Here is a 55,695-nt window from a genome sequence, read left to right on the forward strand (position 1 = left end):
CGAGCGCCGGCTCGCGGTCGCGCAGACCGCTTGGCAGCAGCGGGGTCACCGGCAGACCAAGGCCCTGCTGGTACGCCCAGAGTCGCCGTGCCTCGGCCAGGTCGTCACCGGTCAGGCCGACCAGCAGGGTGCCCTCGGTCCGGTAACCGAACTCGACGCCTGTCGCCTCGGTCAGCTCGGCGGCGAACGCCGGCCAACGCGCGGCGGACGCCAGCAGCAGCCCGGTCAGCTGCCGCTCACCGAAGTACGCCTCGGCGACCGGGGAGAGCATGCCGGCGGCCACCGCCGAGGCCCCCGACCCGGAGGCCGGATCGTGCACCACCACCCGCAGCCCTCGGGCGGCCAACCGCCAGGCGACGGACAGCCCGATCGGCCCGGCCCCCACCACCGCCACGTCGACGGCGGTGCCGTCGCCTGTCACGCCAGTGCCCGCAGCAGCTCGGCGGTGGCGCGGGCCGGATCGGCGGCGGTGGAGATCGCACCGACCACCGCCACCCCGTACGCCCCGGCGGCGAGCAGCGCCGGCACCCGGGCGGCGGTCACCCCGCCGATCGCGATGACCGGGACGTCGACCGCGTCGGCGACCGCGCGTACCCCGTCTGGGCCGATGGGGTCGGGCAGTCCCGTTTTGGTGCTTGTGGTGTGGCACGGCCCGACGCCCAGGTAGTTGGCCCCGGCGACGACAGCGTCGACCGCGCTCCTCGGCTCGCGGGCGGTGGCGCCCAGCACGCCGGTGGGGCCGAGCACGTGTCGGGCGGCGATGACCGGCAGGTCGTCGGCTCCGACGTGGCCACCGGCGGCACCGGCCGCGAGCGCCACGTGCAGGCGGTCGTTGACCAGGCAGGTCGCCCCGTACGGCGTGCACAGCGCCAGGACCGCACGGGTCAGCTCGTACGCCTCGCGGTCGGTGACGTAGTCCTCGACGCGGACCTGCACCACCAGGTCGGCGCGGGCCTCCGTGAGGGCGGCGCGGACCACGCCGAGGGGGTCGCACCCGGGCCGGGTGTCGGTGATCAGATGCAGTCGTCCAAGGGACGGCACGGCAACGCTCCTCCCTGCGCCGGCATTACCCGGATCAGGTTCGACGGTCGGGGGCTGTCAGCCCCCCTCTCAGCCCGGTACACCGGGCTCCCGTGGGTTACTTGCGTGTCACCGTACGACAGATCCGCCGGCCTGCCAAGGGAGGGGCCGACGGCCGGCTACGGCCAAATCGACAGGGTGCTTTCTCCCGGTCCTGTTCGGAATGTCGCCCCCTGTTGCAGAACCGTTACCCGCCGGCATCTTGCCGGACATTGATCCCCGCGAACTAATTTGTTCAGCGATTCGACAAAATGCCGGCGTGGACGCCCTGGCACGGTGTCCCCGACCGGCTCCACCTGGGACGGTCTTCGGCGAGCCGGCCCCCGCGTATTCCTGTCCACTGCGACATTGGAGGCGGCGTGTCCCGTTCTCGTCGTGCCCGAAAACCCATCACCGCGACCCTCATCTCCCTGGCCCTCGCGTCGACGACCCTGCTCGGGTCCCCGGCGCAGGCGGCCCCCGCCGCCGCCCAGATCCCCCCGCGCGACGCGCAAGCCGCGACCCCGGTGACCCAGGTGGCGCCGAAGGTGCCGAAGGCCGCCGCCGCCGATCCCTACTCGGTGCTGGTCTTCTCCAAGACCGCAGGCTTCCGGCACGACTCCATCCCGACAGGCGTCGCCGCCATCCAACAACTGGGCGCCGCCAACGGATTCACAGTGGACAACTCCGAGGACGGCGCGGTATTCACCGACGCCAACCTGGCGAAGTACAAGGCGGTGATCTGGCTCTCCACCACGGGCGACGTGCTCAACGCCGACCAGCAGGCCGCCTTCGAGCGGTACGTGAAGGCCGGCGGCGGTTACGTGGGCATCCACGCCGCCTCGGACACCGAGTACAGCTGGGCCTGGTACGGCGACCTGGTCGGCGCGTACTTCGCCAACCACCCCCAGAACCAGCAGGCCACGGTCAAGGTGGAGGACCACGCCCACCCGTCGACGGCCGAGCTTCCGGACCGCTGGTCCCGGTTCGACGAGTGGTACAACTTCCAGACCAACCCCCGGCCGGACGTGCACGTGCTGGCCAGCCTGGACGAGAAGAGCTACACCCCGGGCGCGGGCGCGATGGGCGCCGACCACCCGACCGCCTGGTGCCAGGACTTCGACGGCGGTCGCTCCTGGTACACGGGCGGTGGGCACACCCGCGAGTCGTACGCCGAGCCCGAGTTCCTCAAGCACCTGCTCGGTGGCATCCAGACGGCGGCCGGCGTGGTCGACGCCGACTGCGGCGCCTCGAAGACCTCGAACTTCGAGAAGGTCGCCCTGGACAGCAACACCAGCAACCCGATGGAACTGGACATCGCCCCCGACGGGCGGGTCTTCTACATCGAGCGCGACGGTCGGGTGCAGATCGTCAAGCCGGACACCGGCAACACCGTCACGGCCGTCGACCTGGACGTCTTCACCGGCAACGAGGACGGCCTGATCGGCATCCGGCTCGACCCGGACTTCGCCACGAACAAGTGGGTGTACCTGTACTACGCGCCGAACGACGGCGTCACCCGGAACCTGCTGTCCCGGTTCACCGTTACCGGCGACACCATCGACCTGGCCAGCGAGAAGCAGGTGCTGCGGGTGGACACCCAGCGCAACACCTGCTGCCACGCCGGCGGCAGCATGGCGTTCGACAGCGCCGGCAACCTGTACCTGGCCACCGGTGACAACACCAACCCGTTCGAGTCGAACGCGTACGCGCCGCTCGACGAGCGGCCGGGCCGCCAGGACTACGACTCGCAGCGCACCTCCGCGAACACCAACGACCTGCGCGGCAAGGTGATCCGGATCCACCCGGAGGACGACGGGACGTACACCGTTCCGGCGGGCAACCTCTTCGCGCCGGGCACCGAGAAGACCCGTCCCGAGATCTACGCGATGGGCTTCCGCAACCCGTTCCGGATCGGCACCGACCCGAAGACAGACACGCTGTACGTGGCGGACTACGGACCGGACGCCAACGCCGACAACCCGAACCGGGGCCCCCGGGGTCTGGTCGAGTGGAACGTCGTGACTCCCGGCAACTACGGCTGGCCGTACTGCACGGGCACGAACGAGGCGTACAACGACTACACGTTCCCGTCGGGCCCGAGCGGTCCGAAGTTCGACTGCGCCGCCCCGGTGAACAACTCGCCCAACAACACCGGCCTGACCAACCTCCCGCCTGTCGTCCCGGCCACCGTCGACTACGGGTACGCCGGTGACGCGCGTTACCCGGAGATCGGCGGCGGTGGCGCGCCGATGGGCGGCCCGGTCTACCGCTACGACGCGGACCTCAACTCGACACGCAAGTGGCCGGCGTACTACGACGGCAAGGCGCTGCTCGGCGAGTGGAACCAGAACAAGATGTACACGATGCAGATGACAGCCGACGGCAAGTCGTTGGTGGACATCAACCAGTTGCTGGCCGGCATGACGATGGTCCGGCCGATGGACTTCGAGTTCGGCCCGGACGGCGCGCTGTACCTGATCGAGTGGGGCAGCGGCTTCGGCGGCAACAACGACAACTCGGGCGTCTACCGGATCGACTACACCGCCGGTGACCGCGCGCCGATCGCGGCGGCGTCCGCCAACCCGACCTCGGGTCCGGCACCCTTGACCGTGGCCTTCTCCAGCGCCGGATCCCGGGACCCGGACGGTGGCACGCTCACCTACGCCTGGGCCTTCGGCGACGGGCAGACCTCCACCGAGGCGAACCCGACGCACACGTACGCCACGGCGGGCAACTACACCGCCCAGCTCACCGTCACCAACCCCAAGGGCCGTACGGCGGTGGCGAACGTACCGGTCACCGTCGGCAACACGGCCCCGACTGTGACGATCGAGTTCCCGCCGGACGGCGGGTTCTTCAACTGGGGTGACCAGGTCCGCTACACGGTCAAGGTGACCGACCCGGAGGACGGGCAGATCGACTGTGCCCGGGTGAACCTCCAGGTGCTGCTCGGTCACGACGAGCACGCCCACCCGCTGGAGCAGCACACGGGCTGCACCGGCACCGTCCAGACGTCGCTCGCCTCCGGGCACGGCGCCGAGGCGAACGTGTTCGCGGTCTTCGAGGCCACCTACACCGACGAGGGTGGTGCCGGCGGGTCCGGCGCGCTGACCGGCCGACAGATCGAGATCCTCCAGCCGAAGCAGAAGCAGGCCGAGTACTTCACCGCCACCGGTCGTGCGCCGGTGAGCACCGGCGGTGGCGACCCCGGCGTGCAGCGCGAGACCGGTGCCGACAGCGCGGGCGGCGGTCAGAACATCGGGTTCATCGAGGACGGCGACTGGTGGTCGGTAGCCCCGGCGGACCTGCTCAACATCACCGAGATCCGGTTCCGGGCCGCCTCGGCCGCCGCCGGTGGTCGGATCGAGGTCCGCGCGGGCGCGGTCGACGGACCGGTGGTCGCCACGGCGACAGTGCCGGCGACCGGGGCGTGGCAGACGTACACGGACGTGAGCGCACCTGTCACCGGCGCCGCGAGCGGTTCGCTGTACTTCGTGGCCCGCGATCCGAACGGCGGAGCGGGTTCGCTGTTCAACGTCAACTGGATGGACTTCGTCGGTCGGGGCGTCACCGAGAACGCGCCGCCTGTGGTCACCGCCACCGCAACCCCGGCGACCGGCACCGCGCCGGTCACCGTGGCGTTCGACGGCACGGCCACCGACGCCGAGGGCGACACCCCGCTGACGTACGCCTGGGACTTCGGCGACGGCGGCAAGGCGTCCACCCTGGACGCCAGCCACACCTACACCAGCCCGGGCACGTTCACGGCCACCCTCACGGTGACCGACAGCAAGGGCGCCAGGTCGTACGCCACGGTGCCGGTGCGGGTCGACGCTCCGGACACGTCCTGCTTCGGGGCGCGTTCGGACGACTTCAACGGCAACACCCTCGACAAGGCCCGCTGGACCAGCGTGATCCGGGAGAACCAGCTCTACTCGCTCAGTGGCGGCGCGCTGCGGCTGCCCACCGGCGTGGGTGACCTCTACGGCGCTCGCAACGACGCCACCAACCTGGTGCTCCAGCCGGCGCCCACCGGCGCGTGGCAGATGACCACAAAGGTCACCCTCCCCGTCACGGCCAACTACCAGCAGGCCGGTCTGCTGGTGTACGGCGACGACGACAACTACGCCAAGCTGGACCTGCTGTACAACGGCAGCCGGCGGGTGGAGTTCATCTCCGAGACCGCCGCGACGCCGCGCAACGACGCTGCCGACAGCGCCGCCGCACCGGCGGGTGACACCGTGTACCTGCGGATCACCAGCGACGGGACGAACCTGACCGCCGCCGCCTCGGCCGACGGGCAGACGTTCACCCCGGTCGGCCGGTCGGCCGCGCTCGCCGGCATCACTAACCCGCGGATCGGGGTGTTCGCGCTCAACGGCGGCACCGAGGCTCCGGTGGTCGACGCGGCGTTCGACTCGTTCCAGGTCACGCCGGACGCCCCGGCTGGCCCGGTCGACCCGTCGGACGAGTTCACCGGCGACACGCTGGACAAGTGCCGGTGGGACGCCATCGTGCGGGAGGATCCCGCCGGTTACCGGGTCACCGCTGGCGCGTTGCGGATCGACGTGCCCAACGGTGACATCTACGGCACCGACAACACCGGGCCGAAGAACTTCATCCTCCAGACCGCGCCGTCCGGCGACTGGACCCTGGAGACGACTGTCGACGGCAGCCTGCTGAACGAGCAGTACCAGCAGGCCGGTCTGCTCGTGCAGGCGGACGACGACAACTACCTGAAGTTCGACTTCATCGCGGACAACCAGGCCGGCCAGGCGGTGACGCGGCGGATCGAGTTCCGCAGCGAGATCGCCGGGACGGTGCAGAACCCGCAGCCGGAGGCGACAAGCCTCACCTCGGCGGTGTGGCACCTGCGGCTGGCCCGCACCGGTGACACGTTCACCGCGTCGTACTCTGCCGACGGCACGACCTGGACCGCGTTGGAGGCGCTCACCAACAGCGCGGTGGGTGCCACCCCGAAGGTCGGGCTGTTCACCCTCGGCGCCAACCAGACCGCCTCGAAGACCGTCGCGTTCGACTACTTCCGGTTGAGCACGACTGTCGCCGACGAGACAGCGCCGGTCACCACGGCGACGGTGTCCGGCACTCCGACCGAGGGGTGGTACACCGGGCCGGTGACGGTGACCCTCACCGCCGCCGACGAGGCCGGCGGCAGCGGTCTGGCAGGTACGCAGTACCAGCTGGACGGGGCGACCGCGTGGACTGACTACACAGCCCCGGTGGCGGTCAGCGGGGACGGCGAGCACGAGCTGCGGTTCCGCTCGACCGACAAGGCGGGCAACGTGGAGCCGACGAAGACCGTCACGGTCAAGATCGACGCCACCGCGCCTGTCACCACTGCGACGTTCGCTCCGGCGAACGACGCGGGCTGGCACAACGGGACGATCCCGGTCGTGCTGACGTCGACCGACGCCGGTTCCGGGGTCAAGTCGGTGGAGTGGTCGCTGGACGGTGGCACGTGGACGCCGTACACGACGCCCGTCGAGGTGACCGGTGACGGGCAGCACGAGCTGCTGTACCGCTCCACCGACAAGGCGGGCAACGCCGAGACGCTCAAGTCGGCGGTGCTGCGCATCGACGGCACGAAGCCGACGCTGCTGGTGTCCGGGATCGCCGACGGCCAGCTCTACGGTGACAGCCAGGACGTCCGGGTGTCCTGGCAGGCCGTCGACCCCACCTCGGGCATCGCGTCCGTGGTCGGCCAGCTCGACGGCAGGGCGTACGCCAGCGGCACCCTGCAGGCCATGTACGAGCTGCCGCTCGGCCTGCACGAGTTGACAGTCACCGCGACCGACAAGGCCGGCAACACGACGACCTCGAACGTCAGGTTCTTCGTCACCACCTCGTTCCGGGACATGCAGTTCCTGCTGGACCGGTTCAAGGCGACGGGGCGGTTGTCGGCAAAGGCGCACAAGCAGTTGACGGCCAAGCTCGACGCGGCCCGCCAGGCCGAGGCGGCCGGCAACGACGCCAAGGCGATCAAGCAGCTGACCCAGTTCCGGGACCTCGCCACCGACGCCACGCTTGTGGCCGAGGCCGAGATCCGGGACGTCCTGGTCCGGGACGCGGACGCCATGATCGTCCGGCTTGGCGGCACGGCCAGTAAGGCCGGGGTCAAGGCGAACGACGGCGAACCGGTCAAGGGCGCCGGGCGGCTCGGTGGCGACGCCACCCGGCTGGCACCCGGTCGCCAGCTCTGATCCGACGAGGCCCCTCCCCGGCGCCGCGGCGTCGGGGAGGGGCCTCCCTCATCGGTAGTGGGGAGATGTCCGTGACGGGTATCCGCAAGCTGGTCGCCGCAGTGTTCGTGGGGCTGACCCTGACCCTGGTCGCCGCGACCCCGGCGGCCGCTCGGGCCGACAAACTCAAACTGACAGTGGCCGGCGACGGGGCCGAGGGGGTCACCATCCAGGCCACCTACGCCGACGGCCGTCGACTCGACAGGCTGGTGCGGCTGGTCCTCACCGCCACCGGCCCGGACGGGCAGAAGGTCGGCCCTCTGCAACTGGAACCGCAGCCCGAGGGGCAGGGCTTCTACAGCAGCGGCCCGGTGCTGTCCGCCGGCGCCTGGAAGGTGACGGTGAAGGCTCCGGAGCCGTACCGGAACGAGGCCACGGCGACGGTGCGGGCCCGGGCCGCGCAGTCCCCGCCCGCGCCCGCCCCGGTCGCGGTGACCGCGCCCGCCGACGGGACGTCCGAACGCGGGGTGGCTGCCGGTTGGTGGCCGTTCGCGGCGGCCGGCCTGGTGCTCGTCGCCGCGGCCATGGGGGTGGCCATGCTGTTCGGCCGCCGCCGCGGGACGTCGGACGACTGATCGACCCGGTGTCAGAGAACAGGCGAAAACGCCGTACCCGACGTGCCTGATGTTTCTTCAGATCACGATCGGACGGGAGTGGAAGCGGCGGTGGGGGTGCTGGTGGCTGTGGCGGCGTCGGAGCGTCTGTGACGCAACTCGGTCGGTAGCACCGCCAGCGCGATGAGCGCGCCGAGGAGGCCCGTCGCGGCGAAGCCCCAGGCCGGCGCGGAGGCGTCGATCACCGCGCCGGCCAGCGGGGCGCCGAGCGCCACCCCCACCGTCATCGCCGAGCCGTGCAGGCCCATCGCCTCACCTCGTGCGCTGGCCGGCACCAGGCGGCTCACCGCGTCGGCGGTGGCGGCCACGGTGGGCGCGGTGAGCGCCCCGGACGGCAGCAGCGCCAGCGCCAGCAGCCACCACTCGCCGCTGCCCAGACCGGCCGGGATGGTGACCAGGCCAAGCACCACAGCAAGGCCCACCGACGACACCGGGCGGGACAGCGCGCCGTAGGTGAAGCCGCCGACCAACGAGTACGAGGCCCAGAGCGCCAGCACCACGCCGCTCCAGTCGACCTGACCGGCGTCACGCAGCACCGCTACCACAGTCACATCGGTGCCGGCGATCACCAGTGTGCCGGCCGCCCCACCGGCGAGCAGCCCGATCAGCCGTGGGGTCAGCCACCGCCGACGGGGCGGCGGCTGCTCAGTCGTCGTCTCCTCGTCCTGCGCCCGGGTCGGCGGGTTGAGCACCAGCAGAGCGAGTCCGGTCAACACGATGCCGCCGCCGACCGCGTACATGGCCAGGGTGGGCGAGACCGTGGTGGCCAGAGCCACCGCCGCCGCCGGCCCGATCATGAAGCTGAGTTCCACCGACATCGAGTCCAGCGCGTACGCCTGACGGCGTCGGGCCGGCGGCACCAGCGCGGCGATGGACTGCCGGACCACGGAGAAGACCGGGAGGGTGAGCAGTCCGCCGACGAAGGCTGCGCCGAGCAGGGCCGGGTACGGCAGGACCGGCGCCGTACCCCAGAACAACGCCTCGGCCACCGTGGTCAGCAGCAGCATCCGCCGCAGGCCACGCCGGTCGACCAGCCGGCCGAGCAGCGGGGCGCCGAGCGCCGAACCGACGGTCAGCGCGGCCCCGACGAGCCCGGCGGCGAGGTAGCCGTGGCCAAGATCGAGTACGTGCAACGTGATCGCCACGGCAGTGGCCGCCACCGGCACCCGGGCCAGGATCGCGACCAGCAGCAGTGGTCGCAATCCTGGCATCGCGAGCGCGTCCCGGTAAGGCTTCAGATCCACCATGCGGCCGACCGTATTACCGGCCCCGGCGGTCAGCGAGCGGTCCAATCGCACCGTCAACAGTGCTCAGACGCCGGCTCCGCGAAGAGATTCACCGCCCCTGGGTCACGTAGAGGGCGATGCCTACCGCCCCTTCAGAGCCGCGTCAGGATCCTCCCGGGACGACTTTCGACGAAGGAGCGACGATCAGGCAGGCTCGACGCCAGGTCGATTGTAGTGATGTGCGCCACAATCGTCCGCTGAACTCCGCCTCGACCGTCAAGAGCTCAGAGAACGGCGCGCAGCGCGGCCAGGTCCTCGTCGCTGGGCTCCCACGTCCCGGCTGCGGCGTTGCCCCGCACCTGCTCGGGAGTGGTGGCACCGGCGATCACCGAGGTCACCGCCGGCTGGGCGGCCAGCCCGCCGATCGCCACCTGGAGCATCGTCAGACCCCGCTCGTTCGCGTACGCCTCGATCGCCTCGATGGTGTCCCAGTCGGCGGCGGCGAGTCGCTCGGCGTACCGGCCACCGCCGGAGAGCCGGCTGCCGGCCGGCGGCTGCTCGCTGCGCTTGTACTTGCCGGTGAGCAGGCCGTTGGCGAGGGGGAAGAACGGCAGCATGCCGAGGCCGAACCGCTCGCAGGCGGGGATGACCTCGGTCTCCACCGAGCGTTCCAGCAGACTGTAGTGGTTCTGCGCGCTGATGAAGCGGGAGCGGCCGTTGGACGAGGCGACCCAGTCGGCGTCGGCGATCTGCCAGCCGGCGAAGTTGGAGTTGCCCAGGTAGCGCACCTTGCCGTCGCGGACGAGGTCGTCCAGGGCGGCGAGGGTCTCGTCGATCGGGGTGCCCGGGTCGGGCTCGTGCATCTGGTAGAGGTCGATGTGGTCCGTGCCGAGCCGGCGCAGCGACGCCTCGACCGCGCGGGCGATGTAGCGGCGGGCGCCACGCGCGCCGAAGTCCGGCCCGTTGAGGCCGTTCATGTCCATGCCGAACTTGGTGGCCACCACCACGTCGTCGCGGCGACCCTTGAGGACCTGCCCGAGCAGTTCCTCGGAGCCACCCTGCGGTTCGCCGTAGATGTCGGCGGTGTCGAACAGGTTGATTCCGGCGTCCAGGGCGGCGTCGACCACCGCGCGGGTGCCGTCGAGGTCGAGCTTGCGGCCGAAGTTGTTGCAGCCGATGCCGACCACGGACACCACGAGCCCGGAGTCGCCCAGCCGGCGATAGGTCATGTCAGTCACGAGATCCACCCTATGCCCGCCGGGTGCGGCCCACCTGGGCGGCGGCTCAGCCGACCACCTCGGCGACAAGCGCACGGGCTGCGCCGACTGTCTCCGCCAGCTCGGCGGGGCGACGACCGACGGCGCCCAGGAGTGCCTGCGCCCGCCGCTCGAAGTCAGGTGGCGCGCCGGGCAGTCGTCCCGTGGCGGCGATCATTCCCTTCTCGTTGACCAGCCAGCGGCCCGCTCGGGCGTGCAGCACCTGGGCCAGCACCCCGACCACCCGGAACAGGCATCCGGCCACGTAGCCGCTGTCCCCGCCGGCGCTGGCCTTGGCCGCGCCGGCCAGCAGGAACCCGGCCTCCCAGCCGCCCGCCACCAGCGCGTCGGCGAGCGCGGGCGGGTACTCCCGGGTCTGCTCCTTCAGTCGGGTCAGCTGGCCGGTCGGGTCCGCGAGCACCTGACACAGCGCCACCTCCCCGACATAGGCCGACGAGTAGAACCCGAGCGGGTGCCCGGCCTGCGCCCCGATTTCGTACCGGCCGGCCCGGCAGTCCGTCCAGACCCGGTCCACCCGGTCGAGGTCCCGGTAGATCCAGTCCACCGCGGCCCCGCCGATCCGCAGCCATCCACCGCCGTCGACCCAGGGCCCCCAGCCACCCGGGGCGGTGAGCGCCACGTCGGTGTCGTCGACGACCGTCGCGGCGACCGCACGCAGCGCCGGCACGTCCAGCTCGCCCCGGTAGTACAGGCCCAGGTCCCAGTCGGAGTCCGGGCGGTGCTCGCCACGTGCCCGGCTGCCACCGAGCGTCACGGCGACCACCCCCCGGACGGCGCAGAGCCGGTCGGGCAGGTCGTCGGGGATCACCCGACGTCCCAGACCGGTTCCGGGGTCTCCACCACCTCGTTGTCGCCCCGGAACAGCACGAACCTGTCGAAGGACCGGGTGAACCAGCGGTCGTGGGTGACCGCGATCACCGTCCCCTCGAACGCGTTCAGGCCCGCTTCGAGTGCCTCGGCGCTGGCCAGGTCGAGGTTGTCGGTCGGTTCGTCGAGCAGCAGCAGCGTCGCGCCGGACAGCTCCAGCAGCAGCACCAGGAACCGGGCCTGCTGGCCGCCGGAGAGGGTGCCGAAGCGCTGGTCGCCCTGCCCGGCCAGCTCGTAGCGGCTGAGCACCCCCATGGCGGCGTGCCGGTCCATCCCGGTGCGGTGGTCGTCACCCCGCCACAGGATCTCCACGAGGGTCTTGGACATCAGCTCCGGCCGGTCGTGGGTCTGCGAGAAGTGCCCGGGGCGGACCCGCGCGCCGAGCCGGGCCGTGCCGTCGTGCGCCACCGGGGCGAGCGCGCCCGCCCCGTCGACAGGCCCGTTAGCCGGGTCCGGATCGGTGCCGCCCCGGGCCAGCAGCCGCAGGAAGTGCGACTTGCCGGTGCCGTTGGCGCCGAGCACCGCGACCCGGTCGCCGTACCAGATCTCCAGGTCGAAGGGGAATGTCAGGCCGTCCAGCTCCAGCTGATCGCAGACGACCGCGCGCTTGCCGGTCCGCCCGCCGCTCAGCCGCATCCGGATGTCCTGGTCCTTCGGGGGTACGGGCGGCGGCCCGGCCTCCTCGAACTTGCGCAGCCGGGTCTGCGCGGCCTGGTACCGCGAGGCCAACCCGTCGTTGTACGCCGCCTTCTGCTTGTACATCAGCATCAGCTCGCGCAGCTTCTGGTGTTCCTCGTCCCAGCGTCGGCGCAGCTCGTCGAGGCGGGCGTGCCGGGCGACCCGCGCCTCGTGCCAGCTGGCGAAGCCACCCGGGTGCACCCAGGCGCTGCCGCCCTCCACGGCGACGACCCGGTCGGCGGTCTGGGCCAGCAGCTCGCGGTCGTGCGAGACGTAGAGCACCGACTTGGTCGACTCGCGCAGCCGCGCCTCCAGCCACCGCTTGCCGGGCACGTCGAGGAAGTTGTCCGGCTCGTCGAGCAGCAGCACCTCGTCCGGGCCGCGCAGCAGCAGCTCCAGGGCGAAGCGCTTCTGCTGGCCGCCGGAGAGCGTCCGCACCGGACGGTCCCGGGCGCCGTCCCAGGGCAGGCCGAGCACGATTGTCGAGACGGTGTCGAAGAGCACCTCGGCGTCGTACCCGCCGACCTCGCCCCAGGCGCCGAGCGCGTCGGCGTACGCCAGCTGAGCCTTGCCGGCGGCGGTGCTGTACTTGCCGCGGACCTCGGCGGCCCGCATGACCGCCTCGGTTTCGGCGAGTCGGAGGCCGGCGTCGCGCAGCGCCGGCGGGGCCAGCGACAGCGCCAGGTCGGCGAGCGTCGACTCGTCGCCGATCATGCCGATGAACTGGCGCATCACGCCCAGTCCGCCCGCCCGCGCGACGACTCCGGTGCGCACCGGCAGGTCCCCGGCGACCATCCGCAGCAGCGTCGTCTTACCCGCACCGTTCGGCCCGACCAGGGCGACCTTCGCGCCCTCGCCGACCCGGAACGACACGTCGGCGAAGAGTTCCCGACCGTCGGGCAGGATGTGCCCGACCCCTGCCACGTCCACGTATCCCACGCCGGGATCCTGCCGCAGACGGCGGCGGGGGCATATCCATTTACCGGGTGACCCGCAGCACCCGGAAGCCCTTCTGGCTGGCGTGCCGCTCGACCTGCCAGCCCTGGTCGGTGAGCCAGCGCTGGAGCGAGTCACCGCCGAGGTGCCGGGCGACGACCAGCCAGCCCACGCCGTCCGGGGCTAGCCGGGGCAGCCAGCGCAGCAGCAGTTCGTGCAGCTCTTCCTTGCCGATCCGGATCGGCGGGTTGGACCACAGCTCGGTGAACGTCAGGTCCGCGGGTACGTCGTCAGGCGCGCTGACCCGGACCCGGTCACCGGCGCCGATCCGGGCGGCGTTGGCGGCGGTGAGGTCGCGGGCCCGGGCGTTGACGTCGACGGCCCAGACGGTGCTCGCCGGCGCCACGTCGGCCAGGACGCACGCGATGGGGCCGAACCCGCAGCCGAGGTCGAGCAGGTTGCCTGTGGTGTCGGCGTCGGGCAGCTCCGCCTTGCGCAGCAGCACGGCGGTGCCCGGGTCGAGTCGACTGGCGGAGAAGACCCCGCCGGCCGAGGCGAGCCGGTAGTCGCGGTCGGCGACGGAGAACTCGACCTCGCGCGGCGGAGCGTCGCTTGCGGGTTGAGCGGTGAAGTAGTGGTCGCCGGTCACGCCGGCAATTCTCGCACCGGCCGGGACACGCGCCGACACGGCCCACGCATACATTTCCCGTTATTACCCCCTAAAGGGACAATGCCTCTTACTCTGGGCGACATGGTGTATCGGTACGAGTCCGATCAGGACGCTTTCGAGGAGTACCCGGAGCCCGGGTCCGACGTGGCCGAGTTCGACGGCCCGCCCCCGCCGGCCGGGCCCTCGCCGTCGCGCTTCCCCGCGCCGTCGCTGCCCAGGCCGAACCAGCTCGTCCTGCCGTCGACACAGCCGCCGACACAGCCGCCGCCGGCCCGTGCCGAGATTCCGCTGGCCGCACCGCGCGAGCAGGTCTACACCTCGGCGAAGCCGATCGAACAGACCACCAGGCGCGGCGGCGGCCGGCTCTGGCAGGTCGTGATCGGCGGCGCGGCCGTCCTGGTCCTGCTCGCGCTCTGCGGCCTGGGCGCCGCCGCACTCCTGTCCGAGCGCGACAAGCAGCAGCCGGAGACCAACCCGACGTACCAACCGAACGCGGCCGCGTCCGCGCCCGCCGAACGGCAGGACCTCGACTCGCGGGACACCGACCAGGCCCCGCTCACCGCCCGGGAGGTATTCCCCGGCAAGGAACTCAAGCTCGCCGACGGCCAGCCGCCCTACCAGGTGCTCAAGACACACTCCAGCGGCAGTTGCGCCGTCGCCGCCACCGGCGAGGTGGCAGACATGCTGGTCCGGCTCGGCTGCAACCAGGTCGTACGCGCCACCCTGCGGACCCCCGACGGCGACCACCTGGTCACCACAGGCCTGTTCAACCTCACCGACAAGGCGAGCGCCGAGCGGACCCGGGAACGGGTCCGGCAGCTCCTCGACGAACGGCAGGGCCGCTTCCGGGGCCTCACCGCAGGCGACGACACGAACGTGCTGGGCACCGCCCCCGCGCGGGTCGGCTGGCAGGTACGCGGCCACTACCTGGCGTACGCGCTGGTGGTCCGCACGGACGGGGCGGCCGTCAAGGCAGGCGACCCCCGGATCCGGGAGATCATGTACGACGTGATCGAGCTGCACCTCAACAAGGGCGTGCTCCAGAAGCGCGCCGACGGCGGCACGGCCGGGCAACCGACGGCGGCCCCCACGGAGGGCAGCGGCAGCCAGAACGGTGAGACGGGCGACGGGGAACTGCCCGGCGACTGACGGCGGCGACAGGCCGGCCCGCCGCGGTCAGCCCTCGACGGGGACGCGCAGCCGGCGGGTCAGCTCGGCGCGGCGCGCGTACTCGGCCGGGTCCTGCGGGTAACCCACAGCGACGAGGGTCAGCCCGTGCGCCGGTGCCACGGTCACCTCGCTGGACCGCTCCCGGTGCACGAGCAGACTGCCCGGCCACTGCACCGGGCGGCGCCCGTCGCCGGCCACCAGCATGGCCCCCACCAGGCTGCGCACCATTGCCTGGCAGAACGCGTCCGCCTGCACGGTGGCGACCAGGATGCCGTCGGGGTCCCGACGCCAGTCCAGCCGCGTCACCTCGCGCAGCGTCGTCGCGTTCTCCTTGCGCCGGCAGTACGCGGCGAAGTCGTGCTCCCCGACCAGGCCGGCGGCCGCGGCGTTCAGCGCGGCCAGGTCCAGCGGTCGCGGCCAGGCAAGCACCTCGTGCCGCCGCAGCGGCTCCGCGCCGAACGGCGCGTCGGTCACCCGGTACTCGTAGCGCCGGAAGGTGGCCGAGAACCGGGCGTCGAACTCGGCAGGCACCTCGGTCATCGCCCGGACCCGCACATCGGTGGGGAGCAGACGGGCCAGGCGGCGCAGCAACCGTCCTTCGTGCTGCCGCCACACGTCGACGGGCAGGTCCACGTGGCAGACCTGCCCCGTGGCGTGCACCCCCGCGTCGGTCCGGCCGGCCACGGTCAACCCGGTGACCGTACCGGCGCCGAGGACCAGGTCCAGGGTCTCGACGAGCACCCCCGCGACGGTCCGCCGGGTCGGTTGGGGTGCCCAACCGGAGAATCCGGCGCCGTCGTACGAGACGTCCAGCCGCAGCCGGATCCGCTCGTCCACCTCGTACCTCCTGTTACGGGTCGGGCCCGACACCCCGCGAGGGGTGCCGGGCCCGACGATGCCCGAGATCAGGCCTTGTTCTCCTCGGTGGCGAGATCGCTGTCCTCGCGCGCCTCGGCGGTGTCGCCGGAAGCCGACACCGGAGCCTCGGAGTCCTGGTCGGCGTCGGCCGACTTCGGGGTCTCGTCGGCCGGGGCGAGGGCCTCGACCTTGTCCTGCTGCGCGGCCTTGCGGGCGGCGGTCTTCTTGTTCGCCTTCGGCTCGGCGACCTGAAGCTCCTCCACCAGCTCGATGATCGCCATCGGAGCGGCGTCACCCTTGCGCGGGCCGGTCTTCACGATCCGGGTGTAACCGCCGGGGCGGTTGGCGTACCGGGGCGCGATCTGGTCGAACAGGGCGTAGACGACGTCCTTGTCCTTGACGACACCCAGCACCCGACGCCGCGAGGCGAGGTCACCGCGCTTGGCCTTGGTGATGAGCTGCTCGGCCAGCGGACGCAGCCGCCGGGCCTTCGTCTCGGTGGTCTGGATCTTGCCGTGCTGGAACAGCGCAGTGGCCAGGTTGGCCAGCATCAGCCGCTCGTGCGCGGGGCTGCCGCCGAGGCGGGGGCCCTTGGTGGGCGTGGGCATTTTTGGTGCTCCTCAGTTGTGGCGGCAGCGCGGACTAGAGCTGCTCGGTCTCGCGGTAGTCGTCGGTGTCGTAGTCGGCCTCGCCGAAGCTGTCCACGACGTGCGCCGGGTCGAAGTTCGGAGCCGAGTCCTTCAGCCCGAGACCCATCCCGGCGAGCTTCATCTTGACCTCGTCGATCGACTTCTGACCGAAGTTGCGGATGTCGAGGAGGTCGGCCTCGGTACGCCCGATGAGCTCACCAACGGAGTTGATGCCCTCGCGCTTGAGGCAGTTGTAGGAACGGACGGTGAGGTCCAGCTCCTCGATCGGCAGGGCCAGGTCCGCCGCCAGCTGGGCGTCCTGCGGCGACGGCCCGATGTCGATGCCCTCGGCGGTCTCGTCCAGCTCCCGGGCCAGACCGAACAGCTCCACGAGCGTCGAACCGGCGGAGGCCAGCGCGGTACGCGGACCCATCGACGGCTTGGTCTCGACGTCGATGATCAGCCGGTCGAAGTCGGTGCGCTGCTCGACACGGGTCGCCTCGACGCGGTAGGTCACCTTCAGCACCGGCGAGTAGATCGAGTCGACCGGGATGCGGCCGATCTCGGCGCCGGACTGCTTGTTCTGCGCGGCCGTCACGTAGCCCCGGCCCCGCTCGACGGTCAGCTCCATGTCGAGCCGGCCCTTGCCGTTGAGGGTCGCGAGCTTCAGGTCCGGGTTGTGCACCGAGACGCCGGCCGGGGGCTGGATGTCGCCCGCGGTCACGTCGCCCGGGCCCTGCTTGCGCAGGTACATGCTGACCGGCTCGTCGTGCTCGGAGCTGACGCACAGCTCCTTGATGTTCATGACGAGCTCGACCACGTCCTCCTTGACACCGGGGATCGTGGTGAACTCGTGCAGCACACCGTCGATCTTGATCGAGGTGACGGCCGCTCCCGGGATCGACGACAGCAGCGTGCGCCGCAGCGAGTTGCCCAGGGTGTAGCCGAAGCCCGGCTCCAGCGGCTCGATGGCGAACCGCGACCGGGTCTCGTTGATCGACTCCTCGGAGAGGGAGGGTCGCTGGCTGATGAGCATCTTTTCTCTTCTCTTCCGGGACGCCCGCTATTTGACGTCCACGACACAAACTGTTCCGGTGGCCCGCCCCGGAGGGCGGGCCACCGAACGAGCTCGGACTACTTGGAGTAGAGCTCGACGATCAACTGCTCCTGGACCTGCGTGTCGATGACCTGCCGGGCCGGGAGGGAGTGCACGAGCACCTTCATCTGGCTCGGGATGGCCTCAAGCCACGCCGGAACCGTCTTCGAGCCGGCCTGGGCCTGCGCGACGATGAACGGGGTGAGTTCCTTGCTCTTGCCCCGAACCTCGATGATGTCGTGCTCCTTGACGCGGTACGACGGGATGTCGACCTTCTTGCCGTTCACCGTGAAGTGACCGTGCTTGACCAGCTGGCGGGCCATGTCCCGCGAGTGGGCGTAGCCGGCCCGGTAAACGACGTTGTCCAGCCGCGACTCGAGGATCTGCAGGAGGACCTCACCGGTCTTGGCCTGCTTGCCGACGGCTTCCTCGTAGTAACCGCGGAACTGCTTCTCCAGCACGCCGTAGACACGACGGGCCTTCTGCTTCTCACGGAGCTGGAGCAGGTACTCCGTCTCCTTGGTGCGGCCGCGGCCGTGCTGCCCGGGCGGGAACGGCCGGGACTCGAACGGGCACTTCGGTCCATCGCACTTGCTGCCCTTGAGGAACAGCTTCATCTTCTCCCGCCGGCAACGGCGGCAGTCTGCACCGGTGTAACGAGCCATCTCTCTCTACCTCTCAGACCCGACGACGCTTAGGCGGACGGCATCCGTTGTGCGGCTGCGGGGTGACGTCGGCGATCTGGCCGACCTCCAGCCCGACGGCCTGCAGCGAACGGATCGCGGTCTCCCGGCCGGAGCCGGGGCCCTTGACGAACACGTCGACCTTGCGCATGCCGTGCTCCATGGCCCGACGCGCGGCGGCCTCGGCGGCCAGCTGAGCGGCGAACGGAGTCGACTTGCGGGAGCCCTTGAAGCCCACCTGGCCAGCGGAGGCCCAGGAGATGACCGCACCGGTCGGGTCCGTGATGGACACGATGGTGTTGTTGAAGGTGCTCTTGATGTGCGCCTGCCCGTGGGCGACGTTCTTGCGTTCCTTGCGCCGGACCTTCTTGACAGCGGCTCCGGCACGAGCCTTCGGTGGCATAAGTCTGTGCGCTCCTAGTTACTTCTTGCCGGGCTTCTTCTTGCCGGCGACGGTCCGCTTCGGGCCCTTGCGGGTCCGTGCGTTGGTCTTGGTCCGCTGGCCACGCACGGGCAGGCCCCGGCGGTGCCGGATGCCGGCGTAGCAGCCGATCTCAACCTTGCGGCGGATGTCAGCGGCGACCTCGCGGCGCAGGTCGCCTTCAACCTTGTAGTTGCCCTCGATGTGGTCGCGGAGCTGCACGAGCTCCTCGTCCGTGAGGTCCCGAGCGCGCTTGTCCGGCGAGATGCCGGTGGCGGCGAGTGTCTCCAGGGCGCGGGTGCGACCGACCCCGAAGATGTAGGTGAGCGCGATCTCCATCCGCTTCTCGCGGGGGAGGTCCACGCCGACTAGACGTGCCATGTGCGGGCGTACTCCTCGTGATGTGTGGCGGAGGTGTGGACCCGTCCCATCCCGCTACCGGCCGTCCCGTCTTTCCGACGCGGTGAGCGCCGGCGACCGGGATCGGTCGCTGCCCGAGCGGGCCCCGGCCTCCGACCGGGGGTCAGCCACGAAAGGAGTACGTCTTCACGTACCGCTCGTGGCTGGGACGAGCATGTGTGATGTGTGTCGCTGGGGATCTGCCCGGACCAACGCCACCCGGCCGGTTACGGCCGGACGGGCTGACTCAGCCCTGGCGCTGCTTGTGGCGCGGGTCGGTGCAGATGACCATGACCCGGCCGTGCCGGCGGATAACCCGGCACTTGTTGCAGATCCTCTTGACGCTCGGCTTGACCTTCACGGTTGCCTTACTTCCCATCTGGCCCGGCGACGCGGAGTGCGCGAGACCGGACGTCGAAGACGGACACGGGACTTCCCGGCCGTCGTCAGGACTACTTGTAGCGGTAGACGATGCGCCCGCGGGTCAGGTCGTACGGCGAGAGTTCGACGACGACCCGGTCCTCCGGAAGGATGCGGATGTAGTGCTGCCGCATCTTGCCGCTGATGTGAGCCAGCACCTTGTGGCCGTTCGCGAGCTCCACCCGGAACATGGCGTTCGGCAGGGGCTCGATGACCCGACCCTCGATCTCAATGGCTCCGTCTTTTTTCGGCATGTCCTCCGCTGTCCTGACGTCGATTGCTCCGGGCGGCCCACAACGTCTTACACGGGAAACTGACCTTGATCAGAAGCCCGCGCCAGCCGCGGCTCCAGGACCCACCGAAGCGCAGGGTGGGCATGCCGGAGTGGACGCTGTGCGCCGATCAGAAAGTGTACGCCCGCCTGCGGGCCGTCGCCAAACCGGCCACCCATCGCGTCGCCGTGGCCGCCGGCCGTACCCCGTCCGGATCCCGGATGATCTTGCCGGAGGGGCCGGCGGCGGGACGGTCAGCCGGCCGGCGCGTCCCGTTCATCCGGTCCGGTGGACCCCAGCTCACGCCGCCGCTCCCGCTTCGCCCGCTTGCGCTGCCGGCGGCGTTCCCGCTCGACCGCTCGCCGCCGAGGCTCTCCCCCGGTCAGCCCGGTTACCGTCCGGACCACCAGCACGGCACCCCACGGCCCGGCCACCCAGACCGGCCAGAAGTAGAGCAGTTCCCGACTGAGCAGCGAGGTCACGGCCCAGATGGTCACCACCACGGCGATCACCTGGAGGTACGGCAGCCACACCTCGGCCAACCAGCGGGCCGTGACACCACCACCCACCGGGCCGGGCTGCCCGACGCTCACCGGCGCGGCCGGGTCGACAGGTGCCACAGCCGAGCGCTCGGCGGGCGTCACCTGCGGCAGGTCGGTCAGCAGGGCGTCCAACTCGGCGTACGTCCGTGCCGCGTACGCCCGCTGCAAGCGCTCGTCGTACTCGTGCAGGTCCAGTCGGCCCTCGCCGAGGGCTACCCGCAAGCGGTCGGCCACCGCCTCCCGGTCCGCGTCCGCGGCCCGCATCCCGTCGCGCCCGTCCATGCCGGCAAGCATGCCACCGACACGCCAGCCGCGCCCTACCCCGGACGTCAGGGTCAGGGGGCGGTCGAGACGGCCGGTTGGCGGGCGGTCACCAGGTCGCCCAGGCGGGCGCGGCCTCCGTCGAAGGCGGTGAGCACCCAGACGCCGTCGGGCAGCAGGGCCATCGAGTGCTCGACGTGCGCCGCCACCGAACCGTCCCGGGTGACGACCGTCCAGCCGTCGGCCAGCTCGACAGTCCGCGGGGACGCCATGGTGATCATCGGCTCGATGGCCAGCGCCATGCCGGGAACCAGACGCGGCCCCTTGCCCGGACGACCGTGGTTGAGCACGTGCGGGTCCTGGTGCATCTCCGTGCCGATGCCGTGCCCGCCGTAGCCGTCGACGATGCCGTACCGGCCACCCTTACGGACGGCGGTCTCCACCGCGTGGGAGATGTCGGTGAGCCGCCCCTTGCCACTGGCGGCGCCCCGCGCGGCGGCCGCGATGCCTGCCCACATCGCGTCCTCGGCCACCTCGGCCATCTTGAGCAGCGCCGGGTCGACCTCGCCGACCCCCACGGTGATCGCCGAGTCGCCGTGCCAGCCGTTAAGCACCGCGCCGCAGTCGATCGAGATGAGGTCACCCTCGGCGAGCACCTGCTTCGGCGAGGGGATGGCGTGCACGATCTGCTCGTTCACCGAGGAGCAGATCGACGCCGGGAAGCCGTGGTAGCCCTTGAACGACGGAACGGCACCCGCCTCGCGGATGGTCGACTCGGCGATGGCGTCCAGATCGGCGGTGCTCACACCGGGGGCGACTGCCTCCCGCATCCGGCGCAGCGCCTCCGCCACCACCAGCCCGGCGGCCCGCATCTTCTCGATCTGGTCAGGGGTCTTCAGCTGGATGTCCAGCTGGGGACGACGCATGGAGCGATTACCTTTCGTTGCCGAACAGCGGGGCACGTCTCGCGTACCCCGCTGTTCGCACTCTATCCGCCGTGGCCCGGCCGGACCTCAGCCGCCGTACGACCGCAGCGCGTCGATGGCCCGGGTGGTGACGTCCTCCACCGGCCCGGTGGCGTCGATCCCGACCAGCTTGCCCTGGGCGCCGTAGTAGTCGACCAGGGGCGCGGTCTTCTCGCCGTACTCGCGGAGCCGCGTGGCGATCGTCTCCGGCTTGTCGTCGTCGCGCTGGAACAGCTCGGCGCCGCACCGGTCACAGATCCCCGGACGCGTGGTGGCGTCGAACTCGACGTGCCAGATCTTGCCGCAGCCCCGGCAGGTACGCCTACCGGAGAGCCGCCGGATCACCTCGTCGTCGTCGACGACCAGCTCCAGGACCAGGTCGAGCGCCGTGCCCAGGTCGGCGAGGAGCTTGTCCAGAGCGGCGGCCTGCGGAGTGGTCCGCGGGAAGCCGTCCAGCAGGAAGCCCTCGCTGGCGTCGGGTTCGGCCAGCCGGTCCCGGACCATGTTGATGGTCACCTCGTCGGGAACCAGTTCGCCCGCGTCCATGTACCGCTTCGCCTCGACACCGAGGGGCGTGCCCTGGGTGACGTTCGACCGGAAGATGTCCCCGGTCGAGATCTTCGGCACCGAGAGGTGCGCGGCGATGAACTCGGCCTGAGTGCCCTTGCCCGCGCCCGGCGGGCCAACCAGAACGAGTCTCATCTACCGCAGGAACCCTTCGTAGTTCCGCTGCATGAGTTGGCTCTCGATCTGCTTCACGGTCTCCAGACCGACGCCGACCATGATGAGCACAGCGGTGCCGCCGAACGGGAAGTTCTGGTACTGCTGGTTGTCCAGCCAGATGAAGAAGAAGTTCGGCAGGATCGAGATGACGCCGAGGTAGAGCGCGCCCGGCAGGGTGATCCGGCTGAGGATGAAGTCCAGGTAGTCGGCGGTCGGCTTGCCCGGGCGGATGCCCGGCACGAACCCGCCGTACTTCTTCATGTTGTCCGCGACCTCGGTCGGGTTGAACGTGATCGAGACGTAGAAGTACGTGAAGAAGATGATCATCAGGAAGTAGACCGTGATGTAGATCGGGCTACTCGGGTTGACCAGGTTGTTCTGGATCCACGCCTGGGTCTTGCCCGGGTCGTTCTGGTCGAAGAACTGCAGGGCCAGCTGCGGCAGGTAGAGCAGCGACGAGCCGAAGATGACCGGGATGACACCCGCCTGGTTGACCTTCAACGGGATGTAGGTCGAGGTGCCGCCGTACATCCGCCGGCCGATCATCCGCTTGGCGTACTGCACCGGGATCCGGCGCTGCGCCTGCTCGATGAACGTGACAGCGGTGATGACCACCAGAACCAGCGCGATGACCAGGGCGAACATGTCCCAGCCCTTGCTGGTCTTGATCTGCCAACCCTCGCTGGGCAGCCGCGCCGCGATCGAGGTGAAGATCAGGACGGACATGCCGTTGCCGACGCCCCGGTCGGTGATCAGCTCACCGAGCCACATGACCATGCCGGTGCCGGCGGTCATCGTCATCACCAGGATGGTCAGGGTCAGCCAATCCGGGATGCCGGTGCCGGTCGGGATGATCGGGAACTGGTCGCACTTGTTCTGGAAGAGCTGCCCCGAACGGGCCAGGGCGACGAACGCCGAGGCCTGCAGCACACCGAGACCGAGGGTCAGGTACCGCGTGTACTGGGTGATCTTCGCCTGGCCGGCCTGGCCCTCCTTGCGGAGCTGCTCCAGGCGCGGGATCACGACGGTCAGCAGCTGCAGGATGATCGACGCCGTGATGTAGGGCATGATGCCCAGCGCGAAGACCGAGAGCTGGAGCAGCGCCCCGCCGGAGAAGAGGTTGAGCAGGTTCACCACACCCGTGGTGTCACCCTGGATGGAGTCGAGGCACTTCTGCACGTTGCCGTACGAGACGCCCGGGCTGGGGAGCGTGGCACCCAGCCGGTAGACCGCGATGATGCCTACTGTGAACAGCAGCTTCTTGCGCAGGTCAGGCGTACGGAACGCACTGAGAAAGGCGGACAGCAACTTCTTCCTCCTGCGCGAGGCGGGCCGCCGGTGATCCCTGGCGGGTCGGGGTGGATCACGGGCGAGCGCCCGCAATCCATGGCTGGGATGGGACTCTAACAGCCCTGTCCCGCTCCGGGCAGGTGTGCCCGGCTACATAAACCGATTCCGATATTACCGGGCGCACACGGCCCAGGAAGAGCATGGCGTCCGTCCAGTTGCTCACAACTGGACGGACGCCATGGTCGTACGCCTTACAGCTCGGTGACGGAGCCACCGGCGGCAGCGATCTTCTCCTTGGCCGACGCGCTGAACGCGTGCGCCGACACCTGGAGCGCCACCCCGCCGAGGTCCCCGGTGCCGAGGACCTTGACCGGGTGGCCCTTGCGGACCGCACCGGCCTCGACCAGCTCCAGCGGACCAACCTGGCCGCCGTTCGGGAACAGCTCGGCGAGCCGGTCCAGGTTGACCACCTGGAAGACCACCTTGAACTTGTTCTTGAAGCCCTTCATCTTCGGCAGGCGCATGTGGATGGGCATCTGCCCACCCTCGAACGCCGCCGAGATGTTCTTACGGGCCTTGGAACCCTTGGTACCGCGACCGGCGGTCTTGCCCTTGGAACCCTCACCGCGACCCACACGGGTCTTCGCGGTCTTGGAACCGGGCGCCGGACGCAGGTGGTGAACCTTGATCGTCATTACTCGACCTCCTCGACCTTCACGAGGTGGTTGACCGTGAAGATCATGCCGCGAATCTCGGGCCGGTCCTCCTTGACCACCACGTCGTTGATCCGCTTGAGACCGAGCGAACGCAGCGAGTCACGCTGGTTCTGCTTGGTCCCGATACCGGACCGGAGCTGGGTGACCTTCAGGCGTGCCATCAGTGCGCCACCCCCGCCCGCGACGCCAGCATGGCGGCCGGCGCGACGTCCTCCACCGGCAGGCCACGACGCGCCGCGACCTGCTCGGGGGACTCGAGCCCCTTCAGGGCCGCCACGGTGGCGTGCACGATGTTGATCGGGTTCGACGAACCGAGGCTCTTGGAGAGCACGTCGTGGATCCCGGCGCACTCCAGCACGGCACGCACCGGACCACCGGCGATGACACCCGTACCGGCCGAGGCCGGCTTGAGCAGCACCACGCCGGCGGCGTCCTCACCCGTCACCGGGTGCGGGATCGACTGGCCGATACGCGGAACCTTGAAGAAGTGCTTCTTGGCCTCCTCGACACCCTTGGCGATGGCCGCGGGCACCTCCTTGGCCTTTCCGTAGCCCACGCCGACCGTGCCGTCGCCGTCGCCCACGATCACCAGGGCGGTGAAGCTGAAGCGACGACCACCCTTCACGACCTTGGCGACGCGGTTGATCGCGACGACCCGCTCAAGGTGCGGGGTCTTCTCGACGGGCGCGTTTCCGCGGCCGCCCTCACGGCGGTTGTCGCGGCGACCACCCTCGTTGCCACCGGACCCGCCGCCACGGCGCTGTTGACCTGGCATCAGCAGCCTTCCTTATCTCTCGTGACGGGGTTGTTTAGAACTCGAGCCCGGCTTCGCGGGCGGCGTCGGCAAGCGCGGCGACACGCCCCGCGTACCGGTTGCCACCGCGGTCGAAGACGACCTTGGAGACGCCGGCGGCCTTGGCCCGCTCGGCGAGCAGGGCGCCCACCTTGCCGGCGAGGGCGCTCTTGTCGCCCTCCGTACCGCGCAGCGAGGCGTCCAGGGTCGACGCCGACGCCAGGGTGTGACCCTTGGAGTCGTCGACGATCTGGGCGACCATGTGTCGCAGCGAACGGGTGACGACCAGGCGCGGACGCTCGGCCGTACCTGTAACGTTCTTGCGGACGCGGAAGTGCCGACGCGCACGCCCAACGGCGCGCTTGGCGGCGACGCCGCGGCGGCGCTTGAGCAGCGTGGCGCTCACTTCTTACCTGCCTTTCCGGCCTTGCGGCGGATGACCTCGCCCTGGTACTTCACGCCCTTGCCCTTGTAGGGCTCCGGCGGACGGATCTTCCGGATGTTGGCGGCGACCTCACCGACCTGCTGCTTGTCGATGCCGGCCACGTGGAACAGGGTCGGCCGCTCCACCGTGAAGGTGATGCCCGCCGGGGCGGAGACGACCACCGGGTGCGAGAACCCGAGCGCGAACTCGAGGTCCGAACCCTTGGCGGTGACCCGGTAACCGGTGCCGGCGATCTCCAGGCTCTTGCGGTAGCCCTCGGTGACCCCGACGATCATGTTGGCGATCAGCGTACGGCTCAGGCCGTGGAGCTCCTTGGCCTTGCGCTCGTCGTTCGGCCGGTTGACGCTCAGCTCCCCGTTGTCCGCCCGCTCGATCGTGATCGGCTCGGCGAGGGTGTGCTGGAGCTGGCCCTTGGGGCCCTTGACCTTGACGGTCTGCCCGTCGATCGTGATGTCGACGCCGGTCGGTACCGGGATCGACTTACGTCCAATTCGCGACATTTCTACCTGTCTCCCGTTACCAGACGAAGGCGAGGACTTCCCCGCCAACACTCCGCTTGCGGGCCTGCCGGTCGGTCAGCAGCCCCTGGGACGTCGAAATGATCGCCACGCCCAGCCCACCGAGCACCCGCGGGAGCCCGTCCGACTTGGCGTACACCCGGAGACCGGGCTTGGACACGCGCTTGATGCCGGCCAGGCTCCGCTCCCGGTTCTGGCCGTACTTCAGCTCGACGACCAGTCGCTTGCCGACGGCGCCCTCCTCGGGCTCCTCGACCGACCAGGTGGCGATGTAACCCTCGGCCTTCAGGACCTCGGCGATGTTCGCCTTGATCTTGGAGTAGGGCATCTTCACCTGATCGTGGTACGCCTGGTTGGCGTTACGCAGACGCGTGAGCATGTCTGCGATCGGGTCGGTCATCGTCATGGATTTCGTCAGCCTTTCTCGCCGGGGTTCCCGGGGCATCAGCCCCGGGCCTACGGCGAAGAGCAATACCTAATCGGTGCAGGAGTTCCCGGCTGACAGCCGGGACGCGGTCGCCCTTACCAGGAAGCCTTGGACACGCCCGGCAGCTCACCGCGGTGGGCCATCTCCCGGATGCAGACCCGGCAGAGACCGAACTTGCGGTAGACCGCCTTCGGACGCCCGCACCGCTGGCAGCGGGTGTACGCGCGAACCGAGAACTTCGGCTTCGCGGCCGCCTTGATGATCAGCGCCTTCTTGGCCATCTCAGTTCTCCTTGAACGGGAAGCCCAGGAGCTTGAGCAGCGCCCGGCCCTCGTCGTCGGTCGTGGCGGTCGTGACCACCGTGATGTCCATGCCCCGCTGGCGATCGATCTTGTCCTGGTCGATCTCGTGGAACACCGACTGCTCGGTCAGACCGAACGTGTAGTTGCCGTGCCCGTCCAGCTTGCGCCCGTCCAGGCCGCGGAAGTCGCGGATACGCGGCAGCGAGATGGACAGCAGCCGGTCCAGGAACTCCCACATCCGGTCACCGCGAAGGGTGACCTTCGCGCCGATCGGCATGCCCTCGCGGAGCTTGAACTGCGCGATGGACTTGGTCGCCCGCCGCACCTGCGGCTTCTGGCCGGTGATCGTGGCGAGGTCACGGACCGCGCCGTCGATCAGCTTGGCGTCGCGAGCAGCCTCGCCGACACCCATGTTGACGACGATCTTGACCAGCCGCGGCACCTGCATGGGGTTGCCGTAGCTGTGCTGCTCACGCAGCTGGGCCACGATCTCGTTGCGGTACCGCTCCTTGAGGCGCGGCATGGTCTTTTCGGTAGCCGTGGTCATCACAGGTCCTTACCGGTGCTACGCGCGATGCGGACCTTCTGGCCGTTGTCGTCGATCCGGTAACCGACGCGGGTCGGCTTGCCGTCGGAGTCCAGGACCTGCACGTTCGAGACGTGGATCGGGGCCTCCTGGGTGACGATGCCGCCGGTCTTGGCGCCACGCTGGGTGGTGCTGATGCGGGTGTGCTTCTTGACCCGGTTCACGCCCTCGACGAGGACCTTGTCCTGCCGCGGGTAGGCCGCGATGACCTTGCCCTTGGCACCCTTGTCCTTGCCGGCGATGACGACGACCGTGTCGCCCTTCTTGACCTTCACGGTCACAACACCTCCGGCGCGAGGGAAATAATCTTCATGAACCGCTTGTCCCGCAGCTCCCGGCCCACCGGGCCGAAGATGCGGGTACCGCGCGGGTCCCCACCGTCCTTGATGATGACGGCGGCGTTCTCGTCGAAGCGGATGTACGAGCCGTCCGGCCGACGCTTCTCCTTGGCGGTGCGAACGACGACTGCCTTGACGACGTCGCCCTTCTTGACACCGGCACCCGGGATCGCGTCCTTGACGGTGGCCACGATGACGTCGCCGATACTCGCGTAGCGCCGACCGGAGCCACCGAGAACCCGGATGCACAGGATCTCCCGGGCACCCGTGTTGTCGGCGACGCGCAGTCGCGACTCCTGCTGAATCACGTCTATCTCCTATGTCTGCCGGTTCTCCGGCCGCCGTGGCGGCCGGAGCCTGGCGGAACCAACGCCCGACGCAACGCCGGGCGAGCTCGAGCCTTCGCTACTTGGCCTTTTCCAGGATCTCCACGATCCGCCAACGCTTGGTGGCGCTCAGCGGCCGGGTCTCCATGATCAGGACCCGGTCGCCGGTGCCGGCTGCGTTCTGCTCGTCGTGCACCTTCAGCTTGCTCGTACGGCGCATGATCTTGCCGTAGAGAGCGTGCCGAACCCGGTCCTCGACCTCGACCACGACGGTCTTGTCCATCTTGTCGCTGACCACCAGGCCCTCACGGACCTTGCGGCGGGACCGCGCGGCGGCGGTGGCGGTGTCTTCGGTCATGATGCAGTCACCTCAGTCGGCGCGGCCGAGAGCCCCAGCTCGCGCTCGCGCATGATCGTGTAGATCCGGGCGATCTCCCGACGGATGACCTGCAGCCGCCGGTTGTTGTCCAGCTGCCCGGTTGCGGCCTGCACGCGGAGGTTGAACAGCTCCGCCTTGGCCTCCCGCAGCTTCGTGACCAGCTCCTCCTCGGAGAGCTCACGCAGCTCGGTCGCCTTAACGCCCGCTGCCATCAGGATTCACCCACTTCGCGCGTAACAATGCGGCACTTCATCGGGAGCTTGTGGATCGCGCGACGCATGGCCTCTCGCGCGATCTGCTCGTTGGGGAAGGACATCTCGAAGAGAATCCGACCCGGCTTGACGTTGGAGACCCACCACTCCGGCGAACCCTTACCGGAACCCATCCGGGTCTCGGCAGGCTTCTTGGTGAGGGCCTGGTCCGGGAAGATCGTGATCCAGACCTTGCCGCCACGCTTGATGTGACGGGTCATCGCGATACGCGCCGACTCGATCTGGCGGTTGGTCACGTACGCCGGCTCGAGAGCCTGGATCCCGAACTCGCCGAACACCACCCGGTTACCACCCTTGGACGCGCCACTGCGGTCCGGGTGGTGCGGCTTGCGGAAGCCCTTCGGGGGCTTGCGCGGCATCAGCATCTGTCAGCCCTCCTGCTGCGTTTCTGCCGGAGCAGCCGCGGCGGCGACAGCAGCGCTGTCCACCGGCTCGCCGCTCGGCGTCTCGGCCTGCTGCGCGATGGTGGTCGCAGCAGCCCGGCCGGCCTCGGTGCCGCCAGCCGTCGTGCCGGACGAACCCGACCGGCCACGGCGCGGACGCTCGGGACGGTCGCCGCGCTCACCACGACGCGGGCGGGACGGACCGGCCTCGGCCGGAGCCTCCCGGCCCGGGACGGCGTCGCCCTTGTAGATCCAGACCTTCACACCGATCCGGCCGAACGTCGTACGGGCCTCGAAGAAGCCGTACTCGATGTTGGCCCGCAGCGTGTGCAGCGGAACCCGGCCCTCGCGGTAGAACTCGGTCCGGCTCATCTCGGCGCCGCCGAGGCGACCCGAGACCTGAACCCGGATGCCCTTGCAGACCGGGTTCTTCATCGCCGACTGCATGGCCTTGCGCATCGCCCGACGGAAGCTGACCCGGCTGGACAGCTGCTCGGCCACGCCCTGCGCGACGAGCTGAGCGTCCGACTCGGGGTTCTTCACCTCGATGATGTTCAGCTGGACCTGCTTGCCGGTGAGCTTCTCCAGCTCGCCGCGGATCCGGTCGGCCTCCGCACCCTTACGGCCGATGACGATGCCCGGCCGGGCGGTGTGGATGTCGACCCGGACCCGGTCGCGGGTGCGCTCGATGTCGACCTTGGAAATCCCGGCGCGCTCCAGGCCCTTGGACATCATGCGGCGGATCTTGACATCCTCGCCGATGTAGTCCTTGTAGAGCTTGTCCGCGAACCAGCGGGACTTCCAGTCGGTCGAGATGCCGAGCCGGAACCCAGTGGGGTGAACCTTCTGACCCATTACTCGGCGCCCTCCGTCTTGCTCTGCGCTTCGGCCGGTGCGGCCTCCGTGGCCGGAGCGGCCTTCTTGGCCGCGGCCTTCCTCGGCGCTGCCGGCGCGACCGCCTCGACCGCCACGGTGATGTGACAGGTCCGCTTGCGGATCCGGTACGCCCGACCCTGCGCCCGAGGCTGGAACCGCTTCATCGTCGGGCCCTCGTCCACGAACGCCTCGCTGACGAGCAGCGCGTCGGGGTCCAGCCGCTCGTTGTTCTCCGCGTTGGCGATCGCGCTAGCGAGCACCTTGTACACCTGCTCGCTCGCAGCCTGCGGCGCGAACTGCAGCACCGTGAGCGCCTCCTTCGCGGGCAGGCCGCGGACGAGGTTGACCACCCGGCGCGCCTTCATCGGCGAGATGCGCACGTGCCGCGCAACCGCCCGCGCGCCCGGAAGCACCGGAGCGTCGCCCTTTCCTGGCATCGCTGTAACCCCTTGTTCCCTCTATCCGTATGCCCGCGGCGTCAGCGCCGACGGCTCTTCCGGTCGTCCTTCTCGTGACCCTTGAACGTGCGGGTCAGCGCGAACTCGCCGAGCTTGTGCCCGACCATCGCCTCGGTCACGAACACCGGGACGTGCTTGCGTCCGTCGTGCACCGCGATCGTGTGCCCGAGCATCTCCGGGATGATCGTCGAGCGCCGCGACCAGGTCTTGATCACGTTCTTCGAGCCCTTGTCGTTCTGCACTTCCACCTTCTTGAGCAGGTGGTCGTCTACGAACGGGCCCTTCTTCAGGCTGCGAGGCATGTCTTATCTCCCTCAGCCGCGCTTACGCGTGGCGTAGCGACGGCGGACGATCAGCTTGTCACTCGGCTGGCCCTTACGGCGGGTGCGGCCCTCGGGCTTACCCTGCGGGTTGACCGGGTGGCGACCACCGGAGGTCTTACCCTCACCACCACCGTGCGGGTGGTCGACCGGGTTCATGGCGACACCACGGACGGTCGGGCGCTTGCCCTTCCACCGCATACGGCCGGCCTTACCCCAGTTGATGTTCGACTGGTCGGCGTTGCCGATCTCGCCGACGCTCGCGCGGCAGCGCACGTCCACACGCCGGATCTCGCCGGACGGCATACGCAGGGTCGCGTACGCGCCCTCGCGGCCGAGCAGCTGGATGCCGACACCCGCGGAACGGGCCAGCTTGGCCCCGCCACCCGGACGCAGCTCCACGTTGTGGATCGTGGTACCGACCGGGATGTTGCGCAGCGGCAGGTTGTTGCCGGGCTTGATGTCGGCGCCCGGACCAGACTCGACGCGGTCGCCCTGCTTCATGTCCTTCGGCGCGATGATGTACCGCTTCTCGCCGTCGGCGTAGTGCAGCAGCGCGATGCGCGCCGTGCGGTTGGGGTCGTACTCGATGTGAGCGACCTTCGCCGGCACGCCGTCCTTGTCGACCCGCTTGAAGTCGATCAGACGGTACTGGCGCTTGTGACCTCCACCGTGGTGCCGCGTGGTGATCCGGCCGTGGGCGTTACGCCCGCCCTTCTTCGGCAGCGGAGCCAGCAGCGACTTCTCCGGCGTGGACCGGGTGATCTCGGCGAAGTCGGCGACACTGGAGCCACGTCGGCCCGGCGTCGTCGGCTTGTACTTACGGATAGCCATTGTCTACACCCCTCAGCTGACCGGGCCGCCGAAGGCCTCGATACGGTCACCGTCAGCCAGCTTCACGATCGCCCGCTTGGTCGCCTTGCGCTGACCGAAGCCGGTCTTGGTGCGCTTGCGCTTCCCCTGGCGGTTGAGCGTGTTGACCGTCAGGACGCGGACGTTGAAGATCTGCTGGATAGCGATCTTGATCTCGGTCTTGTTCGCGTCCGGGTGCACCAGGAAGGTGTACCAGTTCCGGTTCAGCTCGCTGTAGCTCTTCTCCGAGACGACCGGCGCCACGATGATGTCGCGCGGGTCGGCGATCGTGCTCACTTGCCACCCTCCTCGGTGGTCTCGGCGGGCACGCCCAGGAACTCATCCAGGGCGTCCTTGGTGAAGACCACGTCGTCGGCCACCAGCACGTCGTACGTGTTCAGCTGGCCGGACTCGATCAGGTGCACCCGCGGCTCGTTGCGCAGCGACACCCAGTTCAGCTCGTCGGTGCTGCTCAGCACGACGAGAACCCGACGGGCCTCGGTGAGCTTGGTCAGCGTGGCCAGGGCGGCCTTGGTCGACGGCTTCTCGCCCGAGACGAACGCCTCGACGACGTGCACCTGCCCGGCGCGGGCCCGGTCGGAGAGGGCACCCCGCAGCGCGGCGGCCTTCATCTTCTTCGGGGTCCGCTGGCTGTAGTCACGCGGCACGGGACCGTGCACCACGCCACCGCCGGCGAACTGCGGAGCGCGGATCGAGCCCTGCCGGGCGCGACCGGTGCCCTTCTGCTTGTACGGCTTCTTGCCGCCGCCGGAAACCTCGGCGCGGGTCTTGGTCTTGTGCGTGCCCTGTCGGGCCGCCGCGAGCTGGGCCACCACGACCTGGTGCATCAGCGCGACGTTGGCCTGCACGTCGAAGATGTCCTCCGGCAGCTCGACCGAGCCGCTGGTGGTGCCTTCGACGGTGCGCACGTCAACGGTGGTCACTTGGCCGCACCGCCCTTCTTCACCTTGCTCTTGGCCGCGGTACGGACCAGAACCAGCGCGCCCTTGGGGCCGGGAATGGCACCACGGACGAGCAGGAGGTTGTTCTCGGTGTCGACCGCCTGGACGGTGAGGTTCTGCACGGTGTAGCGCACGCCACCCATGCGGCCGGCCATCCGGGTGCCCTTGAAGACACGACCCGGGGTGGCGCAGGCGCCGATGGAACCGGGCGAACGGTGCTTGCGCTCGACGCCGTGACCGGCGCCCAGACCGTGGAAGCCGTGCCGCTTCATCGGGCCGGCGTAGCCCTTGCCCTTGGTCTTTCCGGTGACGTCGATGGTGACGCCGGCCGGGAACTCCTCGACCGTGACCTCCTGGCCGAGCGAGTACTCACCGGCGTCCGTGGTGCGCAGCTCGACGATGTGCCGGCGCGGCGCCACGTCCGCCTTCGCGTAGTGCCCGCTGATCGGCTTCTTGACCTTGCGCGGGTCGATGTTGCCGTAGGCCAGCTGGACCGCGGAGTAACCGTCCTTCTCGGCGCTACGAACCTGGCTGATGACGCACGGGCCGGCCTCGACCACGGTCACGGGAACAACCTTGTTGTTGTCCCAGACCTGGGTCATGCCGAGCTTGGCGCCCAGGATCCCCTTGACTTGCCTGTCCATTTGTCCGGTCCCTACAGCTTGATCTCGATGTCGACGCCAGCCGGCAGGTCGAGGCGCATGAGCGAGTCGACCGTCTTCGGGGTCGGGTCGATGATGTCGATCAGCCGCTTGTGCGTGCGCATCTCGAAGTGCTCGCGCGAGTCCTTGTACTTGTGCGGCGAGCGGATAACGCAGAAACGGTTGATCTCCGTGGGCAGCGGCACCGGGCCCGCGACCTGCGCCCCGGTACGCGTCACCGTCTCGACGATCTTCCGAGCCGAGGAGTCGACGACCTCGTGGTCATAGGCCTTGAGCCGGATGCGGATCTTCTGTCCCGCCATGGTGGCTTCTGTTCCTTCTCTCGATGCCGCTGTGTTGCGGGCGCCTGTACCGGCTGGTACAGGCCCACTTCGCCGACCCCCGCGGTCGGGCGTGTCGCGCCCTCGGGCCGGGCTCCGCCCCGGGACTCCGGAGCGGTCCTGACCGCGCGGTGGGTCAAGGCGCCGATCGCATTACCGCGACCTGAACGCCGTGCGAGGGTGGTTGGCGACTGGGCCGCCAACCACCCTACGCTCGACTGTGCCGCCACCCGGAGGTTCAGCGAAAGCCGAACACAGGCGACGAACTGTCGTTACGCAACCTGACTAGTATGCCGCACGACCGGCGGCGGGTCTAATCGGGGTTACCTAGCTCACTTGACGATCTTGGTGACGAACCCGGCGCCGACGGTGCGGCCACCCTCGCGGATCGCGAACTTGAGGTTCTCCTCCATGGCGATGGGCTGGATCAGCTTCACCGACATGGTGGTGTTGTCACCAGGCATGACCATCTCGGTGCCCTCGGGGAGGGTGACGACACCGGTGACGTCCGTGGTCCGGAAGTAGAACTGCGGACGGTAGTTCTGGAAGAACGGGGTGTGCCGGCCACCCTCCTCCTTGGAGAGGATGTAGACGGTCGCCTCGAACTCCGTGTGCGGGGTCGTGGTGCCCGGCTTGACGACCACCATGCCGCGCTCGACGTCCTCGCGCTTGATGCCACGCAGCAGCAGACCGACGTTCTCGCCCGCGCGGGCCTCGTCGAGCAGCTTGCGGAACATCTCGATACCGGTGCAGACCGTCTTCTGCGACTTCTCGCGGATACCGACGATCTCCACCTCCTCGTTCGGCTTGAGGATGCCGCGCTCGGCGCGACCGGTGACGACGGTGCCACGACCGGTGATCGTGAAGACGTCCTCGATCGGCATGAGGAACGGCTTCTCGGTCTCGCGCTCCGGCTGCGGGATCGCGGTGTCGACAGCGGTCATCAGGTCCAGCAGCTTGCCGGTCCACTCGGGGTCACCCTCGAGGGCCTTCAGCGCCGAAACCCGAACGACCGGCAGGTCGTCACCCGGGTACTCCTGCGAGGAGAGCAGCTCGCGCACCTCGAGCTCGACGAGCTCCAGGAGCTCCTCGTCGTCGACCATGTCGCTCTTGTTGAGCGCCACGACGATGTACGGCACGCCAACCTGGCGGGCCAGCAGCACGTGCTCGCGGGTCTGCGGCATCGGACCGTCGGTCGCCGCGACCACCAGGATCGCGCCGTCCATCTGCGCGGCACCGGTGATCATGTTCTTGATGTAGTCCGCGTGGCCGGGGCAGTCGACGTGCGCGTAGTGCCGCGCCTCGGTCTGGTACTCGACGTGCGCGATCGAGATCGTGATGCCGCGGGCCTTCTCCTCCGGCGCCTTGTCGATCTCGTCGAACGGCGTGTACGGGTTCAGGTCCGGGTACTGGTCGTGCAGGACCTTGGTGATGGCCGCCGTCAGCGTCGTCTTACCGTGGTCGATGTGACCAATGGTGCCGATGTTGACGTGCGGCTTAGTCCGCTCGAACTTAGCCTTCGCCACTGGTGTCCTCCTGTGGACTTCTTGGTTCGTACGCCCGGCGCGCCGGTCGGCGCTTAGGACTCTGTCGACAGCCTTTCCGGCCTGAACGGCCGGAGAGCTTTTGTGGGTTCTGCGGCGATGAAGCCTACAGGCCCGGTCTCACGCGATCCGATCGTGGTGGCCGCGGGCGGGAGAACCCTCCCGCGACCACCCACGAATCACCTGCTCAGCGACGTTACTCGCCCGTCGCCTTGGCGATGATCTCCTTCGCCACGCTCTGCGGAACCTCGGCGTAGGAGTCGAACTGCATGCTGTAGCTAGCCCGGCCCTGGGTCTTCGACCGCAGGTCGCCGACGTAGCCGAACATCTCCGACAACGGCACCAGAGCCCGGACGATGCGGGCGCCGCTGCGCTCCTCCATCGCCTGGATGATGCCGCGGCGGGAGTTGAGGTCGCCGATGACGTCACCCATGTTCTCCTCAGGAGTGGTGACTTCAACGGCCATCATCGGCTCGAGCAGTGCGGGGTCGGCCTTGCGGGCCGCCTCCTTCATCACCATCGAGCCGGCGATCTTGAATGCCATTTCCGAGGAGTCAACCTCGTGGTACTGGCCGTCCAGCAGCGTCAGCTTCACACCAACGAGCGGGAAGCCCGCCAGGATGCCGTACTGCATGGCGTCCTGGGCACCGGCGTCCACCGACGGGATGAACTCCCGCGGGATGCGGCCACCGGTGACGGCGTTGGCGAACTCGTAGGTCGGCGAGTCGTTGTCCAGCGGAAGCGGCTCGACGCTCACGATGACGCGGGCGTACTGACCCGAACCACCGGTCTGCTTCTTGTGGGTGTACTCGATCTTGTCCACCTTGCGGCGGATCGTCTCGCGGTACGCCACCTGCGGCTTACCGATGTTCGCCTCGACGTTGAACTCGCGGCGCATCCGGTCGACCAGGATGTCCAGGTGCAGCTCGCCCATGCCGGCGATGACCGTCTGACCGGTCTCCTCGTCCAGCTTGACGCGGAAGGTCGGGTCCTCCTCGGCCAGCCGCTGGATGGCGGTGCTGAGCTTCTCCTGGTCGGCCTTGGTCTTCGGCTCGATGGCGACCTCGATGACCGGCTCCGGGAAGGTCATCGACTCCAGGATGACCGGGTTCGCCGGGTCGCACAGCGTGTCACCGGTGGTGGTCTGCTTGAGACCCTGCACCGCGATGATGTCGCCAGCCTGGGCCGAGCTGCGCTCTTCCCGCTTGTTGGCGTGCATCTGGTAGATCTTGCCGATCCGCTCCTTGCGGTCCTTGGTGGAGTTGACCACCTGGTTGCCGGTCTCGACCGTGCCCGAGTAGACGCGGACGTAGGTGAGCTTGCCAAGGTGCTTGTCGGTCTGGATCTTGAACGCCAGGCCGGAGAAGGGCTCGGCCTTGGACGGCTTCCGCAGCAGCGGGGTCTCGCCGTCGGTGGCCGTACCCTCGATGGCCGGAACGTCCAGCGGCGACGGCAGGAAGTCGACAACGGCATCGAGCATGGGCTGGACGCCCTTGTTCTTGAACGCCGAGCCGCACAGCACCGGGTTGGCCTTGCCGGCGATGGTGGCACGCCGGATGGCGGCCTTGATCTCCTCGACGGAGACCTCCTCGCCTTCCAGGTACTTCTCCATCACCGAGTCGTCGACGTCGGCCAGGGTCTCCATCAGCTTCTCGCGCCACTCGGCAGCGGAGTCGGCCAGCTCGGCCGGGATCTCCTCAACCGCGTAGTCCTCACCCTTCTGGGTCTCCCCGCGCCAGGTGAGTGCGCGCATGCCGATCAGGTCGACGACGCCGATGTGGTCGCCCTCGAGCCCGATCGGGATCTGGAGCACCAGCGGGGTGGCGTTCAGCCGGTCGATCATCATCTGCACGCAGCGGAAGAAGTCGGCGCCGGTCCGGTCGAGCTTGTTGACGAAGCACATACGCGGGACGTTGTACTTGTCGGCCTGCCGCCAGACGTTCTCCGTCTGCGGCTCCACGCCGGCGACACCGTCGTAGACCGCGACCGCACCATCCAGCACGCGCAGCGACCGCTCGACCTCGACCGTGAAGTCGACGTGACCGGGCGTGTCGATGATCTGGATCGTGTGGCCCTTCCACTCACACTTGGTAGCAGCGGAGGTGATGGTGATACCACGCTCCTGCTCCTGCTCCATCCAGTCCATGACGGCAGCGCCCTCGTGGACCTCACCGATCTTGTACGTGATGCCGGTGTAGAACAGGATCCGCTCGGTGGTCGTGGTCTTACCGGCATCGATGTGCGCCATGATGCCGATGTTGCGTACGTTGGCGAGCGCGTCTGCGGCGGCCACTTCAATCCCTACTTATCGTCGTCTCGACTCAACTGGTGGCGGTTCCGGCGCCCGAGAGCGCCGGAACCAGGGTGTTACCAGCGGTAGTGCGCGAAGGCCTTGTTGGACTCGGCCATCTTGTGCGTGTCCTCGCGCCGCTTGACGGCGGCACCGAGGCCGTTGCTCGCGTCCAGCAGCTCGTTCATGAGCCGCTCGACCATGGTCTTCTCGCGGCGGGCGCGGGAGTAGGTGACCAGCCAGCGCAGGCCCAGCGTGGTCGCCCGGGCGGGGCGGACCTCGACCGGAACCTGGTAGGTGGCGCCACCGACACGACGGCTGCGCACCTCGAGGGTCGGCTTGACGTTGTCCATCGCCCGCTTGAGGGTGACGACCGGGTCGGTGCCGGACTTCTCGCGGCAGCCCTCGAGGGCCGCGTACACGATGGACTCGGCGAGCTGACGCTTGCCGCGGAGCAGGATCTTGTTCACCAACTGGGTGACCAGCGGCGAGTTGTACACCGGGTCAGCGACCAGCGGCCGCCGCGGAGCGGGTCCCTTACGCGGCATGTCAGCTCTTCTCCTTCTTCGCGCCGTAACGGCTGCGCGCCTGCTTGCGGTTGCGGACACCCTGGGTGTCCAGCGAGCCGCGGACGATCTTGTAACGCACGCCGGGGAGGTCCTTCACACGGCCGCCACGTACGAGCACGATCGAGTGCTCCTGGAGGTTGTGGCCGACGCCCGGGATGTAGGCGGTCACCTCGATCTGGCTGCTGAGCTTGACACGAGCGACCTTGCGCAGCGCCGAGTTCGGCTTCTTCGGGGTCGTGGTGTACACGCGGGTGCACACGCCGCGCCGCTGGGGAGACCCCTTCAGCGCAGGGGTCTTGGTCTTGGTCGTCTTGGCCTGACGGCCCTTTCGGACCAACTGCTGAATGGTGGGCACCGGGTTTCTCCGCTCCCTTCGGCCGCACAGTCGCGGCCGCGCCGTCTGCTCGTTAGCCGGCCTGATGACCGGCTCTCCTACATTCCGACCAGGGCCACCTCGCGGAGGTCCCGGCACCCGCGGTCGGGCGTGTCGCCCAGCTCACGGTCCCGGTGCGGACGCTTTCGCGGACCTACCGGGTTCTGTCACCGGCACGCGGGTCGCCCCGCACCGGGTCTTTGGCTTGTCGTGCCCGCTGCCCGGCTCACCGGAACCAGCGCACGCACGAGTTGCCCGGGCAGGCCCGGGCACAAGGGAAAAGAGTACCTACCACAGCCGGCCAGGTCAAAACGGATTGGCCCGGCGGCCGTCTCACGCCCGCCAGTCGGATCTCGCTCTGCCCCGTCGCCCGCGATGGGCACCTACGGATACAAGTGTACCGGCTTCCCCACCGGACCACCCGTCGCCCCCGCAGCGGGCACCGCCGACCCGACCCGGGACCTGCGGCGACCACTCCACCCGGGTGACCGGCGGGTGACCGGCCTCACGTCAGGGAGATCAGCAGGGACAGGCCGAGCGCCAACAGGCTGAACAGCGCCCCCACAGCCCCGCAACTGATGCCGGCCACCGCCAGCCCTCGACCGGTGAACCGGACCGCCGGCGGGCCCGTCGGCCGGCCGATCTGCCGCCGGCCGAGCAGGCCGGCCACGATCGCGGCCACCCCGGCCAGCACGCCCAGTACCGCGAACGCCCCGGACGCCCAGGCCCCACCCTCGTTCGCGAAGGCCACCCCGAAGCAGACCACCAGCAACGAGACCAGGACCGACGCGACACCGGCCACCAGCGCGCCGACGGCCAGACCCGAGGTGACCGGAGCCACGTCCAGGTAGACGACGCCGTACGGCGTGCCGGGCACCGCCTCGACCCGCTTCGGTGGGCGACGCTGCTCGTCGCTCGGAGGCGGCACCGGGGAGTTCCAGCCGGGGGCCTGCCCCGGCTGCCCAGGCTGTCCCAACTGGCCCGGCTGCCCCCACCCTGGCGGTGGCCCGTACCCGGACGGTGGCTGCCCCCGGTCGTGCGGCGGGGACGGCGCACCGGACACCGCGTACGGCTGGGCCGAGCCGGGCGCGACGGCCGCGCCCCACCCGGTCGGTGTGGCGCCCGCACCGGACGGTGTCGCGCCGCCGTCGGGCGCCGGACCCCAGCCGGGCGGCGGTGTGCCCCAGCCCGGTGGGGGCGTTCCCCAACCCGGTGGCGGCGCGGAGGGCTGCGGCGCGGAGGGCTGCGGCGCGGAGGGCTGCGGGGCGCCCCAGGCCTGCGTGTCCGGGCGCGGGGCGTCCCCCTGCGGGGAGGAGATAGGCGACGCGTCGGCGGCGGGCGCGGCCTGCTGCCCACTCGGGTCGGGCCGCGCCCAGGCGCTCGGCGCGGCCGGAGCCTGCTCCGCCGGTGCCGGGTCCGCCGGCCGATCCGCTGCCTCCGCAGGGGTTGGCGGCGGGGCCGACGCGCCAGGATGCCCGGCCGGTTCGTCCGCCGGGGGCCGCGCCGGTTCCGTCACGAGGTCCTCCTGTCGACAGGCCACCACCGCCGTGCGGCGGACACCGGCCAGGCTACCGCCGGGGGTCCCGCCGCCCACGCCCGGCGACCGTTGATCGGGTCAGTCCATGTTCGTCGGGTAGTCATGGCCGAACGGCGAACCCGCCATCTGGACCACGCCGATCACCACCGCGATCACCACGCTGACCGCGACCAGCACCAGGCCGATCCAGGCCATCCGCTCCCCCCGCCGCAGCCATGCGCCGCCGGTCAGGAAACCCCCTGAGGCGTACGCCTCGCGGCGCGCCTGCCGGGACAGTTGGAGCGCCACAGTCGCCGGCACCACCCCACCGATGAACAGACCGGTGAGCATCCCGAGCAGTCCGAGCGCGAAGACCGCCCGTGCCTTCGTGGCACGCGCCGGATCGGGATCCAGCGGATGCCGTGGGGCCTGCTGCGCGCTGGACACCTGGCCGGCTGCGGTGGTCATGCCCCCCATTCTGCCGAACCGGGTGCGCGGGTGGGCAGGTCCGGACACGACGAGGCCCCCGGCAGGTGCCGGGGGCCTCGTCGGTGTCAGTGCTTAGCGGTACGACCCGAAGTCGAAGTCGTCCAGCGGCACAGCCTGCCCGCTGGCCGGCCCGAACCCGTAGTCGGTCTCCGGGTAACCGGTCATCGAGTAGACCTTGGCCTTGGCCTCCTCGGTCGGCTCCACCCGGACGTTGCGGTACTTGCTGATGCCCGTACCGGCCGGGATGAGCTTACCGATGATCACGTTCTCCTTGAGGCCGACAAGCGAGTCGCTGCGCGAGTTGATCGCAGCGTCGGTCAGCACCCGGGTCGTCTCCTGGAAGGAGGCCGCCGAGAGCCAGGAGTCCGTGGCCAGCGAGGCCTTGGTGATACCCATCAGCACCGGACGACCGGCGGCGGGCTCGCCGCCCTCCGACACGAGCCGGCGGTTCTCCGACTCGAACAGCGCCCGGTCGACCAGCACACCCGGCAGGAACTCGGTCGAGCCGGAGTCGATGACCGTCACCCGCTTGAGCATCTGGCGGATGATGATCTCGATGTGCTTGTCGTGGATGAGCACGCCCTGCGAGCGGTAGACCTCCTGGACCTCCTGGGTCAGGTGGACCTGGACCGCACGCGGACCGAGGATGCGCAGCAGCTCGTGCGGGTCGATGGTGCCCTCGGTGAGCTTCTCGCCGACCTCGACGTGACCGCCGTCGTGGGTACGCAGACGCACCCGCTTGGAGATCTTGTCGTAGACGATCTCGTCGCTGCCGTCGTCCGGCACCACGATGATCTTCCGCGAGCGCTCGCCGTCCTCGATCCGGATCCGACCCGGGGTGTCGGCGATGGGCGCCTTACCCTTCGGGACCCGGGCCTCGAAGATTTCCTGGACACGCGGCAGACCCTGGGTGATGTCCTCACCCGCGACACCACCGGTGTGGAAGGTACGCATCGTCAGCTGCGTACCCGGCTCACCGATCGACTGGGCGGCGATGATGCCGACCGCCTCGCCGACGTCCACGGTCTTGCCGGTCGGCAGCGAACGCCCGTAGCAGGCACCGCAGACACCCAGCTTCGACTCGCAGGTGAGCACGCTGCGCACCCGGACCGTCTCCACGCCGGCGGCGACGATCTTGTCGACCCCGATGGAGTTGATGTCCTGACCCCGCTCGGCGACGACGGTGCCGTCCGGCCCCTTGATGTCGTCGGCCAGGGTACGGGCGTGCACGCTGGTCTCGGCGTGCTCGTGCACGACCAGCCTGCCGTCCTCCAGGCGCTCGCCGATCTGCATCGGGATCGCCCGGTCGGTGCCGCAGTCCTCCTCGCGGATGATCACGTCCTGCGAGACGTCCACCAGACGACGGGTCAGGTAACCCGAGTCGGCGGTCCGCAGGGCGGTGTCGGCGAGACCCTTACGGGCACCGTGCGTGGAGATGAAGTACTCCAGCACGGACAGACCCTCCCGGTAGCTGGCCTTGATCGGCCGCGGGATGATCTCGCCCTTCGGGTTGGCCACCAGACCACGGATCGCCGCGATCTGCCGGAGCTGGAGCAGGTTACCGCGGGCACCCGAGTTGATCATCTTCCACAGTGGGTTCTCCTGCGGCAGCGCGGTGTCCATCTCCTTGGCGACCTCGTTGGTCGCCTTGGTCCAGATCTCGATGAGTTCGCCGCGACGCTCCTCGGCGGTCATCAGACCACGCTGGTACTGCTTGTCGATCCGGTCGGCTTCCTTCTCGTACTTCGCCAGGATCTCCGCCTTGCGCGGCGGAGCGATGACGTCCTCCATGCCGATCGTCACGCCGGACCAGGTGGCCCAGTGGAAACCGGCCTCCTTGAGCCCGTCCAGGGTGGCCGCCAGGGCCACCTTGGGGAAGCGCTCGGCGAGGTCGTTGACGATCGCGGAGAGCTGACCCTTGCGGATCTCGTAGTTCACGAAGCGGTAGCCCTGCGGCAGCGTCTCGTTGAACAGCACCCGACCGAGGGTGGTCTCCACGGTCAGCGGCTCACCCTCGACCCAGCCCTCCGGGGCGGTCCACGCCTCGGAGCCGGCGCCGTTGTCGACACCGATCACGCCACGCAGACGGATCTTCACCGGAGCCTGCAGGTGCAGCTCGCCGTTGTCGAACGCCATCCGCGCCTCGGCGTCCGAGCTGAACGCCCGGCCCTCGCCCTTCTCACCGGCGGTGAGGTGGGTGAGGTGGTACAGGCCGATGACCATGTCCTGGGTGGGCATGGTGACCGGCTTGCCGTCGGCCGGCTTGAGGATGTTGTTCGACGACAGCATCAGGATCCGTGCCTCGGCCTGGGCCTCGGCGGACAGCGGCACGTGCACCGCCATCTGGTCACCGTCGAAGTCCGCGTTGAACGCGGTGCAGACCAGCGGGTGGATCTGGATCGCCTTGCCCTCGACCAGCTGCGGCTCGAAGGCCTGGATGCCCAGGCGGTGCAGGGTCGGCGCGCGGTTCAGCAGCACCGGGTGCTCGCCGATGACCTCTTCCAGCACGTCCCACACGACCGGGCGCTGACGCTCGACCATCCGCTTGGCGGACTTGATGTTCTGTGCGTGGTTGAGGTCGACCAGCCGCTTCATCACGAACGGCTTGAACAGCTCCAGGGCCATCTGCTTGGGCAGACCGCACTGGTGCAGCTTGAGCTTCGGGCCGACCACGATGACCGAACGGCCGGAGTAGTCGACGCGCTTGCCCAGCAGGTTCTGACGGAAGCGGCCCTGCTTGCCCTTGAGCATGTCGGACAGCGACTTGAGCGGGCGGTTACCCGGACCGGTGACCGGCCGGCCGCGGCGGCCGTTGTCGAACAGCGCGTCGACGGCCTCCTGGAGCATCCGCTTCTCGTTGTTGACGATGATCTCGGGCGCACCGAGGTCGATCAGTCGCTTGAGGCGGTTGTTCCGGTTGATCACACGGCGGTACAGGTCGTTCAGGTCCGAGGTCGCGAACCGGCCACCGTCGAGCTGCACCATCGGGCGCAGGTCCGGCGGGATGACCGGGACGCAGTCCAGCACCATGCCGAGCGGCGAGTTGCGGGTGTTCAGGAACGCCGCCACGACCTTGAGCCGCTTGAGCGCCCGGATCTTCCGCTGGCCCTTGCCGGACCGGATGGTCTCGCGCAGGCTCTCGGCCTCGGCGTCGAGGTCCATGTTCTGGACCAGCGCCTTGATCGCCTCGGCGCCCATCGAGCCGGTGAAGTACTCGCCGAACCGGTCGCGCAGCTCCCGGTAGAGCAGCTCGTCGGTGACCAGCTGCTTCGGCTCCAGCTTGCGGAAGGTGTCGAGCACCTCGTCCAGGCGGTCGATCTCGCGCTGGGCCCGGTCGCGGATCTGGCGCATCTCGCGCTCTCCGCCCTCCTTGACCTTGCGCCGGACGTCCGCCTTGGCACCCTCGGCCTCCAGCTCGGCCAGGTCGGCCTCGAGCTTGGCGGCCCGCTTCTCGATCTCCGAGTCGCGGCTGTTCTCGGACTGCCGCTTCTCGGCGAGGATCTCGTTCTCGATCGTCGAGAGGTCGCGGTGACGCGACTCGGCGTCCACGCTCGTCACGACGTACGAGGCGAAGTAGATGATCTTCTCGAGGTCCTTGGGGGCGAGGTCCAGCAGGTAACCCAGCCGGCTCGGAACGCCCTTGAAGTACCAGATGTGGGTCACCGGAGCGGCGAGCTCGATGTGCCCCATCCGCTCACGACGGACCTTGGAGCGGGTCACCTCGACGCCGCAGCGCTCACAGATGATGCCCTTGAACCGGACGCGCTTGTACTTACCGCAGTAGCACTCCCAGTCCCGCTGCGGACCGAAGATCTTCTCGCAGAAGAGCCCGTCCTTTTCCGGCTTCAGGGTGCGGTAGTTGATCGTCTCAGGCTTCTTGACCTCGCCGTGCGACCACTGACGGATGTCGTCGGCCGTGGCGAGACCAATGCGCAGCTCGTCGAAGAAGTTGACGTCGAGCACTATGTCCCCTATGTCGTCGTCTGTACTGCTAATTCTCGGGTGGGGTCGGGGGCCGGCGAGCCGGCCCCCGACCGCTCACCTCAGACCTCTTCGACCGAGCTCGGCTCGCGCCGGGACAGGTCGATGCCCAGCTCCTCAGCGGCCCGGAACACCTCGTCGTCGGTCTCGCGCATCTCCAGGGCCACACCGTCGCTGGAGAGCACCTCAACGTTGAGGCACAGCGACTGCAGCTCCTTGAGCAGCACCTTGAACGACTCCGGGATGCCCGGCTCCGGGATGTTCTCGCCCTTGACGATGGCCTCGTAGACCTTCACCCGGCCGAGCACGTCGTCGGACTTGATCGTGAGCAGCTCCTGCAGGGCGTACGCGGCGCCGTACGCCTGCATCGCCCAGCACTCCATCTCACCGAAACGCTGACCGCCGAACTGCGCCTTACCACCCAGCGGCTGCTGCGTGATCATCGAGTACGGGCCTGTCGACCGAGCGTGGATCTTGTCGTCGACCAGGTGGTTCAGCTTCAGGATGTAGATGTAGCCGACCGCGATCGGGTCCGGCAGAGGCTCACCGGAACGACCGTCGAACAGCTGCGCCTTGCCGCTGGAACCGATCAGCTGCTTGCCGTCACGGTTGGGCAGCGTCGACGACAGCAGGCCGGAGATCTCGGCCTCCCGTGCGCCGTCGAAGACCGGGGTGGCCACGTTCGTGTCCCCCTCGGACTCGTGCGCGTCGATCGAGCGCAGCTGCCGCTTCCAGTCGGTGTCGTCGCCTTCGACCTTCCAACCGGTCTTGGCGACCCAACCGAGGTGGGTCTCCAACACCTGGCCGATGTTCATCCGGCTCGGCACACCCAGCGGGTTGAGCACGATGTCGACCGGGGTGCCGTCCTCCAGGAACGGCATGTCCTCGATCGGCAGGATCTTCGAGATGACACCCTTGTTGCCGTGTCGGCCGGCGAGCTTGTCGCCGTCCTGGATCTTGCGCTTCTGGGCGACGTAGACCCGGACCAGCTCGTTGACGCCCGGCGGCAGCTCGTCGCCGTCCTCGCGGGAGAACGTCCGCACACCGATGACCGTGCCGGTCTCGCCGTGCGGCACCTTCAGCGAGGTGTCCCGGACCTCACGCGCCTTCTCACCGAAGATCGCGCGAAGCAGCCGCTCCTCCGGGGTCAGCTCGGTCTCGCCCTTCGGCGTGACCTTGCCGACCAGGATGTCGCCGGGGACGACCTCGGCGCCGATCCGGATGATGCCGCGCTCGTCGAGGTCAGCGAGCATTTCCTCGCTGACGTTCGGGATGTCGCGGGTGATCTCCTCCGGGCCGAGCTTGGTGTCCCGGGCGTCGACCTCGTGCTCCTCGATGTGGATCGAGGTGAGCACGTCCTGCTGCACGAGGCGCTGCGACAGGATGATCGCGTCCTCGTAGTTGTGCCCCTCCCAGGTCATGAAGGCCACGAGCAGGTTGCGCCCGAGTGCCATCTCGCCCTCGTCGGTGCACGGCCCGTCGGCGATGACCTGACCGGCCTCGACGCGGTCGCCCTCGAAGACCACAGGCTTCTGGTTGACGCAGGAGCCGGCGTTGGAGCGGCGGAACTTGTGCAGCAGGTACGTCCGGCGGTGGCCGTCGTCCTGGTGGATGGTGACGTAGTCGGCGCAGAGATCCTCGATCACACCGCCGACCTCGGCGACAACCACGTCGCCCGCGTCGACCGCGGCCCGGTACTCCATGCCCGTACCCACCAGCGGCGCCTCGGCCTTGACCAGCGGCACCGCCTGGCGCTGCATGTTCGCGCCCATCAGTGCCCGGTTGGCGTCGTCGTGCTCGAGGAACGGGATCATGGCGGTCGCGACCGAGGTCATCTGCCGCGGCGAGACGTCCATGTAGTCGACGGCACCGGGGACGACGTCCTCGGTCTCACCGCCCTTACGACGACACAGGACCCGGTCCTCGGCGAACGTGCCGTCAGCCTTCAACGGCGCGTTGGCCTGGGCCTTGACGAACCGGTCCTCCTCGTCCGCGGTCAGGTAGTCGATCTGGTCGGTGACCCGACCCTCGACGACCTTCCGGTACGGCGTCTCGATGAAGCCGAACGGGTTGACCCGGGCGAAGGTGGACAGCGCGCCGATCAGGCCGATGTTCGGGCCTTCCGGCGTCTCGATCGGGCACATCCGACCGTAGTGGGACGGGTGCACGTCGCGGACCTCGAAGCCGGCCCGCTCGCGGGACAGACCACCCGGGCCGAGCGCGCTCAGCCGACGCCGGTGGGTCAGGCCCGCCAGCGGGTTGGTCTGGTCCATGAACTGGGACAGCTGCGACGTACCGAAGAACTCCTTGATCGCCGCCACCACCGGGCGGATGTTGATCAGGGTCTGCGGCGTGATCGCCTCGACGTCCTGCGTGGTCATCCGCTCGCGGACGACCCGCTCCATGCGGGAGAGGCCGACCCGAACCTGGTTCTGGATCAGCTCACCCACGGTGCGCAGGCGCCGGTTGCCGAAGTGGTCGATGTCGTCGGCCTCGTAGCCCTCCTCACCGGCGTGCAGCCGGCACAGGTACTCCACGGTGGCGACGATGTCGTCCTCGGTGAGCGTGCCGGTGGTGATCGGCACGTCCACTTCGAGCTTCTTGTTGAACTTGTAGCGCCCGACCTTGGCGACGTCGTACCTCTTCGGGTTGAAGAAGAGGTTGTCGAGCAGGGTCTGGGCGTTCTCGCGCGTCGGCGGCTCGCCAGGGCGCAGCTTGCGGTAGATGTCTAGCAGGGCCTCATCCTGGCCGGCGATGTGGTCCTTCTCGAGCGTGGTCATCATCAGCTCGGACCAGCCGAACCGCTCGCGGATCCGCTCGGCCGACCATCCGATGGCCTTGAGCAGGACCGTGACGGCCTGCCGGCGCTTGCGGTCGATGCGTACGCCGACCGTGTCGCGCTTGTCGATGTCGAACTCCAGCCAGGCACCCCGACTCGGGATGACCTTGACGCTGGAGAGGTCGCGGTCGGAGGTCTTGTCCGGCTGCTTGTCGAAGTACACGCCCGGGGACCGGACGAGCTGGCTGACCACGACGCGCTCGGTGCCGTTGATGACGAAGGTGCCCTTGGGCGTCATCATCGGGAAGTCACCCATGAACACCGTCTGGCTCTTGATCTCGCCAGTGGTGTTGTTGGTGAACTCCGCGGTCACGAAGAGCGGAGCGCAGTAGGTCAGGTCCTTCTCCTTGCACTCCTCGATCGAGGCCTTGACCTCGTCGAAGCGCGGCGCCGAGAAGGAGAGTGACATGGTGCCGGAGAAGTCCTCAATGGGACTGATCTCTTCAAGGATCTCCGCGAGACCCGAGCGTGCGTGCGGGTCGTCCGCCGACCGGCCCTGCCAAGCCTCGTTGCCGACGAGCCAGTCGAAGGACTCGTTCTGGATGGCAAGGAGGTTGGGGACCTCGAGGTGTTCGGTGATCCTGCCGAATGAAACTCGGCGGGGAGCGAATGCGCTCGACGTACGACTGGTCTTCGCAGGGCGGGAAGCTGCCAAGATGCGTCCTTCCGAGGACCGGTGCTGCAGAACGGCTGGTACGCGTGCACTCCAATGACCCCACCAGAAATATCCGTAAACGGACATTTCCGAGCAGGGGTCAAGTCGGAAGGCAGCGCAAACTAGCAGTGTAGCCGAGAGGCTAACCGCTGTCCAGCCCACCCCGCAGGTCGTCTGCGGAACGCGCCTCGGCCCCCGTCAACCGGGGTCTGCCGGGCCGCTCAGAACGCAACGTCCCCACTGGGCCGCGCGGGTTGCCGCGGCCGTTGGTGCCGCCGCTGTCATTACCCACGTTGTGGCCGTCGCAAGCGCGGTGTCTTGCTGGTGTCAGCGTGCCTGGCAGCCCGGGGCCGCGTCAAGGGCCGGTATCCGGGTTGTCCGTTCTTTCCCACCGGAGGTGGACCCGCAGTCCCCGTTCAGGCCGGCACGCCACGGACGGATGCCCAGCTCAGAACGGATGGACGCCGGATCCACCAACACGGCGGGCGGCGATCCGTGTCGGATCACCGCCCGCCGCGACGCGATCGTGTCGCGGCTCACCGAGCCGGGCACGCGCCTGTGGAACGTCAGGTCACTTGAGGGTGACCTTGGCGCCCTCGCCCTCGAGCTTGGCCTTCGCCTTGTCGGCGGTCTCCTTGTTGACCTTCTCCAGGATGGCCTTCGGCGCGGACTCGACCGCGTCCTTGGCCTCCTTGAGGCCCAGGCCGGTCAGCTCACGCACGACCTTGATGACCTGGATCTTCTTGCCGCCGTCAGCCTCGAGGATGACGTCGAACTCGTCCTTCTCCGGCTCGGCCTCGGCGGCGGCCGGGGCGCCACCAGCGGCGGCAACGGCGACCGGAGCCGCGGCGGTGACCTCGAAGGTGTCCTCGAACTGCTTCACGAACTCGGAGAGCTCGATCAGCGTCATCTCCTTGAACGCGTCGAGCAGCTCGTCGGTGCTGAGCTTCGCCATGTCTGGCGTCCTTTCCTGAATCTGTTAAGTAAGACTTGGTGCGTCGGGACGGCCTCAGGCCGCCTCGGCGCTCTCCTTCTCGCGCTTGTCCTGCAGTGCAGCCGCCAGACGGGCGGTCTTCGACAGCGGGGCCTGGAACAGGGCCGCGGCCTTGCTCAGGTTGCCCTTCATCGCGCCGGCCAGCTTGGCCAGCAGCACCTCGCGGGACTCCAGGTCGGCGAGCTTCGTGACCTCGGCCGCGGAAATGGCCTTGCCCTCGAAGACACCGCCCTTGATGACGAGCTTCGGGTTGGCCTTCGCGAAGTCGCGAAGGCCCTTCGCCGCCTCGACGACGTCGCCCGAAACGAAAGTCAGCGCGGTAGGACCGGTGAACAGCTCGTCGAGGCCGTTGATGCCCGCGTCCGTCGCAGCACGCTTCGCCAGCGTGTTCTTCGCGACCGTGTAGCTGGTCTCGGCGCCGAGCGAGCGCCGGAGCTGGGTGAGCTGGGAAACCGTCAGACCGCGGTACTCGGTCAGCACGGTGGCGCCCGCGTTGCGGAAGCTCTCGGTCAGCTCAGCGACGGCCGTGGCCTTGTCGGCTCGGATCGGCTTGTCCGCCATGTCCCTCCTCTCTCGTTCATCGAGGCTGGTCCCCGTCACGGCCGGAACCGGGAGCGGGGGCGGAGGCAGCGCGACAACGAGAAAGCCCCGGCGCAGGGCGCACGGGGCGAGGGCCGGCGGATCGACACGGTCGGCGGACCATGCTCACTGCCGAGTTACGCTTGCCGCCCTGCGCGGGTCGCCCGTCTGTCGCGGGACCTTCGACCGTGCCGGAGCACGGTGACCAGCGGTCTCTGGGTGGTTCCTCATCCGTAACGAACACGGATGACTGTTGAAGAGTACGCGCCCGCGTCACCAGCGCCAAATCGCCCCCGGTGAGCCGGGCCACCAGCGCCGCCGGCGGTCAGCCCCGGGCCCGCCGCCGCCACAGGTAGCCGCCGACCACCGCGGCGCTCCAGGCCAGCGCCCACACGGTCAGGCCCAGCAGGGTGAGCGCGGCGGCGTCACCAGCAGCCGTCCGGGCCGTGGCCATGATCGGCGGAGCCAGCCAGGGGGCCACCGAGCCGTTCAGGCCCAGCACCACCGCGCCGACACCGCCGAGCGCCAGCACGGCGACGCCGTACCCGGCGCCACCCACCGACGCCCGGCTGGCCAACGCCCCAAGAGCAACAGCTGCGGGTACGACAAGCAGGTGCGCCCACAGCCCCAGCGCGAGCCCGGCCGGCACCGACCGGTCCCCCGGGTCGACCGGGCCGGTGACCCCGCCCACCAGCCACGGGAAGACAAGCGCGACGGCCACCGTCAGCAGTGCCGCCACCCCGGCGGCGAGCAGACCCGCCGCCCGCTCCCGGGCCACCCCGACGGTCACCTGGGCGAGCCGGCGCTGCACGTCCGGCTCGACGTCCAACAAGATCTTGGTCTGCCAGGCGAGCACCGGAAAGAGCACCACCGCGGAGACCCCGTACGCCTCCGCCGGTTGGGCCCGGCCGCCCCCGTAGAGCGTGCCGAGTGCGACGAGACCGGCAAGCAGTGGCGCCAGCGCCCGGCCGGTACGCAGGAAGCCGGCCAGCCGCAGCCGGACCAGGGCGGTCATCGGGCCTCCCCCACGGTCGGCGGGGCCAGTGCGGCCGGCGGGGCTGACGGCTGGTGCTGGGGTGCGTCGGTCGAGGCGTCGGGGCGTACCCGAAGAATCTGGTGGCCCTCGGCCCGCAGGCGGGCGACGGTGCTGGCGACCCGCGCGGACGGCACCGCGACCTCGACCACGGCGACGGTCTCGTCCGCAGACGGCGCCTCCTCGGTCAGCCCGCCGTCGGCCACCGTCCAGCGGCGCGCCCCGGGCAGCCGGACCGTCTCCCCGCGATGGTCACTGACCAGGACCACGCCGTCGGCGGCGAGCACCTCGTCGATCAGCTCGGGGACCAGCTCACGGGTCGCGGCGTCCAGCCCCTCCCACGGCTCGTCGAGCACCAGCAGGCCTGGCGGGCGCAGCATCGCCTGGGCGAGGCCCACCTTCTGCGCGGTGCCCTTGGACAGTTCCGGCAGGCGAACCGCGCGGAACCGGGCCAGGCCGAGCCGGTCCGTCCAGGCGGTCACCGCGTCGTCGGCCGCGGAGCGGCCCAGGCCGGCCACCCGCGCCATCCCGGTCAGGTACCGGGCCACGGTGAACGGCTGGTCGGCGGGGAACCGTTCCGGCACCCAGCCGACCCTGGCCGGGCGGTCCGTGACCCGACCCCGGCCCGGTCGGAGCACCCCGGCGGCCACCTGGAGCAGCGTCGACTTGCCCACCCCGTTGCGGCCCAGGACGACCGCCACCTCACCCGGGCCGATCCGCACGTCCACTCCGCGCAGCACCCACGGCCCCCGCCTGTGGTACCGCAACCAGACGTTCTCCAGCCGCATGCGGTCGAGCCTGCCACAACACGAACGCGCCGGGGCGCCGCCACGGTCGTGGCGGCGCCCCGGCGGAGCGAACTGGTCGGGCTCAGGCCTCGGCCGAGTCCTCCTGGAGGTTCTTCACCACGTTCGGGTCGACCGGGACGCCCGGGCCCATCGTGGTGGTCAGGATGACCTTGCGGAGGTACTTGCCCTTCGCCGCGGACGGCTTGGCCCGCAGCACCTCGTCGAGCACCGCCGCGTAGTTGTCCACCAGCTGGCTCTCCGAGAAGGAGGCCTTGCCGATGATCAGGTGCAGGTTGGAGTGCTTGTCCACCCGGAAGGTGATCTTGCCGCCCTTGATGTCCTGCACCGCCTTGGTGACGTCCATGGTCACCGTGCCGGTCTTCGGGTTCGGCATGAGACCGCGCGGGCCCAGGATCCGCGCGATCCGGCCGATCTTGGCCATCTGGTCCGGCGTGGCGATCGCCGCGTCGAAGTCGAGCCAACCACCCTGGATCCGGGCGACCAGCTCGTCGGTGCCCACCTCGTCCGCACCCGCCGCGACAGCCTCCTCGGCCTTCGCGCCGCCGGCGAAGACGATCACGCGGGCGGTCTTACCGGTGCCGTGCGGCAGGTTGACCGTGCCGCGGACCATCTGGTCCGCCTTGCGGGGGTCGACGCCGAGGCGCATGGCGACCTCGACCGTGGCGTCGAACTTGACGTTGGTGGTCTCCTTGGCCAGCTTCACGGCCTCGGCGGGGGTGTAGAGCTTGGACCGGTCGATGACGTCGGCGGCCTTGCGGTAGCTCTTGCTGCGCTGCATTGCTGATTACTCCTGTGGTCTCTGGCGGGCCGCTCGGCGCGAGCCCTCCCACGATCGGGTCTTCGGCGGGGCCGACGTCAGTCGTTGACGGTGATGCCCATCGACCGGGCGGTGCCGGCGATGATCTTCTCGGCCTGGTCCAGGTCGTTGGCGTTGAGGTCGGCCATCTTCTTCTCGGCGATCTCACGCAGCTGGGCGCGGCTGACCGAGCCGACCTTCTCGCTCTGCGGAACGCCGGAACCCTTCTGCACACCGGCGGCCTTGATCAGCAGCCGGGCGGCGGGCGGGGTCTTCAGCACGAAGGTGAAGGACCGGTCCTCGTACACGCTGATCTCGGCGGGGACGATGTCGCCCCGCTGGGACTCGGTCTGCGCGTTGTAGGACTTGCAGAACTCCATGATGTTCACGCCGTGCTGGCCGAGCGCGGGGCCGACCGGCGGCGCCGGCGTGGCCTGGCCCGCCGGCAGCTGAAGCGTGAACGTCTTGACGAGCTTCTTCTTCGGAGGCATGTCACTTCCTGGGGCTTGGAGCTGGGAAAATGCGGCTGACACCGCCCTGGCAGGCGCGCACGGTCAGCGCGGTGCGACAGCGGCGACGTTCAAGAGTAGCGCAGGCCGCAGCCCGCTCGTCCGCCGAGGTCGAGCGGGGAGGGCGTACGCCGACGTCGGCGGCGGGCCGGGCCCGCCGCCGACGACCGGTCAGATCTTGGCGACCTGGTTGAAGTTGAGCTCCACCGGGGTCTCCCGGCCGAAGATCGACACCAGCACCTTGAGCTTCTGCTGGTCGGCGTTGATCTCGCTGATCGTGGCCGGCAGCGACGCGAACGCGCCGTCGGTGACGGTGACCGAGTCACCCACCTCGAAGTCGAGGACCTTGATCTCCGGCTTCGCCTTCTTCTGCTCGGTCTCGACGGCCGGCGCCAGCCACTTCAGCACCTCGTCGAGCGAGAGCGGCGCGGGCCGGTCGGCCCGGTCGGTCGCGCCGACGAAGCCGGTCACACCAGGCGTGTTACGGACGCAGGAGTACGACTCGGCGGTCAGCTCCATCCGGACCAGGATGTAACCGGGGAAGACCTTGGCCTGGATCTGCGAACGCTTACCGTTCTTGACCTCGACCTCTTCCCGGGTCGGCACCTCGACCTGGTAGATGAAGTCCTCCATGTCGAGGCTCGTGATCCGGGTCTCGAGATTGGTCTTGACCTTGTTCTCGTAGCCGGCGTACGAGTGCACCACGTACCAGTCACCCGGCGCGTAACGCAGCTTCTGCCTCAGCTCGGCGACGGGGTCGTACTCCTCGTCGGGCTCGGGCTCGGTCGTTGGGAACTCCGGCTCGCTGGCGGCCTCGACCGACTCGTCACCAGCCGCCGTCGCGACGGTGGACTGCTCGTCCACCGGTCCGGCGGTCTCGTCGTACTCAGGCACGCTCGCTCACTTCCGTCACTATCGGCTGGAGGCCAGCCGGTCAGCTCGAGTTGCCGAAGACAAACAGCACGACCTTGGCGAAGCCGTAGTCCAGCACACCGACGATCGTCAGCATCACCGCGACGAACGTCACCACCACGGCGGTGTAAGTCAGCAACTCCTTGCGGGTCGGCCAGATGACCTTACGCAGTTCGGCCACGACCTCGCGGAAAAACCGGGCGACACGGCCGAAGACGCCCACCCGACCGGTCTCCGACCGGGTGGTCGGCCGGCTGTCCGCAGACTCCGCGCGGGCACGCGACCGCGTCGCGGTGCCACCCCGGGAGACCGGCTCGTCCGCGCTGGAGGCGTCGTCGTCGGCTACCTCGTCGACGACCTCGTCGTCCAGACGATCGTCGCCGGCGTCCTCGCCGCGCCGCTTGTTGTCGGCCACTTCGCCCTCCGTCGCGGAATCTGGGGTCGCACGCCGGGTGGCGTACGCGGCGCTGGTCACGCCGGCCGGGCCCAACCGTCCCGCGACGGGCCGCGGCCGGTGGATCAACCGGAGGGCCCGAATGCCTCGGAACCACCCCGCCGATGCCACCACCACGGGCCGGACGCCGCCTTGTCGGCGGCGCGACCCACGGGAACGGTCAGGCCTGAGGCGCAGGGGTGACAGGACTTGAACCTGCAGCCTGCGGTTTTGGAGACCGCTGCTCTGCCAATTGAGCTACACCCCTGTGCGGCAACACTCGCCCCACGCGGCCACAGACGACCGAGCAGGGGTCACTTGCCCCACGGCGGACCAGTGTACGGGTAGCCGCCCGACTTTCCCAACCGGTCTCCCCGCCACGCGTGGCGGGGGTTGTTCAGCGTGCCGTCCGGATGGTCGCCCGGGCCTGCGACAGCACCTTCTCGCCCAGACAGGTGGCTGTCACATCGAGCCGGGTGAGGCCCTCCTCGGTCACCTCACGGACCACAGCGGAGACCTCGATCTCGGTGCCCTGGTCGTCGTCGGGGACCACCACGGGCCGGGTGAACCGCACGCCGTACTCGACCACCGCGTCGGGCGACCCGGCCCACTCGGTGACCGCCCGGCCGACCAGGGCCATGGTGAACATGCCGTGGGCGATCACCCCGGGCAGGCCCACCTTGGTGGCGACCCGGTCGCTCCAGTGGATCGGGTTGAAGTCACCCGAAGCGCCCGCGTACTGGACCAGGTCCGCGCGGGTCACCCGGAACGTCTTGGCTGCCAGCTCCATCTCAGGCCTCCCCGCGTACGACGTACTTGGCCCAGACGGCCACGACCGGCTCCCCGCCGACGGTGCTCACGTCGGTGCGGGTGGTCAGGAAGCCGTGCCCGCCCCTGGTGGTGACGTCCTCGATCGTGTTGACGCACACCAGCTCGTCACCTGCCACCACCGGCCGGGTGTACGCGAACCGCTGGTCGCCGTGCACCAGGCGGCTGTAGTCGACGCCCAGCGCCGGATCCTCGATGATCTGCCGGCTCGCGGCCATCGTGAGCACCACCGGGAAGGTCGGCGGGGCGACCACGTCCGGGTGGCCGAGCGCCCGGGCCGCCTCCGGGTCGTGGTGCGCCGGGTCGCCGGCGCCGATGGCGGTGGCGAACTCACGGATCTTTTCTCGGCCCACCTGGTAGGGGGCGGTCGGCGGATACGTCCGGCCGACGAAGGAAGGGTCCAGAGGCATGCCGCGAACCTACACGGAAAGCACAATCGCCGATCTGCTCGGTCGACAGCGGCATTTGCCGCGCCGTACCGGTCAGATCGGCGATCGGGAAAAGCTTTCAGAACGACGGCCGGCGCGGGGCCGGCCAGCGATCAGCGGGTCTCGCGGTGGACCGTGTGCCGACCGTCACGCGGGCAGAACTTCTTCAGCTCGATGCGGTCGGGGTCGTTGCGCCGGTTCTTGCGCGTGATGTAGTTGCGCTCCTTGCACTCCACACACGCCAAAGTGATCTTCGGCCGGACATCGGTAGCCTTCGCCACGGCGGAGTGCCTTCCTCGCTAACGGAAACAACTACGACGCGCCAGCCTAGTTGCTGACTGCGCGGACATGCAAAGTGGGCGCCAGTGGCGCCCATCTCAACGACCACCGGGAACGAGCCCGGAAGACGAGAGTAGCGGTGGCCGGACTTGAACCGGCGACACAGCGATTATGAGCCGCTTGCTCTGCCATCTGAGCTACACCGCCGCGGTGGGTCCAGCTGAACCCTCGAGCCCCCTTACGGAATCGAACCGTAGACCTTCTCCTTACCATGGAGACGCTCTGCCGACTGAGCTAAGGGGGCCTGCGCGAACTCCCCGTGGGGCGCGCAGAAGTTAGAATACACGGCCCGGGTCAGCAGGTGAAATCGGATCCCCGGTGATCGTCTACGCCCAGCTCAGGGCACGACACGCAGGCGCGGAAGCTCCCCGGCGGCTGTCGTTTCCGGGTCCACCTGAGCGCCGAACCAGGCGGCCAGCCGCTCGTACGGCAGCGGCCTACTGAACAGGAATCCCTGCCCGATCTCGCAGCCGATGTCCTGAAGAAGCTCCAGGGTCAGCTCGCTCTCCACGCCCTCGGCGACCA

Annotated in this window: 63 protein-coding genes, 3 tRNA genes and 1 riboswitch (2 of these 67 cut by a window edge); of the genes, 3 read left to right on the forward strand and 63 right to left on the reverse strand. The window is 69.4% G+C overall.

The window, feature by feature from the left end:
- Both thiO and thiE read right to left on the reverse strand, forming a co-directional pair.
- A protein-coding gene (thiO, locus tag ACZ6N8_RS21880; protein WP_466012310.1) for a glycine oxidase ThiO crosses the window boundary here: on the reverse strand, positions 1-421 show its beginning. 701 nt of this gene lie to the left of the window's left edge; the window shows 421 of its 1,122 coding nt (coding positions 1-421); it begins with the start codon at positions 419-421; its stop codon lies off the left edge, out of view.
- Positions 418-1,041 carry a thiamine phosphate synthase gene (gene thiE / locus ACZ6N8_RS21885; RefSeq protein ID WP_466012312.1) on the reverse strand — a complete coding sequence of 208 codons (624 nt, stop codon included), beginning with the start codon at positions 1,039-1,041 and terminating at the stop codon, positions 418-420. Before thiE ends, thiO begins: the two co-directional genes overlap by 4 nt.
- Positions 1,036-1,145: riboswitch (TPP riboswitch) on the reverse strand. It overlaps the preceding gene by 6 nt.
- A 294-nt stretch (positions 1,146-1,439) precedes the next feature.
- Between thiE and ACZ6N8_RS21890 the strand changes: the two genes are divergently transcribed.
- Positions 1,440-7,283: a ThuA domain-containing protein gene (locus ACZ6N8_RS21890; protein ID WP_466012314.1), complete on the forward strand. Its 5,844-nt coding sequence runs from the start codon at positions 1,440-1,442 to the stop codon at positions 7,281-7,283.
- Between the two features lie 71 nt (positions 7,284-7,354).
- Positions 7,355-7,897, forward strand: coding sequence for a hypothetical protein (locus ACZ6N8_RS21895; RefSeq protein ID WP_466012315.1), 543 nt, complete (start codon positions 7,355-7,357; stop codon positions 7,895-7,897).
- Between the two features lie 62 nt (positions 7,898-7,959).
- Here the strand turns inward: ACZ6N8_RS21895 and ACZ6N8_RS21900 are convergent, their stop codons facing one another.
- From ACZ6N8_RS21900 to ACZ6N8_RS21920, 5 genes are all read right to left on the reverse strand, one after another.
- A complete protein-coding gene (locus ACZ6N8_RS21900) occupies positions 7,960-9,183 on the reverse strand; it encodes an MFS transporter (RefSeq protein ID WP_466012317.1) in 1,224 nt (407 codons plus the stop codon).
- 263 nt (positions 9,184-9,446) lie between these two features.
- A complete protein-coding gene (locus ACZ6N8_RS21905; protein ID WP_466012318.1) occupies positions 9,447-10,409 on the reverse strand; it encodes an aldo/keto reductase in 963 nt (320 codons plus the stop codon).
- A 37-nt stretch (positions 10,410-10,446) separates the two neighbouring features.
- Positions 10,447-11,247: a nucleotidyltransferase domain-containing protein gene (locus ACZ6N8_RS21910; RefSeq protein WP_466012320.1), complete on the reverse strand. Its 801-nt coding sequence runs from the start codon at positions 11,245-11,247 to the stop codon at positions 10,447-10,449.
- On the reverse strand, positions 11,244-12,923 hold the full coding sequence (locus ACZ6N8_RS21915; protein WP_466012322.1) for an ABC-F family ATP-binding cassette domain-containing protein: 1,680 nt from the start codon (positions 12,921-12,923) through the stop codon (positions 11,244-11,246). The genes ACZ6N8_RS21910 and ACZ6N8_RS21915 overlap by 4 nt, the downstream gene beginning before the upstream one ends.
- A 40-nt stretch (positions 12,924-12,963) precedes the next feature.
- The gene (locus ACZ6N8_RS21920; protein ID WP_466012323.1) at positions 12,964-13,569 is read right to left on the reverse strand and encodes a class I SAM-dependent methyltransferase; all 606 of its coding nucleotides are present in this window, start codon (positions 13,567-13,569) and stop codon (positions 12,964-12,966) included.
- A 102-nt stretch (positions 13,570-13,671) separates the two neighbouring features.
- On the opposite strand from ACZ6N8_RS21920, the gene ACZ6N8_RS21925 reads away from it, so the two are divergent.
- Positions 13,672-14,739, forward strand: coding sequence for a hypothetical protein (locus ACZ6N8_RS21925; RefSeq protein WP_466012325.1), 1,068 nt, complete (start codon positions 13,672-13,674; stop codon positions 14,737-14,739).
- A 27-nt stretch (positions 14,740-14,766) separates the two neighbouring features.
- Here the strand turns inward: ACZ6N8_RS21925 and truA are convergent, their stop codons facing one another.
- The 56 genes from truA to ACZ6N8_RS22205 all read right to left on the reverse strand — a co-directional run.
- Complete coding sequence (gene truA, locus ACZ6N8_RS21930) at positions 14,767-15,597, reverse strand: tRNA pseudouridine(38-40) synthase TruA (protein WP_466012326.1); 831 nt, start codon at positions 15,595-15,597, stop codon at positions 14,767-14,769.
- 68 nt (positions 15,598-15,665) lie between these two features.
- Positions 15,666-16,226, reverse strand: coding sequence for a 50S ribosomal protein L17 (gene rplQ / locus ACZ6N8_RS21935; RefSeq protein WP_357986649.1), 561 nt, complete (start codon positions 16,224-16,226; stop codon positions 15,666-15,668).
- 34 nt (positions 16,227-16,260) lie between these two features.
- Positions 16,261-17,283: a DNA-directed RNA polymerase subunit alpha gene (locus ACZ6N8_RS21940; protein WP_364375578.1), complete on the reverse strand. Its 1,023-nt coding sequence runs from the start codon at positions 17,281-17,283 to the stop codon at positions 16,261-16,263.
- 98 nt (positions 17,284-17,381) lie between these two features.
- Positions 17,382-18,008 carry a 30S ribosomal protein S4 gene (rpsD, locus tag ACZ6N8_RS21945; RefSeq protein WP_030489600.1) on the reverse strand — a complete coding sequence of 209 codons (627 nt, stop codon included), beginning with the start codon at positions 18,006-18,008 and terminating at the stop codon, positions 17,382-17,384.
- Positions 18,009-18,021: 13 nt separating this feature from the next.
- Positions 18,022-18,429 (reverse strand): 30S ribosomal protein S11, encoded by a 408-nt coding sequence (rpsK, locus tag ACZ6N8_RS21950; RefSeq protein WP_030329919.1) that lies wholly within the window; start codon positions 18,427-18,429, stop codon positions 18,022-18,024.
- An 18-nt stretch (positions 18,430-18,447) separates the two neighbouring features.
- The gene (gene rpsM, locus ACZ6N8_RS21955) at positions 18,448-18,828 is read right to left on the reverse strand and encodes a 30S ribosomal protein S13 (RefSeq protein WP_007465236.1); all 381 of its coding nucleotides are present in this window, start codon (positions 18,826-18,828) and stop codon (positions 18,448-18,450) included.
- 265 nt (positions 18,829-19,093) lie between these two features.
- Positions 19,094-19,207: a 50S ribosomal protein L36 gene (gene rpmJ, locus ACZ6N8_RS21960; RefSeq protein ID WP_012184307.1), complete on the reverse strand. Its 114-nt coding sequence runs from the start codon at positions 19,205-19,207 to the stop codon at positions 19,094-19,096.
- A gap of 91 nt (positions 19,208-19,298) precedes the next feature.
- Entirely contained in the window at positions 19,299-19,520 is a 222-nt protein-coding gene (gene infA, locus ACZ6N8_RS21965; RefSeq protein ID WP_007073013.1) for a translation initiation factor IF-1, read from the reverse strand.
- Positions 19,521-19,792: 272 nt separating this feature from the next.
- Positions 19,793-20,362, reverse strand: coding sequence for a DUF1707 SHOCT-like domain-containing protein (locus tag ACZ6N8_RS21970; protein WP_466012328.1), 570 nt, complete (start codon positions 20,360-20,362; stop codon positions 19,793-19,795).
- A 53-nt stretch (positions 20,363-20,415) separates the two neighbouring features.
- Positions 20,416-21,267, reverse strand: coding sequence for a type I methionyl aminopeptidase (gene map, locus ACZ6N8_RS21975; protein ID WP_357986643.1), 852 nt, complete (start codon positions 21,265-21,267; stop codon positions 20,416-20,418).
- An 87-nt stretch (positions 21,268-21,354) separates the two neighbouring features.
- Entirely contained in the window at positions 21,355-22,008 is a 654-nt protein-coding gene (locus ACZ6N8_RS21980; protein WP_282264468.1) for an adenylate kinase, read from the reverse strand.
- The gene (gene secY, locus ACZ6N8_RS21985; protein ID WP_357986640.1) at positions 22,009-23,337 is read right to left on the reverse strand and encodes a preprotein translocase subunit SecY; all 1,329 of its coding nucleotides are present in this window, start codon (positions 23,335-23,337) and stop codon (positions 22,009-22,011) included.
- 233 nt (positions 23,338-23,570) lie between these two features.
- Complete coding sequence (rplO, locus tag ACZ6N8_RS21990; RefSeq protein ID WP_088987584.1) at positions 23,571-24,014, reverse strand: 50S ribosomal protein L15; 444 nt, start codon at positions 24,012-24,014, stop codon at positions 23,571-23,573.
- Positions 24,014-24,196 carry a 50S ribosomal protein L30 gene (gene rpmD, locus ACZ6N8_RS21995; RefSeq protein ID WP_030329904.1) on the reverse strand — a complete coding sequence of 61 codons (183 nt, stop codon included), beginning with the start codon at positions 24,194-24,196 and terminating at the stop codon, positions 24,014-24,016. The genes rplO and rpmD overlap by 1 nt, the downstream gene beginning before the upstream one ends.
- Positions 24,196-24,810: a 30S ribosomal protein S5 gene (gene rpsE / locus ACZ6N8_RS22000; protein ID WP_074314587.1), complete on the reverse strand. Its 615-nt coding sequence runs from the start codon at positions 24,808-24,810 to the stop codon at positions 24,196-24,198. The genes rpmD and rpsE overlap by 1 nt, the downstream gene beginning before the upstream one ends.
- A 34-nt stretch (positions 24,811-24,844) precedes the next feature.
- Positions 24,845-25,234: a 50S ribosomal protein L18 gene (gene rplR / locus ACZ6N8_RS22005; RefSeq protein ID WP_139585972.1), complete on the reverse strand. Its 390-nt coding sequence runs from the start codon at positions 25,232-25,234 to the stop codon at positions 24,845-24,847.
- The gene (gene rplF / locus ACZ6N8_RS22010; protein ID WP_364375594.1) at positions 25,231-25,773 is read right to left on the reverse strand and encodes a 50S ribosomal protein L6; all 543 of its coding nucleotides are present in this window, start codon (positions 25,771-25,773) and stop codon (positions 25,231-25,233) included. The genes rplR and rplF overlap by 4 nt, the downstream gene beginning before the upstream one ends.
- Positions 25,774-25,789: 16 nt before the next feature.
- Positions 25,790-26,197, reverse strand: coding sequence for a 30S ribosomal protein S8 (rpsH, locus tag ACZ6N8_RS22015; protein ID WP_007465270.1), 408 nt, complete (start codon positions 26,195-26,197; stop codon positions 25,790-25,792).
- Positions 26,198-26,313: 116 nt separating this feature from the next.
- Complete coding sequence (locus ACZ6N8_RS22020) at positions 26,314-26,499, reverse strand: type Z 30S ribosomal protein S14 (protein ID WP_007465272.1); 186 nt, start codon at positions 26,497-26,499, stop codon at positions 26,314-26,316.
- 1 nt (position 26,500) lies between these two features.
- The gene (rplE, locus tag ACZ6N8_RS22025; RefSeq protein ID WP_364375599.1) at positions 26,501-27,067 is read right to left on the reverse strand and encodes a 50S ribosomal protein L5; all 567 of its coding nucleotides are present in this window, start codon (positions 27,065-27,067) and stop codon (positions 26,501-26,503) included.
- Positions 27,067-27,387, reverse strand: a complete 321-nt coding sequence (rplX, locus tag ACZ6N8_RS22030) for a 50S ribosomal protein L24 (protein ID WP_007465276.1) — start codon at positions 27,385-27,387, stop codon at positions 27,067-27,069. The genes rplE and rplX overlap by 1 nt, the downstream gene beginning before the upstream one ends.
- Positions 27,384-27,752 carry a 50S ribosomal protein L14 gene (rplN, locus tag ACZ6N8_RS22035; RefSeq protein ID WP_007073026.1) on the reverse strand — a complete coding sequence of 123 codons (369 nt, stop codon included), beginning with the start codon at positions 27,750-27,752 and terminating at the stop codon, positions 27,384-27,386. Before rplN ends, rplX begins: the two co-directional genes overlap by 4 nt.
- 97 nt (positions 27,753-27,849) lie before the next feature.
- Positions 27,850-28,128 (reverse strand): 30S ribosomal protein S17, encoded by a 279-nt coding sequence (gene rpsQ, locus ACZ6N8_RS22040; protein WP_109817183.1) that lies wholly within the window; start codon positions 28,126-28,128, stop codon positions 27,850-27,852.
- Positions 28,125-28,361: a 50S ribosomal protein L29 gene (gene rpmC / locus ACZ6N8_RS22045; RefSeq protein WP_007465283.1), complete on the reverse strand. Its 237-nt coding sequence runs from the start codon at positions 28,359-28,361 to the stop codon at positions 28,125-28,127. The genes rpsQ and rpmC overlap by 4 nt, the downstream gene beginning before the upstream one ends.
- Positions 28,361-28,786 (reverse strand): 50S ribosomal protein L16, encoded by a 426-nt coding sequence (rplP, locus tag ACZ6N8_RS22050; RefSeq protein ID WP_121653126.1) that lies wholly within the window; start codon positions 28,784-28,786, stop codon positions 28,361-28,363. Before rplP ends, rpmC begins: the two co-directional genes overlap by 1 nt.
- 3 nt (positions 28,787-28,789) lie before the next feature.
- Positions 28,790-29,659: a 30S ribosomal protein S3 gene (gene rpsC / locus ACZ6N8_RS22055; RefSeq protein WP_007465294.1), complete on the reverse strand. Its 870-nt coding sequence runs from the start codon at positions 29,657-29,659 to the stop codon at positions 28,790-28,792.
- The gene (gene rplV, locus ACZ6N8_RS22060; RefSeq protein ID WP_139585967.1) at positions 29,659-30,117 is read right to left on the reverse strand and encodes a 50S ribosomal protein L22; all 459 of its coding nucleotides are present in this window, start codon (positions 30,115-30,117) and stop codon (positions 29,659-29,661) included. The genes rpsC and rplV overlap by 1 nt, the downstream gene beginning before the upstream one ends.
- A gap of 41 nt (positions 30,118-30,158) precedes the next feature.
- Entirely contained in the window at positions 30,159-30,440 is a 282-nt protein-coding gene (rpsS, locus tag ACZ6N8_RS22065; RefSeq protein ID WP_007465299.1) for a 30S ribosomal protein S19, read from the reverse strand.
- Between the two features lie 12 nt (positions 30,441-30,452).
- Positions 30,453-31,292, reverse strand: a complete 840-nt coding sequence (gene rplB, locus ACZ6N8_RS22070) for a 50S ribosomal protein L2 (RefSeq protein WP_007465301.1) — start codon at positions 31,290-31,292, stop codon at positions 30,453-30,455.
- 12 nt (positions 31,293-31,304) lie between these two features.
- A complete protein-coding gene (gene rplW / locus ACZ6N8_RS22075; protein WP_007465304.1) occupies positions 31,305-31,607 on the reverse strand; it encodes a 50S ribosomal protein L23 in 303 nt (100 codons plus the stop codon).
- Complete coding sequence (gene rplD / locus ACZ6N8_RS22080) at positions 31,604-32,254, reverse strand: 50S ribosomal protein L4 (RefSeq protein ID WP_466012332.1); 651 nt, start codon at positions 32,252-32,254, stop codon at positions 31,604-31,606. Before rplD ends, rplW begins: the two co-directional genes overlap by 4 nt.
- The gene (rplC, locus tag ACZ6N8_RS22085) at positions 32,251-32,916 is read right to left on the reverse strand and encodes a 50S ribosomal protein L3 (RefSeq protein WP_139585963.1); all 666 of its coding nucleotides are present in this window, start codon (positions 32,914-32,916) and stop codon (positions 32,251-32,253) included. Before rplC ends, rplD begins: the two co-directional genes overlap by 4 nt.
- A gap of 11 nt (positions 32,917-32,927) precedes the next feature.
- Entirely contained in the window at positions 32,928-33,236 is a 309-nt protein-coding gene (gene rpsJ, locus ACZ6N8_RS22090) for a 30S ribosomal protein S10 (RefSeq protein ID WP_007073037.1), read from the reverse strand.
- Positions 33,237-33,586: 350 nt separating this feature from the next.
- Entirely contained in the window at positions 33,587-34,780 is a 1,194-nt protein-coding gene (tuf, locus tag ACZ6N8_RS22095) for an elongation factor Tu (protein ID WP_139585961.1), read from the reverse strand.
- Positions 34,781-34,994: 214 nt separating this feature from the next.
- On the reverse strand, positions 34,995-37,091 hold the full coding sequence (gene fusA / locus ACZ6N8_RS22100; protein WP_387115458.1) for an elongation factor G: 2,097 nt from the start codon (positions 37,089-37,091) through the stop codon (positions 34,995-34,997).
- A 74-nt stretch (positions 37,092-37,165) separates the two neighbouring features.
- Positions 37,166-37,636 (reverse strand): 30S ribosomal protein S7, encoded by a 471-nt coding sequence (gene rpsG, locus ACZ6N8_RS22105; protein WP_076466673.1) that lies wholly within the window; start codon positions 37,634-37,636, stop codon positions 37,166-37,168.
- Position 37,637: 1 nt separating this feature from the next.
- Positions 37,638-38,012, reverse strand: a complete 375-nt coding sequence (gene rpsL, locus ACZ6N8_RS22110; RefSeq protein ID WP_007465318.1) for a 30S ribosomal protein S12 — start codon at positions 38,010-38,012, stop codon at positions 37,638-37,640.
- Positions 38,013-38,535: 523 nt separating this feature from the next.
- Positions 38,536-38,958: a phage holin family protein gene (locus ACZ6N8_RS22115; protein WP_466012465.1), complete on the reverse strand. Its 423-nt coding sequence runs from the start codon at positions 38,956-38,958 to the stop codon at positions 38,536-38,538.
- A 687-nt stretch (positions 38,959-39,645) separates the two neighbouring features.
- Positions 39,646-40,014: a hypothetical protein gene (locus ACZ6N8_RS22120; protein ID WP_466012335.1), complete on the reverse strand. Its 369-nt coding sequence runs from the start codon at positions 40,012-40,014 to the stop codon at positions 39,646-39,648.
- A gap of 93 nt (positions 40,015-40,107) precedes the next feature.
- A complete protein-coding gene (locus ACZ6N8_RS22125; RefSeq protein ID WP_466012336.1) occupies positions 40,108-43,998 on the reverse strand; it encodes a DNA-directed RNA polymerase subunit beta' in 3,891 nt (1,296 codons plus the stop codon).
- Positions 43,999-44,078: 80 nt separating this feature from the next.
- Entirely contained in the window at positions 44,079-47,510 is a 3,432-nt protein-coding gene (gene rpoB / locus ACZ6N8_RS22130; RefSeq protein ID WP_139582402.1) for a DNA-directed RNA polymerase subunit beta, read from the reverse strand.
- A gap of 571 nt (positions 47,511-48,081) precedes the next feature.
- Complete coding sequence (rplL, locus tag ACZ6N8_RS22135; RefSeq protein ID WP_151488762.1) at positions 48,082-48,465, reverse strand: 50S ribosomal protein L7/L12; 384 nt, start codon at positions 48,463-48,465, stop codon at positions 48,082-48,084.
- Positions 48,466-48,519: 54 nt separating this feature from the next.
- Entirely contained in the window at positions 48,520-49,065 is a 546-nt protein-coding gene (gene rplJ / locus ACZ6N8_RS22140) for a 50S ribosomal protein L10 (RefSeq protein WP_074314622.1), read from the reverse strand.
- 343 nt (positions 49,066-49,408) lie between these two features.
- Positions 49,409-50,098 (reverse strand): hypothetical protein, encoded by a 690-nt coding sequence (locus ACZ6N8_RS22145; RefSeq protein WP_466012338.1) that lies wholly within the window; start codon positions 50,096-50,098, stop codon positions 49,409-49,411.
- Complete coding sequence (locus ACZ6N8_RS22150; protein WP_466012339.1) at positions 50,095-50,904, reverse strand: ABC transporter ATP-binding protein; 810 nt, start codon at positions 50,902-50,904, stop codon at positions 50,095-50,097. The genes ACZ6N8_RS22145 and ACZ6N8_RS22150 overlap by 4 nt, the downstream gene beginning before the upstream one ends.
- Before the next feature lie 82 nt (positions 50,905-50,986).
- Positions 50,987-51,703, reverse strand: coding sequence for a 50S ribosomal protein L1 (gene rplA / locus ACZ6N8_RS22155; protein WP_139582408.1), 717 nt, complete (start codon positions 51,701-51,703; stop codon positions 50,987-50,989).
- 77 nt (positions 51,704-51,780) lie between these two features.
- Complete coding sequence (rplK, locus tag ACZ6N8_RS22160; protein WP_053653970.1) at positions 51,781-52,212, reverse strand: 50S ribosomal protein L11; 432 nt, start codon at positions 52,210-52,212, stop codon at positions 51,781-51,783.
- A gap of 189 nt (positions 52,213-52,401) precedes the next feature.
- Positions 52,402-53,124, reverse strand: a complete 723-nt coding sequence (gene nusG, locus ACZ6N8_RS22165; protein WP_139582412.1) for a transcription termination/antitermination protein NusG — start codon at positions 53,122-53,124, stop codon at positions 52,402-52,404.
- A gap of 40 nt (positions 53,125-53,164) precedes the next feature.
- Positions 53,165-53,557, reverse strand: a complete 393-nt coding sequence (secE, locus tag ACZ6N8_RS22170; protein WP_139582414.1) for a preprotein translocase subunit SecE — start codon at positions 53,555-53,557, stop codon at positions 53,165-53,167.
- A gap of 213 nt (positions 53,558-53,770) precedes the next feature.
- Positions 53,771-53,843: transfer RNA gene (locus ACZ6N8_RS22175), tRNA-Trp, on the reverse strand.
- 129 nt (positions 53,844-53,972) lie between these two features.
- Complete coding sequence (locus ACZ6N8_RS22180) at positions 53,973-54,365, reverse strand: MaoC family dehydratase (protein ID WP_364373340.1); 393 nt, start codon at positions 54,363-54,365, stop codon at positions 53,973-53,975.
- Between the two features lies 1 nt (position 54,366).
- The gene (locus ACZ6N8_RS22185) at positions 54,367-54,813 is read right to left on the reverse strand and encodes an FAS1-like dehydratase domain-containing protein (protein ID WP_387115436.1); all 447 of its coding nucleotides are present in this window, start codon (positions 54,811-54,813) and stop codon (positions 54,367-54,369) included.
- 131 nt (positions 54,814-54,944) lie between these two features.
- Entirely contained in the window at positions 54,945-55,112 is a 168-nt protein-coding gene (rpmG, locus tag ACZ6N8_RS22190; RefSeq protein ID WP_007073056.1) for a 50S ribosomal protein L33, read from the reverse strand.
- A gap of 132 nt (positions 55,113-55,244) precedes the next feature.
- Positions 55,245-55,317 (reverse strand) — tRNA-Met (locus ACZ6N8_RS22195).
- A gap of 24 nt (positions 55,318-55,341) precedes the next feature.
- Positions 55,342-55,414 (reverse strand) — tRNA-Thr (locus tag ACZ6N8_RS22200).
- A gap of 93 nt (positions 55,415-55,507) precedes the next feature.
- Positions 55,508-55,695, reverse strand: partial view of a putative bifunctional diguanylate cyclase/phosphodiesterase gene (locus ACZ6N8_RS22205; RefSeq protein ID WP_466012342.1) — the 3' portion only. It continues 2,341 nt past the right edge of the window; the window shows 188 of its 2,529 coding nt (coding positions 2,342-2,529); its start codon lies beyond the right edge, outside the window — the gene reads right to left on this strand; its stop codon occupies positions 55,508-55,510.

It is taken from the genome of Micromonospora sp. NPDC047521, assembly GCF_055587305.1.

Bases quoted from the DNA above. Each gene is read 5' to 3' on its own strand.
- ACZ6N8_RS21900 (WP_466012317.1), bottom strand. From the start codon at position 9,183: ATGGTGGATCTGAAGCCTTACCGGGACGCGCTCGCGATGCCAGGATTG.
- ACZ6N8_RS21925 (WP_466012325.1), top strand. From the start codon at position 13,672: ATGGTGTATCGGTACGAGTCCGATCAGGACGCTTTCGAGGAGTACCCG.
- rplQ (WP_357986649.1), bottom strand. From the start codon at position 16,226: ATGCCCACGCCCACCAAGGGCCCCCGCCTCGGCGGCAGCCCCGCGCAC.
- ACZ6N8_RS21940 (WP_364375578.1), bottom strand. From the start codon at position 17,283: ATGCTCATCAGCCAGCGACCCTCCCTCTCCGAGGAGTCGATCAACGAG.
- rpsD (WP_030489600.1), bottom strand. From the start codon at position 18,008: ATGGCTCGTTACACCGGTGCAGACTGCCGCCGTTGCCGGCGGGAGAAG.
- rpsK (WP_030329919.1), bottom strand. From the start codon at position 18,429: ATGCCACCGAAGGCTCGTGCCGGAGCCGCTGTCAAGAAGGTCCGGCGC.
- rpsM (WP_007465236.1), bottom strand. From the start codon at position 18,828: ATGGCACGTCTAGTCGGCGTGGACCTCCCCCGCGAGAAGCGGATGGAG.
- infA (WP_007073013.1), bottom strand. From the start codon at position 19,520: ATGCCGAAAAAAGACGGAGCCATTGAGATCGAGGGTCGGGTCATCGAG.
- ACZ6N8_RS21970 (WP_466012328.1), bottom strand. From the start codon at position 20,362: ATGGACGGGCGCGACGGGATGCGGGCCGCGGACGCGGACCGGGAGGCG.
- map (WP_357986643.1), bottom strand. From the start codon at position 21,267: ATGCGTCGTCCCCAGCTGGACATCCAGCTGAAGACCCCTGACCAGATC.
- ACZ6N8_RS21980 (WP_282264468.1), bottom strand. From the start codon at position 22,008: ATGAGACTCGTTCTGGTTGGCCCGCCGGGCGCGGGCAAGGGCACTCAG.
- rplO (WP_088987584.1), bottom strand. From the start codon at position 24,014: ATGACGATCAAGGTTCACCACCTGCGTCCGGCGCCCGGTTCCAAGACC.
- rpmD (WP_030329904.1), bottom strand. From the start codon at position 24,196: ATGGCACGCCTGAAGGTCACCCAGCTCCGGTCCGGTATCGGGACCAAG.
- rpsE (WP_074314587.1), bottom strand. From the start codon at position 24,810: ATGCCAGGTCAACAGCGCCGTGGCGGCGGGTCCGGTGGCAACGAGGGT.
- rplF (WP_364375594.1), bottom strand. From the start codon at position 25,773: ATGTCGCGAATTGGACGTAAGTCGATCCCGGTACCGACCGGCGTCGAC.
- rpsH (WP_007465270.1), bottom strand. From the start codon at position 26,197: ATGACGATGACCGACCCGATCGCAGACATGCTCACGCGTCTGCGTAAC.
- ACZ6N8_RS22020 (WP_007465272.1), bottom strand. From the start codon at position 26,499: ATGGCCAAGAAGGCGCTGATCATCAAGGCGGCCGCGAAGCCGAAGTTC.
- rplE (WP_364375599.1), bottom strand. From the start codon at position 27,067: ATGACCACGGCTACCGAAAAGACCATGCCGCGCCTCAAGGAGCGGTAC.
- rpsQ (WP_109817183.1), bottom strand. From the start codon at position 28,128: ATGACCGAAGACACCGCCACCGCCGCCGCGCGGTCCCGCCGCAAGGTC.
- rpmC (WP_007465283.1), bottom strand. From the start codon at position 28,361: ATGGCAGCGGGCGTTAAGGCGACCGAGCTGCGTGAGCTCTCCGAGGAG.
- rplP (WP_121653126.1), bottom strand. From the start codon at position 28,786: ATGCTGATGCCGCGCAAGCCCCCGAAGGGCTTCCGCAAGCCGCACCAC.
- rpsC (WP_007465294.1), bottom strand. From the start codon at position 29,659: ATGGGTCAGAAGGTTCACCCCACTGGGTTCCGGCTCGGCATCTCGACC.
- rplV (WP_139585967.1), bottom strand. From the start codon at position 30,117: ATGCCAGGAAAGGGCGACGCTCCGGTGCTTCCGGGCGCGCGGGCGGTT.
- rpsS (WP_007465299.1), bottom strand. From the start codon at position 30,440: ATGCCTCGCAGCCTGAAGAAGGGCCCGTTCGTAGACGACCACCTGCTC.
- rplB (WP_007465301.1), bottom strand. From the start codon at position 31,292: ATGGCTATCCGTAAGTACAAGCCGACGACGCCGGGCCGACGTGGCTCC.
- rplC (WP_139585963.1), bottom strand. From the start codon at position 32,916: ATGGACAGGCAAGTCAAGGGGATCCTGGGCGCCAAGCTCGGCATGACC.
- rpsJ (WP_007073037.1), bottom strand. From the start codon at position 33,236: ATGGCGGGACAGAAGATCCGCATCCGGCTCAAGGCCTATGACCACGAG.
- rpsG (WP_076466673.1), bottom strand. From the start codon at position 37,636: ATGCCGCGTAAGGGACCCGCTCCGCGGCGGCCGCTGGTCGCTGACCCG.
- ACZ6N8_RS22120 (WP_466012335.1), bottom strand. From the start codon at position 40,014: ATGACCACCGCAGCCGGCCAGGTGTCCAGCGCGCAGCAGGCCCCACGG.
- rplL (WP_151488762.1), bottom strand. From the start codon at position 48,465: ATGGCGAAGCTCAGCACCGACGAGCTGCTCGACGCGTTCAAGGAGATG.
- rplJ (WP_074314622.1), bottom strand. From the start codon at position 49,065: ATGGCGGACAAGCCGATCCGAGCCGACAAGGCCACGGCCGTCGCTGAG.
- ACZ6N8_RS22145 (WP_466012338.1), bottom strand. From the start codon at position 50,098: ATGACCGCCCTGGTCCGGCTGCGGCTGGCCGGCTTCCTGCGTACCGGC.
- ACZ6N8_RS22150 (WP_466012339.1), bottom strand. From the start codon at position 50,904: ATGCGGCTGGAGAACGTCTGGTTGCGGTACCACAGGCGGGGGCCGTGG.
- rplA (WP_139582408.1), bottom strand. From the start codon at position 51,703: ATGCAGCGCAGCAAGAGCTACCGCAAGGCCGCCGACGTCATCGACCGG.
- rplK (WP_053653970.1), bottom strand. From the start codon at position 52,212: ATGCCTCCGAAGAAGAAGCTCGTCAAGACGTTCACGCTTCAGCTGCCG.
- ACZ6N8_RS22180 (WP_364373340.1), bottom strand. From the start codon at position 54,365: ATGGAGCTGGCAGCCAAGACGTTCCGGGTGACCCGCGCGGACCTGGTC.
- ACZ6N8_RS22185 (WP_387115436.1), bottom strand. From the start codon at position 54,813: ATGCCTCTGGACCCTTCCTTCGTCGGCCGGACGTATCCGCCGACCGCC.